Consider the following 51,056-nt stretch of genomic DNA (forward strand, 5'->3'; position numbering starts at 1 on the left):
CCGCCGGAGCTGGCGCGGGTGCCGCCGGAGCTGGCGCGGGTACCGCCGGAGCTGGCGCGGGTACCGCCGGAGCTGGCGCGGGTGCCATCGGGGGAGTTTCTGATAAAACGCCACCAACTAAAGGTTTAGTTTCTTCTCCGCCAATTGCGGGAGGCGGCGCGGGAATAGGCGCTCCACCGGGAGGCGGCGCGGGAATAGGCGCTCCACCGGGGGGCGGTGCGGGAATAGGCGCTCCACCGGGGGGCGGTGCGGGAACAGGCGCTCCACCGGGCGGCGGCGCGGGAACAGGCGCTCCACCGGGCGGCGGTGCCGGGACAGGTGCGCCGCCGGGCGGCGGCGCGGGCGGTTGTGGCGGTTGGCCCTCGCTCATGAGTTAGTTGTTCGGTTGATAAATCAGGATTACAAATCCCGAAAGCTATTGCCGCAAACCGCGAGTTATTACCACCCGCACCTCCAAGTGTCTACCACATTCCCCATGCCCGCACCGCATCCACACCCCGCCCAAGCTTGCCCACCCGCGCCTAAAACTCTATCTTCACCCCACACCATATTATTATGAATGCACTCATCGCCGCTCTGCTCGTATCCGTTTCCGCCGGAAAAGATAATCAACTACGGCTTTACGATTTCAATCCCGCCAACGGTGCCCTCGTCGAACGCGCCAAAATTAACCTCCCCGGCTCACCCGGCGCCCAATGCCTCAGCCCCGATGGCAACCACCTCTACGTCGCCGTCCGCAACGTAAACAGCGTCGCCGCCTTCCGCATTAATCACGCCAAAAAAACTCTTGAACCCCTTGGCCTCACCGACATCGGCGCCAACGCCGCCTATGTTTCCACCGACCGCACCGGCCGCACCCTCCTCTGGGCCAGCTATAGCGGCGGCGAAGTGGGCACTCATTCCATTGCTCAAAATGGGGCTGTGGAAAAAACCGCGCTCAGTCGAATCAAAACCGAACGCTGCGCCCATGCGATCCTAACCGACCCTGCCAACCGTTACGCCTACGTCCCCCACACCGGCCCCAACGCCGTCTACCAATTCACCTTCGATGCCGCCACCGGCAAACTCGCCCCGCATCCCCAGCCCAAGGTGCACCCCGCCGCCGGCCTTGAACCACGCCACCTCGCCTTCCATCCCACACTCCCCGTCATTTATTTTGATGACGAAAAAGGCGACAGCGTCACCACCTACCAACGCTCCCCCAAAACCGGCAAACTCGTCCCCATCCAAACCGCCTCCACACTCCCCGCCGGATTCGACGGCGCAAAAAATTCCTGCGCCGACATTGAAATTACCGCCGACGGCAAATTCGTCTACGCCTCCAACCGCGGCCACAACTCCATTGCCACCTTCGCCGTTGACCCCAGGACCGGCCGACTTAAAAGCCTCGGCCAATTCCCCACCGGCGAAGTGCCCCGTTCTTTCAACCTCGCCCCCGATAACAAATGGCTCATCGCCGCCGGCCAACGCAGTCACGATCTCCACGTCTACCGCCGCAATCCCCTCAATGGCAAACTCATCCCCGCTGGAAAACTCCCCACTGGTCAGGGTCCCGGCTGGGTTCAATTCATCCCCGTTCACAAAGTGAAAAAGTGAGTGCCGCCGGAGAGTTCATTCAGTTCAACCCCGTGCAACTTTCCGGCACCGTGCCGGAGGATACCACCGCCCTGCGCGAAGCCTGCGCCACACTGGCCGCCCGCGATCTGCACACCAGCTACACCGGCACGCACCTCATCGGCAGCAACGGCAATGTCAGCGTGCGCCGCGCGCCGGGCTTTGTCATCACCGCCACTCAGCTCCCTTCAAAGGAAAACCTCGCGCCCGAAGATTGCGTGCACCTCGAAACCTGCGCCGGCGGGGAAGCGCGTTTTCACGGCCCCAAACTTCCTTCCTCCGAATCCATCCTGCACTGGCATCTGTTTGAAACCTTCACCGCCATCCAAGCCATCGTCCACGTCCACGAATCCAATGCACTTTTATATTCCGAATCCAACCGCGCGCGTTGGCCCGAGCTCGGCATTGTGGAATCCACCCGCGACATCGGCGGCGGCACCCTCCAAGTCGGCCAAGCCACCGCCGAAACCTTCACCACCGAGTCAGACTACGTCATCCTAAAAAACCACCGGCCCAACTGGGACTTAGGCCGCACCGGCACCGTCGTCCTCGGCCGCACCTTGGAAGAAGCCCTCGAGCGCACACTCAAAGTTCACGAGGCGTTGAAATAATAAACACCCCTTAAGCCCTGAGCCGGAAAGGCGCAAAACTCATTCGCGAACCGGCCCCTTTAGGAATAGAAGATGGCAAAGGGTACGAGTCACCAGAACCGCCCTGCCGAGCCTTTGGAAAACAAACCCAACGCAAAGACGCAGCTAAACGATTAAAGCGTAAAGTCTGGCAGCTCCACGCGCGCGCCGCCTTGTTCGGCGGATTGGTGGGCGCAGATGCCGACGGCGGTCCAGTTGGCCGCGGTTTTGGCATTCGGCCATGGGTCGCGATCCTCGACGAGGGCGGTGAGAAATTCGTTCACCATATGCGGATGACTCCCGCCGTGACCGCCGCCTTGGACGAAGGATAGGTGATCGGCGTCTTCGATGGTTTGTGTGAATTTCCGAATGGGTTCCGGCAACCGATGCGCGAAGTCGGGTATTTCGACGCGCTCGGGGATCTCCGCCTCGGGTCGCTTGGCCACGTGCAGGATGTGCGGATCGTTTTCGGCAAGCGTCCATTCAAAACTTTTCTTGGTGCCATAAACATCGATGCTCTCGCGGTACTGCCGTGCGACGTCGTACAGGCATCGCCAAATGTGCGCCGATACATCGCTGTCCTTGATTTTGATGTGGCAGCTCTCGACTGCAAATTTATTGCCGCTCTTGGCCGCGATATCATCGCGCACCGTGCCGCTGCCGAAACAACTCACATATTCCGCGAGACCGTTCACCATCCCAAGGCACGGGCTCACCACGTGCGTGGCGTAATGCATCGGGATCATTGCCTCCCAATAGCTCGGCCAGCCGTCCATATCCTGCGGATGGCTCGCGGCGAGATATTGCAACTTGCCCAGTTCGCCCTTTTCGTACAATTCCTTAATGAACAAAAACTCGCGGCTGTAAACCACCGTCTCCGCCATCATATATTTCAAACCGGTTTCATCAACCGCTTGGCACAGCGCCTCGCAATCCTCAATCGTCGTCGCCATCGGCACGGTGCACATCACGTGCTTCCCCGCGCGGAGGGCTTTGAGCGATTGCGCGGCGTGATCGGCAATCGGCGAGTTGATGTGTACCGCATCAATCTCCGGATCCTTCAGCAATTCATCGTAATCGGTGTAGCGTTTCTCGATGCCAAACGCATCGGCCACCTTGCTCATCTCCGCCTCATTGCGCCGGCACACAGCGATGAGATTGGCATTGGGATGCGCCTGATGAATGGGGATAAATTCCGCCCCAAACCCGAGGCCGACGAGCGCGATGTTGATGGTCTGTTCACTCATGGATGCGGAGAATCTAGAAAGCTAACCGGTGAAAGTCAAAGCGCTTTGACTTTAGCCATTCAGCTTTCTACCTTCGGGCATGAATTCACCGGCAAGCACACCATGACCGCACTTGAAATTGCTCAGGAACTGGTCCGCCTACCCAGCGTGAATCCGCTGCACGATGAAACCAGCGCCGGCGAGGGTGCCGTGGTCGATTGGCTGGAGCAATGGGGCCAGTCTCACGATCTGCAAACCCTTCGCGAACCGGCACTGCCCGGGCGCGACAACATATCCTTCACCATAAAAAATGGCGACGGCCCGCATCTGTTGCTCAATGGCCACACCGACACCGTCAGCGTAACCGGCATGAGCATTGATCCCTTCAGCGGCGAAGTGCGCGACGGGCGATTATGGGGGCGCGGCTCCACGGATATGAAAGGCCCGCTGGCGTGCATGCTCGCGGCATTGCTCGAGCTGCGCGCGCGCAACGATTGGCACGGCACGGTCACCGTTGGCTGCGTGGTGGATGAGGAAACTGAATTTCAGGGCATCGTTAAGCTGATTGAAGGCCACGACCCGTGGGACTTCGCCGTGGTGGGCGAGCCCACCGAATTACGCGTAGTGCGCGGCTGCAAAGGTTGCCTCCGAACGGTCGTCCGCGTCCGCGGCCGCGCCGCGCACAGCAGCGATCCCGCCCAAGGCCGCAACGCCATCGTCGGCATGGCGCCGATGCTGGAAGCAATGCAGGAATTTTTTGATACGGAAATCAGCCAGTTCACCCGCGAAGGCTTCAGCCCGTGCACCGGCTCGGTGGGGCTCATCGAGGGCGGCACCGCGGTGAACATCGTGCCCGACGAATGCGCCGCCACATTCGACATCCGCACCGTGCCGGGACAGGACACCGCCGCCACTTCCACCGCATTAGAAAAATTCGTTCGCGAAAAAGTGGGCGAACGCGATGGATACGAATTGATTTTTGATCCGCCCTATCACGACAGCCCGAATTTTGAAACCGCCGCCGACCATCCCCTCGTACAAACCGCCTGCGCCCTCCGCGATCAACCCGCCGCCGACACCGTGGCCTTCGGCTGCGATGGCAGCAAACTCGCCGCCGTCGGCATCCCCACCATCATCCTCGGCCCCGGCAATATCGACCAAGCCCACACCAAAGATGAGTACATCGCCCTCACCGATCTCGAAGCCGGCACGACGGTTTATGTGGATTTAGCCCGCGCGCTGTTGCCGCAGTAACCCCGGGAGGGCGATCGGGAGTGTGAACAAGGGCGGCTTGTGGCACTGCCGCTGGTTTGCCAGCTTTTGGGATGAGGTTTTTGGTTTTGTTGATTGCGTTGGCGGTTGGATTTTCAAGCTGCTCCCGCAAGCGTTCCAAACCCGTAGCTGCGCCTGGGCTCAAGACTAACAAGGTGCATTTAAACACCCTCGAGCGCCGTGCCGATCAACGAATTTATACGCGCCTCGGCACCGAACCCTTCACCGGGCGCGCGGTTTCCAGCCATCCAAACGGCGAACCGGCGATTGAAAAATATTTTGAAAACGGCCGGCCCCATGGCTCCCATCGCGAATGGCGCGCGGGCGGCACACGCGCCATTGAGGCCCATTTTAAAGACGGCCAGTGGCATGGCCGCTACACCAATTTTCATCCCGACGGCCAGCCGCAATTAGAATTGCATTATGCCAACGGCCGCAAACACGGCCGCCATCGCGAGTGGCGCGCCAATGGATTATTGCTCTACACGCGCACTTGGAAGCACGGTGTGCTGACCAAAACTGAGCCCTCGCCCACGCTGCAAACAGAAGTGGACGCGCTCACCACCGAACGCGAAAGACTGGACACATCGGTGTGGACGCGCGAATTGCAGGCATTGAACCAATTCAATTCATTCAAGGAAATGGTTGGTGCCATCTTGAATGCCGACAACCCATGGGCAGAATTATCGAAAGCGCCAGTGAATTTTCAATTTGGCAAACCGCTGGCCAGCATTCCCCACGAGTGGGGGATTGAAGAACTTCTTTTCGGCGGCACCGGCGAAGGGATCCCCGCAACCACTTGGGCATCACTCAAACAAAGTGGCTGGACCATTGCAGGAACCCAATGGCGATTGATCAACTCTGATACCACTGAATTTACCGTGAACGCCCACCGCCCCGGCAAAGAACGCGCCACGGTGAAAGGCGAATTGCAACGGGCAAAGGGCAAGCTGAACATCACCAAACTTCGGGTGTTCCAGCGCAGGGGCGGGCCGGTGTTTGAGTCATTGGCAACAATTGACGCAGGGGCGAAGGCGTTGCCGTTGTTGGTGCGGGATTTAGACGCGGACGGCACACCGGAGATGATTGCGGTGGGGGCCAATCGAATTTTCCGCCAGCGGGATGGGAAATTTCTCGGCACGCGCTTTGCAAAATATTTGCCGATCGGCTGCACGGCAGCGGTGTTGGCGGATTTGAATGGGGACGGCCACACAGATTTATTTGCCGTACCGCACGAGCAACCGCCCTTGTGGATTCCCGGCAACGCAAAAGGAGAGTTCGATGCATCGCCATTTCCCGTGGCCGTGCGGGCCTCACCGATGGGCCGCGCGTGGGCGTGCTCGGCGGGTGATATTGACGGCGATGGGGATCTCGATATGTGGGTGACGCAAAACCGCCCGGCCGGCCAAGGCGATCAAGGCGGCCGAATGCCCACGCCGTATTGGGACGCCAACGATGGACATCCGGCGTATTTGTTGATGAACGATGGCAAAGGAAATTTCCGCGAGGTCACCGTGCCCGCCGGTCTCGCAGCCAAGCGCGGACGGCGCGTCACGGCCTCGGCGTTGTTGGATTTGGACGGGGATTTTGACAATGACCTCGTGATAGCCAGCGAATATGCGGGGCTCGATATTTTTTACAACAACGGCCAGGGCGTGTTCTCCGATGCCACGCCTTCGCTGGCGGCCAATCGCCACGCCTTCGGCCAAGGGCTCGCGCTGGCGGATTTCAACGGGGACGGCCGCACGGATGTGTTCCTCGCCGGTCGCAGCAGCACCACCGCGCAGCGCTTGCAGGCGATGGGGCTGGGGCACGCCGAGTTTCCAAAACACAACCGCCATCGCGCGGGCATGAGTGCGGGCAACAAATTGCTGCTCAATGACGGGCGGTTTCTCAACCCCGCCACACCGCCCGCCCTCGCGCGCACGGGCTGGAGCAGCGGCTGTGCGGTGATGGATTTTGATAATGACGGCGACGCGGATCTCTTTGTCGCCAATGGCCATCGCACCCAACAAGGCAAGCCGGACCACGATTCCACATTCTGGCGGCACACTATATATAGTGGGAGTTCGGAAAAAAATCCTGCGTTGATGATGTTGCACGAGCAATACCAAGCCGCGCGCCAATCGTGGTGCGGCAACGAACACAACGCATTTTTTCTCAACGAAGGCCAAGGGCAATTCGTGGAAGCGGGTTTTCTGCTCGGATTGGGCCACAACTTTGACGGCCGCAGCGCGGTGAGCGCGGACGTGGACGGCGACGGCCGGCTCGACCTCATTGTGGCGGAACAAACGCCCGCGGGCATCACGCTGCACGTGCTGCGAAACGCCGCGAAGCCAACCGGCCATTGGGTGGCCGTGCGTCTGCACGGGCGATGCATGGGCGCGCAAGTCACCGTGCACTACGAGGGAGAAGCAGCAACACAGCAAATCATCAGCGGCGATTCCTTCCGCACCCAGCACCCGGCCACGCTGCATTTTGGTTTGGGCAAGATCTCAAAAATTAACCGCATCGAAGTCCGCTGGCCCGGCGGTGCGATTACGCGTTCGGATAATCCGGCCATCGATCGCCTCCAAGAGTTGCGCCCGAAATAGTCTGCCCTTAAACTTGCGCATGCTGACACCCGAAAGCCGCCTCGCAGATTTCCCCGCGTTGGCGAACATGGCTTATTTAAACTCCGCCGCTGAAAGCATCCCGCCCGTGTGTGTGCCCGAAGCACTGGCGCAATATGCGCGCGACAAAGGCCTCGGCATGCGCGGCCGCGGCCCGCACAATGCCACCCTCGAAGCCTGCCGCGAGGTGGCGGCGCGGATGGTGGGGCTGCAAACCGATGAAGTGTCATTTTGTTCCTGTAGTTCCGAAGCGTATAATTTACTGGCGAATGCGCTGCACCTCGGGCCGGACGATGAAGTGGTGATCACCGATTTGGATTTCCCTGCCGGTGCCACGCCGTGGCTCAATGCTGCCACGCCGCCCAAGGTTCAATTGTGGAAAGCAAGAGATGGTGCATTGGACGCCAACGATTTGCCGGCGTTACTCAATGAACGCACGCGATTGGTGCAGGTTTCGCTGGTCAGCTTTTTTAATGGGCATCGCCTTGACTGGGCACCCTTCATCGCCGCTGTGCGCGAACACGCGCCGCACGCCAAAGTGGCGGTTGACATCACGCAGGCGCTCGGCCGCGTGGAGCTCGATTGCACCGACTTTGACATCCTCATCTCCAGCACGCACAAGTGGGTACTGGGCATTCACGGCGGCTGCATCGTGGGCATTCCCAAAAAAGGAAATAAAATCACCACCCACGCCGGCGGTTGGTTTCATTTGGAAAACGCCTTTGGCGCCGACCGCTTCGAACGGGCCGTACCCAAGCAGGGCGCGGCGAGTTTCTCGGTGGGTATGCCAAATTACGCCGCCATTTATGCGCTGAACGCCTCACTTCGCTACGTTGAAAACGTAGACGTGGCGAACATCGCCGCGCATGCCGACCCGCTCGTTGAGCAACTGGAAGCGGGCCTCCGCGCGCTGGGCCTCACGCCGATGGCCGCGCAGCGGACGGGCAACTTCAGCGGCATCCTTGCATTTCGGCATGCCCGATCCGATGCCATCCACCAAGCCCTCGAGGCTGCGGAGGTGCACGTGATGAATCAGGCAGGAAGAATGCGCATGGCATTGCATGGCTACAACACGACTGCGGATGTTGAGCAATTTCTCGATGTTTTGGGAACGGCTATTTAGTTCTCAACGGCGCGAGGTCTTCATCCTCTTTGGCCAACGCCTCCACGCGATCACCTCCCACGGCGGCAGCAGCTTCGAGCATGCCGCGCGCCTCGGGCAGGCGATTCATTTGGCAAAGGTAACAGGCCACATTGTAGGCAATGAGCCATTCATCAGGAAAATGCTTCACACACGGAGCCAACACTTCAAATGCCTGCTCAATCGTGCCGCCGGTGCATCGACGCGCAGCATAGGCCCAATGCAACCACAAGCCGGATTCTTCCGGGTGCTGCTCGCATAACGCACCCGCAAGTTGTGAGGCTGCGTCCCATTGCTTGGCGGCGATGAGGCAGTCCAAGCGCGCGGCTTGCACGGCGGGTGCGGATCGCTGCTCTATGGGAATGCGCGCCAGTTCGGCCATGGCCTCGTCAACATTGCCGAGCTCAATCCAGCCGAAGGCGGCTTTGATGTAATGCAAGGCAGGCGGTTCGATCGGATCCATAGGCGCGGATTATTTACTTTTGCGCGCGGCCCGCCAATCCAATATAGTCCGCCGATGGAACTGCTCTGGCTGGCAAAAGGAAATGACGATCTTATTTTTATCATCACGCTGGCAGTGGTGTTGCTGGTGGTGATTGCGTACCTCGTGCTGGGGCGCGATGATACAATCCAAGTGATGGAAGAGGAAAATGAACCGGTGGAAATCGATGACCCACAATATCATGAAAAGGTTGTCCATCGACTTGATCGCACCAACGATTTATTGACCTCCATACGCAATTCAATATTGATATTTATAGTGATTCTTGTGCTGATTCCGGTACTTTGGATGTTGCTCGTGAAAGGGTGTGAAGTACCAAAAACGAACTCATCCGAACACGTATTAAATCATCCGAACACGTACAATTGCTAGTTTTTCGGTTATTTTTTTAAAAAATCGCTTGCGCGCTTGCCCTCCCTGTGGTAGGTAAAAGAAACCAAGGACGCAACTGACCCAACCGTAAACAAAGCAAGTGTCTCCCAACGTCGATAACATAGGTTCACCGCAAGGTGTCGCACTGCAGGCCATTCAGGCCCAGCAAGTGCGGGCGCGCACCGTTGCACCTATTCCGGCACAAGAACGGCAGTCCGAAGCCGTCCGAAGCACCGATCTTACCTCCTCGCGGGCTGTTCAACAGTTTTCAATGGCCGCGCGGGTTGCCGCCGAGGAAGTGCCCGCGAATGATCCAATGAAGCCCGTGGCCGACGGAATCGCCGAAGATCTCAGCCGCGTCGGCAACGATCCCTTCGAGGCCGTGGGAAAAATTAACGACCTCCAAAACGCATTCAATTTCGCAATGGAAGCCAACGCCAACTTATTGGAAGACCCCGCTCTCGCCGCCCTCGCTTAAACGGACTGCCTTTAACGGACTGCCCCCAACCACGCCACGGCTTAAACGGCCGTTTTTTTGTGCCTTGATTCTATCCGGAGGAATCGCTCGTCCGGAGGAATCGCTCGTCTGGCATCAGGCCATTCCGGGACGGGATGAACGGGATTGAGAAATCAGGTCACCGGCGCCAGTTCGGAAATCGGCTCACCGAAGGGGAGCATCGGCATGGGCCGGCCGGCGTGGTCGGGGAATTCGTGGGTATAATCCACGCCGAGATGCTGATACACCGTCGCCCAAAGATCATTCGGGGTCATGGCGCGTTCAATGGGCTCTTCGCCCTTTGAATTAGTGGCACCAATGATCTGGCCGGTCCGCATGCCGCCGCCGGATATCAACATGCTCATGGCCCGCGGCCAGTGATCGCGGCCAGGTTGATCCACCTTGGTGCGTGAGCCGGGCCGCACATTGAGGCGCGGGGTGCGGCCGAATTCGCCGGTCACCACCAGCAACACGCGCTTGTCTAAGCCGCGCGCGTACAAATCCTCGATCATCGCCGTGATCACCTGGTCATACAGCGGGAAACGCACCTTGGCGTCTTTGAAAATATGACAGTTCACCGCGTGGCTGTCCCAGTTGTACACGCCTTCCTTGAGCCACGGTATGCCGCCGACGCCGTAGGGGTTCTCCATCACCACCGTCACCCACGGCACCCCGCGCTCCACAAGGCGGCGGGCGAGAATCGCCTGTTGGCCCCACGGATGCATGGCGAATCGTTCGCGCACGGCGTCCTTTTCCTGCGTGATGTCAAACGCCTCGCGCACGGCTGGGCTGGTCATCATCTCCATCGCTTTGCGATTGAAGACATCCATGGTGCCCAGCAAACCGCTGGTGTCCACGTCGCGTCGAAAATTATCAAAGCCCTTCAACAGCGTGTTGCGGTCGCCCAAGCGATCGGTCATCGCGCGGTCCAGCGACACATCATCCACCTTGAAATTCGGTAGACTCGGGTCGGCGGAGATGCGGTAGGGGTGCGTGTGGTTCCCGAGGTAGGCACTACCGAAGGCAAACGTGTCCACGCTGTTCACGCGTCCGTTGCCCATCACCACGTAATTCGGCAACCCCTTCGTGTCCCGCTTATCGTCAAGCACCGCTGACGCCATCGACCCAACGCACGGCGTGTTATTCAGTGTGCCCGTGGGCGTGGCCGGCTTGCGGCCGGTGAGAAAACGTTTGTGACCGCCACCATGATCGGCAAACCCGTGATGGATCGAGCGGATGATGTTGTACTTGTCCGCGATTTTCGCATGCCGCGGAAACAGCTCGCACACCTCCATGCCGGGCACGTTGGTTTTGATCGGCATGAACTCGCCCCGATACTCGCTCGGCGCCTCCGGCTTCATGTCGTACATCTCCATGTGCGGCGGCCCGCCCGGAAGCCAAACGAAAATCACGGAAGTATCCTTGCCGGACACACCCGGCGCTGCATTCTTCGCCTGCGCCTCCAGCAAACCCGACAGACCCAGCCCACACGCCGTCCCACCGACTTCCAAAAAAGACCGCCGCGAAACCGGGCCCGGGCAAAATGCAGTTCCGTCACTCATTGGGTTAAACTTACGACTTTTTTCATGTGTGGTCAATTCAAATCAACTCTCCAATCACCCGCCCGCTGGGCAGGTACGGGAAGGGGCGGCCGAGGAGGTCGTGGAAAATTTGGTCCGGCGCGACACCGAGCTGGTGGTACATCGTCGCGAGAATGTCGTTGAACGGCGTGGGGCGATCCTTGGGCACGTCGCCCGCCTTGGTGCTGGAGCCGACCACCACGCCGCGCTTGAGCCCGCCGCCGGCGAGCATCACCGAGCACACCTGGTTCCAGTGGTCGCGCCCGCCGTCCTTGTTGATTTTCGGCGTGCGCCCAAACTCGCCGTACACCGCCACCAACGTGCTGTCCAGCAAACCGCGCTCGTCGAGGTCATCGAGCAGCGCGCTGATGGCGCGGTCGGTCGGCGGCAGCAGCTTGTTTTTCATCACGTCAAAAATGCGCCGATGATTGTCCCAATCCTGGCCGGTCGATTGGTTGAGATTAAAATTCACCAGCGTGTACGGCACCCCCGCCTCGGCCAGCCGCCGCGCGAGCAATGCCTGCTGCCCCCACGTGTGCGCGCCGTAACGCTCGCGCACCTTGAGCGGTTCGCGGCTGAGATCAAACGCCCCGCCCGCCGTGCCGCCCGCCAGCATCTCCGCCGCGCGTTGGCTGTAGGCATCGAGCCCGTCGGCCACGCCCGCCAAATGATCCACCCCGCGCAACAACGCCAGCCGATCCGCCAGCCGCCGCGTCGAAAGGCTCTCGTCCAGCGTCAAATTCTTCGGCCCGGCAAAGGGCTTCGCCAGACTGCCCGAGGGCATGCCCGAATCCATCGGCTCAAACGCCTTGCCCAATTGCCCCGACGTGCCGTAATGCACGCGCACTCCAAGCTGCCCGCTCTGTGGCACGGTCACGTAACCCGGCAAGCCCGGCGCGCGCCCTCCGCATTCCTTGGCCACCACCGCGCCCATGCCCGGGTGCACGCGGTTCACGTCCTTCGTCGTCGTGTTCGCACCCTTGAGCGTCCAGCCCGTGAGCGTCATGTGAATGGCCGTCTCGTGACTGGGCGACCCGACAAACGCCCCGCGCATCAAATTAAATTTATGCATTCGCTTGGCCAGCATCGGCAGATGTTCCGCAAACCGCACGCCCGGCACGCTCGTGCGGATGTCGCCAAACGTGCTCTTGTACGCCGTGGGCGCCTCCGGTTTGGGATCGAAACTTTCGTAATGCGACAACCCGCCCTGCAGAAAAATCACGATGACCTGTTTCGCCGGCGCCTTGGCCTTCGCCCGCGCCTCCAGCAACCCCGGCCACATCATCGCCCCCGCCAACGCGCCGCCCCCCGCAATCCAATCGCGCCGCGTCATCGAAGCTATGTCCAGTCGCTCACTCATCGCGTCGCAAATTTAGACGAATCTCCCACGCCACCCAATTCAATTTGGAAACCACGGATTGCCGAATCCAATCAACTATGTCAAACTGCCCACATGACGAAAGCTGCGGAAATCATACAGGAAGCCGAAGCCCTTCCCCCAGCCGAACGCTCCCTAGTCGTCGATTCGCTCCTGCAAACCCTCCACAAGCCCGATCCTGCCATCGACGCCCAATGGGCCGCCACCGCCCAGCGCCGCCTCGTCGAACTCCGCTCCGGCCAAACCAAGGCCGTCCCCGGCGACGAAGTGTTCGCCAAGGTTCGCGCGCGGTTTGAAAAATGAACTTCACGTTCCACGAGGAAGCGGAAGTTGATTTCCTCGAAGCCATCGAGCACGACCAAATTTTCATTCTCGCGGTGATGCATCTCCACTGCGACCCTGATTACTGGAAGGAACCAAAATGATTCGCCCACTACTCATCCTCCTGCTGGCTCTCAACGTCCACGCCAAAGTCCCACCCGCCCAGCCGAATTTCATTCTCATCATGGCCGACAACCTCGGCTATGGCGACATCGGCCCTTTCGGCAGCAAGCTGCACCGCACGCCCAATCTCGATCGCATGGCGCGGGAGGGTCGCAAGCTCACGAGTTTTTACAGTGCCAGCGGAGTGTGCACGCCGAGCCGGGCGGCGTTGATGACCGGCAGCTATCCGCGCCGCGTGGGGCTGGGCTGGACGGCGGAGGATGGCCACGTGCTGCGGCCGGTGTCGCCGAATGGATTGCACCCGAATGAAATTACCATCGCCGAGGTCTTGAAAAAGGCCGGCTACGCCACCGCGTGCATTGGCAAGTGGCATCTCGGCGACCAACAAAAATTTCTGCCCACGCGGCAGGGCTTTGATTATTACCTCGGCCTGCCGTACAGCGATGACATGACGCACGCCACCGGCCAGCGCATCGGCGAGCGCCTCCGCGGCAACCAATGGCCGCCCTTGCCGTGGATGGAAAACGACAAGGTCATCGAGGCTCCGGCCAATCGCAACCTCATGACCCAGCGTGAAACCGCCGCCGCGCTCAAGTTCATCGCCGCCAACAAAAATAATCCCTTCTTCCTGTACCTACCCCACAACATGCCCGGCAGCTCGCGCCAGCCGTTTGCCAGCGAGGCATTTCGCGGCAAATCCAAGAACGGCGCGTGGGGCGATGCGGTGGAGGAACTGGACTGGGCCGCCGGCCAGATTTTTGCCGCGCTGAAAAAACACAAAATCGACGAGCGCACGCTCATCATTTGGACCAGCGACAACGGTGCCCCGCGCCGCAACCCGCCCCAAGGCAGCAACGGCCCGCTGGGTGGCTGGGGCTACACCACCGCAGAAGGCGGCATGCGCGTGCCGGCCATTGTCCGCTGGCCCGGCTTCATTCCCGCCGGCAGCATCAGCGACGAACTGTGCTCGCTCATGGATCTCCACCCCACCTTCGCCAAGCTCGCCGGCGCGCAACTGCCGGAACGCAAACGCGACGGCCAAAACATCTGGCCCCTCTGGAGCCCGCGCAATGCGAAATCGCCGCACCCGTTTTTTTACTACTACCGCACCAATAATCTCCAAGCCGTCCGCGATGCCCGCTGGAAACTCGTGCTCGGCGAACAACCCCGCCTCTACGATTTGAGAACTGACTTGGCCGAAAAACACAACGTAGCCGCGCAGCACCCCAACATCATCAAGCACCTCCAAACTGCCGCCGCCGCCGCAACGGTCGAATTGGGCAGCGGCAAGCAAAAGGGCAGACACGTCCGCCCCGTGGGACGCGCAAAGAAGCCAACCGCCCGCATCAGGTAGGTGATGGCAGCCAGTCCCGCTTTTCCTCCGCGGCGCTGCGGCTCCGCGTGAGTTTTCACCACACAAAAAAAGGGACGGGGTGGAACCCGTCCCTCCCGGCAACGCCGATAATTTACTCCGCTTCCAAGCGGTAGACGGTGCCGCCGAGGCTGAGGAGATATTGCTCGCCGGCGTTGTCCTCGCCGAAGCTGGCGATGAGGCGCAGGGCGTTGGGCTTCACCACCGCCTTGTACTCGGTCACCTTGCCGCCGGTTTGCTTGAACGCCCAAACCGTGCCGGTGCGATAATCGCCGTACACATAGGCACCACGCAGCGCGGGGATCTTTTTGCCGCGGTACACGTAGCCGCCGGTGATGCTGAGGCCGTGGCTGTGTTGATCAAACTTCGATTTTTTCGCCAATCCCGGCGTGTGCGGATATTCAATTACCGGGTCCAAGAGCTTCTCGGGATTCTTGTGCTTGGTGGTCAAGAGGCCGCCCTTTTTGCTGGGGCTCTCGTGGAAACCCTCGCGCGTTCGCCAGCCGTAGTTGCCGCCCTTCACGATGAGGTTTACTTCCTCCCAATAATCCTGGCCGACATCCGCCGCCCAAAAATCGCCGGTCGCGCTGTCGAAACTCATGCGCCACACATTGCGCAGGCCGTACGCCCAAATCTCGCCGCGGGCGCCTTTGCGATTTACAAAGGGGTTGTCCTTCGGGATGCCGTAAGGCCGCGCGCGGGTCGGCGCGTCCACGTCAATGCGCAGGATGGTGCCGCGCAGCGTGGCTAAGTTTTGGCCATTGTCGTTCGGATCCTCGCGACTGCCGCCGTCGCCGTGGGTGATGTAGAGCTTGCCGTCCGGCCCGAAGAGGATGCAACCGCCGTCGTGATTCCAAAACGGCCGTTCAATCGTCAGCAACTTGCGTTCGGTGCCGAGATCCACCGTGCCGTCTTTGCCGACTTTGAATTCGCTCACGATGCTGCGCAGCGGTTCGTGCGCCGAATAAAACATGTACACCTTGCCGTTCTTCGCGAACTGCGGATGGAACGCCATGCCGAGCAGCCCCTCCTCATCCTTCACGTACGGCTTGCGCTTTTCGATGTCGAAAAACGTCGTCGTCTGTTTGCCGTTGGCATGCTTCGGCAGCACCAGCACCTTACCGCGTTGCTCGAGTAGGAACGTCCGCCCGTCGGGCAGCTGCTCCAGCCAGAGCGGCCGCTTGAATTTCAGGTTGGGATAGGCATTCACCAGTTTCAGCGCGGGGATCTCCGCGGAAACATTGCCCAAAACCGCCAGCGCAAATAGCGCCGACACCAGTCGAGTGATGGAAGCAAGGGATTTCATCGCGGCGATTCTGGCTGAAGTGGCGCGGTTGTCAATCCCACTTCACACTCCAAAGCGCCCCAATTAATTCGCCTGTGCCGGCCACCAACAACGGCAATCCCACCGGCCATGGCCCGGCCAACAACAACGCTCCGCCCACCAAAACCAGTCCGGCGGGCACCAAAGGAAACAACATCGCGTTCTTCATCATGCAAACAGGATAACGAACTGGTAGGACAAATGGTGTCTCAATGATTAGTTTTGATCTATTTTAACATCGCCATTTTCCATTTGCGCCCGGACGTGCTTGTGGTTATTTTAGTCGGAATGAAAACGCTCTCATTCCTGTTGATGACCGTAGCATTGCAAGCCGCCGAGCCGCGGTTTCAGTTTCGCAGTTTCATTCAAAACGACGGCACGTTGATGAATGTGAAGCTCGATACCACCACCGGCCAAACCTGGCGTCTTGAGCGCACCCTCACCAACCGCCGCGAAACCACCCTCGCCGGCAAAGCCACTGAACGAAAGCTCGACGAGGCGATTCACAAACAGATTAATAATTTCAGCAGTTTTACCGTTGCCGAAGTGATTCAAGTCATGAATGCAACAAACCTAAAACTTATGGGCGAGAATCTGGTGCCGATCGTGTTCCGCGATCCGGCGGCTAATCCGGCGGTCAATGCAAAAGAAGCCAGATTACAACTGGTACCGCCCAGGCAGGAATTGGGCGAGGAGCTGGCGAACATCGATCCCATCACCGGACTTCCGTTGAGATCTGGCACACTCCGTTTCCAAGTCGACCCCGTCACGGGGCTCCCACTGCTGAATCCCGCCACGGGCCTCCCGCTTTTGATCGGCGGCAATCCCAGGCCAAATCCGAATTTCCCCAAGGGTGGTATTCCAACAATCAATCCACGCCATGCCAATGCACGGCAGCCCGCACGATTGAGTCCGGATAATGTACGAATTCGTCACTGGGCCAAAGGATTGGAAAACCGATCCTCCCTCAATATGATCACCGAAGTACTCAACGCCCTCGATTCTCCGCTGCGTTGTGTGATTGATGAAAACATTGTGTACCTCCTCCCCGAAAGCGCCACGCTCACCACGCGCGACGGCAAAACCAATAAGCCGAAGTACGAGGATCGCTGGGTGGAAATCAAAATAGCGAAGGGGAAATAATCGCACGCTCGTGCTGCTGGCATCTTGCCGGCAGCACAACAACACTGCGAACAAGTCGGCGTTGCTTGCGTGCCTTCACAATGGTTCATTGGCCGCGCAGGGAATTATTTTGAGCGACTGGAATATTCAATCACGCGGGCATCAATGCCATATTTGCGAGCAAGCGTTTGAGGATGGCGCGGGCTACCACACGGTTTTAGCCCATGAAAACCACGAGTATCTGCGACGCGATATTTGCCACGCGTGTTGGGAGCAACAAGGCGAAGGCGCGGCGGAACGCAAGGGGTTTATTTCACACTGGCAGGGCACATACGAAGCACCACCGGAAGCCCCGCCCGAAGCGATCCAAAAGGACACCGCAGAAAGTTTACTGCGCAAGTTGCTGGAAACCGGCGACGCGCGCTGGCGCGAGGCCAGTTACATCCTCGCAGTGATGCTCGAGCGCAAACGAATTCTCAAGGTAAAAGAACAACTGCACGAGGAAGACGGGCGCGTGTTTGTTTATGAGCAGCCAAAATCCGGTGATCTATTTACCATCCCCGATCCGGCTTTGAAGATGGAGGAACTCGAGCAGGTGCAAATCGAAGTCGCCGCGCTGCTGGAGCACGGCTTGCCGGTGGAAGGCGAGGCGTGGCCGCCCCTTCCAGTGGAGCCCACGGAGCCCGAAGCTCAAACCACCGAGCCAGCTCAAACCGCCCCGTGACCGATGGCCGGCCAGGGTTCATTTCAAAAACGGTTGGGGTACACGTTCAAAGACCCCGCGTTACTGGAGTTGGCGCTGAGGCATCCTTCGGTGAGCCACGAGAAAAGCGAGCCACTCCAAAATAATCAACGGCTGGAATTTCTGGGCGACGCCGTGCTGCAACTGGTGATCAGCGCGGAGTTGTTCCGGCAATTTCCCGCGCGCGACGAGGGCACGCTGTCCAAGGCGCGCGCGCGGTTGGTCAATAAAGAAGCGCTGGCCGAACAGGCACTGTCGGTGGAGATCGGCCCTGAACTGATGGTCAGCCGCGGTGAAGAAAAGAGCGGCGGTCGTGAACGTCCCTCCGCGCTGGCCGATGCCTTTGAGGCGGTGGTGGGCGCAATTTATCTCGATGGCGGATTCACGAAAGTGGAAAAATTCATCCACACCCAATTCGCCGAAGCCTTCAAAGGCGCGGACGCCGGTCGGCACGTCGGCAATCCGAAAGGCGAGTTGCAGGAAATTTTGCAGAGCAAGAACGCGGTCGCGCCTGAGTATCGTCTTCTTGATTCACAGGGCCCGGACCACGACCGCTTCTTCGAATGCTCCGTGCGCCATTGCGGAAACGAGCTGGCGCGCGGCACCGGCAAAAGCAAAAAAGCCGCCGAAACCGACGCCGCAACCAATGCGATTGCCGCGTTTCAAGAGACACAAAAATAACCCGTGAAACCTTTGAAATTGACCCGGGCCGTTTGTAATTATAGGCTCACGAAACTTTTTTGGTATGGCGAACGACACGATACAAAATAACTACCTTGTCCCCCACGTGGTGGAACAAACCAGTCGCGGCGAACGCGGGTACGACATTTACTCCCGGCTGCTGGTCGATCGCATCATTTTTCTGGGCACGGGCATTGATGACAATGTCTCCAACGTGGTCATCGCGCAGATGCTGTTTCTGCAAATGACCGACCCCAAGAAAGACATCCACGTGTACATCAATTCTCCCGGCGGCCACGTCACCGCCGGCCTTGCGATTTATGATACCATGCAGTTTCTCACTTGCGACGTGAACACCTACTGCATCGGCCAAGCCGCAAGCATGGGCGCGGTGCTGCTCGCCGGCGGCACCAAAGGCAAACGCTTCGCGCTGCCCAACGCGAACATTATGATTCACCAAGTGCTCGGTGGCGCACAGGGGCAAGCCACGGATATGGAAATTCAGGTCAAGCATATGCTCGTTCTCAAGAAAACCCTGACCAACATTCTTTCCAAACACACCGGCAAACCCTACGAAGAAGTCTTCGAAGCCTGCGAACGCGACAACTTTCTCAGCGCCGAGGAAGCCAAAGAATTCGGCCTCGTGGACGAAGTGGTCGCCTCCCGCAAAGACGTGCCCAACCTGCCGGACAAATCTTCCACAGACGGAAAATAACCATGGCCCGACGCCAAATTACCCTTTGCAGTTTCTGCGGCAAAAGCCACGCGGAAGTCCGCAAACTGGTGTCCGGCCCCGGCGTGTACATCTGCGACAACTGCGTTGAGACCTTCAAGACCGTTCTCGACAAAGAGTTAGCCAACGATAAAACACAACCCACGCCCAAGCTAAACGTTCTCCAACCTGCCGAAATCAAAGCCGAGCTGGATCGCCATTGCATCGGGCAAGATGAGGCCAAGAAAACGTTGGCCGTGGCCGTTCACAATCATTACAAACGCATCGTGCACGAAGCCGAAGCGACCGAGGATGACGACTGCCCGCACTCCGGAGTAGAGATCGAGAAGACCAACATCATGCTCATCGGCTCCACCGGCACGGGCAAGACACTGCTCGCGCGCACGCTTGCGGGCATCCTCGATGTGCCCTTCGCCATCGCCGACGCCACCACCCTCACCGAGGCAGGATACGTGGGCGAAGATGTGGAAAATATTATCCTCCGTCTGCTGCAAGCCGCCGACTTTGATGTGAAGCGCGCCGAGATGGGCATCATTTACATCGATGAAATCGATAAAATCACACGCCGCACCGAAAACGTTTCCATCACCCGCGATGTCTCCGGCGAAGGCGTACAACAGGCGCTGCTGAAAATTCTCGAAGGCACCGTGTGCAGCGTGCCCCCGCAAGGCGGCCGCAAACATCCGCAACAGGAATACATCCGCGTGGACACACGCAACGTGCTATTCCTGTGCGGCGGCGCGTTTGTGGACCTCGACAAAGTCATTCAACGCCGGCTCGGCAATCACGTGCTCGGCTTTGGCGCGGTGGAAGAGCAAATCGAAGCCGTCGCCGATGGGCGCGAGGCGGTCAAACATGTGGAGCCGGAAGATTTGTTAAAGTTCGGTTTCATCCCCGAGTTTATTGGCCGACTCCCGATGATTTCTGTGCTGGAAGAATTGACCGAGAATCAGCTTGTCGAAATTCTTTCCGACACTAAAAGCGCCCTCATCAAGCAATACCAAAAATTGCTGTGGCTCGAAGGCGTGGCGCTTGAATTCACACGTGATGCCCTGCACGAACTTGCCGCGCAAGCCATCAAAAAAGGGACCGGCGCACGCGCCTTGCGCGGGTTGCTCGAACGGTTGATGCTCGATCTAATGTACGAGATCCCCGGCAGCGCCGACATTGAGGGCATCAAAATTACGCGCGGCGCGGTGCAAGGCAAAACCAAGCCGGTTATCCGCCGCAAACCCAAACAGGCGGCTGCCTGATTTCCCACTGTCGCCAAGCTGCGAGCAGTGGTTTGTTGCACACCCAAAATGTCCGAACCCACGCCCATTGAAAACCAGATTGCCGACCACGTGCGCGCGTTGCCACCTTCGGGAATTCGTGAATTTTTTGAATTGGTGCAGGGTCGGCCGGAAGTCATTTCGCTGGGCGTGGGCGAACCTGATTTTACAACCCCGTGGCACATCCGCGAAGCCGCCATCTTCGCGCTCGAATGCGGCAAGACGAGCTACACCTCCAACCTCGGTTTACTGAAACTGCGCGAGGCGATCAGCCGCTACGTGGCCCAACATTTTGGCCCGGAATACCATCCGGAAAACGAAATCCTCGTCACCGTTGGCGTCAGCGAAGCGCTTGATCTCGCCCTGCGCGCGCTCATCAATCCCGGCGACGAGGTGATTTATCACGAACCGTGTTACGTGAGCTATTCGCCCAGCATCGCGCTCACCCACGGCGTGCCCGTTCCCGTCGCGTGCCGTGCGGAAGAAAAATTCAGCGTCACCGCCGACGCCATCGCCGCCGTCATCACGGACAAGAGCCGTGTGCTGATGCTCAATTTTCCCACCAACCCAACCGGTGGCACGATGACGCGCACCGAATTGCAGGCCATCGCCGACCTCGCCGTGAAGCATAATCTCATCGTAATTACCGATGAAATTTATGCCGAGCTCACGTTCGAAGGCGAACACACCAGCATCGTGAGCCTTCCGGGTTTGCGTGATCGCACAATTTTTTTGCACGGATTTTCAAAGGCTTACGCGATGACCGGTTTCCGCATCGGCTACGCTTGCGGCCCCGCTGAGTTGGTCCGCGCAATGACGCGCATTCATCAGTACTCGATGTTGTGCGCCAGCCTCCCCAGCCAGGAAGCCGCGTTGGAGGCACTGCGCAATGGCGATGCGCCGATGGCCGAAATGCGCGAGGCCTATCGCCAACGCCGCAATGTGATGGTGAACGCCCTTAAGGCGATGGGGCTGGAATGCCATCTGCCGCGCGGCTCGTTTTATGCCTTCCCCAGCGTGCAATCCACGGGGTTGGATTCAAAGACATTTGCCGCAACTCTGCTGGCAGCCGAAAACGTGGCCGCCGTCCCGGGCAATGCTTTTGGCGAAAGCGGTGAAGGCTTTCTGCGCTGCTGCTTCGCCGCCGGTTTAGATCAAATCGAAACCGCAATGGAACGTATGGCGCGGTTTGTGGTAAGCACGAAAAAGGGCTGAGTTTCCTCAGCCCTCCTTCTCTGATTTTTTGACTGCTATCGAAGCAGTTGCTTCTCCAAGTAATGAACCGTCTGGCGCACGTTAGCGTCGATCTCCATTCGGTCTTTCACCAACCGGCACGCGTGCAGCACGGTGCCGTGGTCTCGCCCGCCAAAGGCTTCGCCGATGGCGCTGAGCGAGTGCTCGGTAAGTTGGCGTGAAAGATACATCGCAATCTGGCGTGGGAAGGCGATGTTTTCCGGCCGGCGTTTGCTGGTCATATCGGCCATGCGCAGGTCAAATTTCTCAACCACCTTTTTCTGGATGACTTCCATCGTGATGGTGTGCCGACCTTCTTCCTGCAGGATTTCGCGCAGCAAATTTTCCACCACATCATTGGTCAGCTCCTTGCCGGTCAGATGGGCGTAAGACGCCACGCGAATCAGCGCGCCCTCAAGGCGGCGGATGTTGGTGCGGATACGATTGGCGAGGAAAGTTAATACATCCTCGGGAATTTCCACGCCCATGCTCTTCACTTTATTGCGGAGAATGGCGAGGCGGGTTTCCACATCGGGCGGCTGGAGATCGGTGACCAAGCCCCACTCAAAACGACTCACGAGACGATGCTCGAGGTTTTGAATCTCACTGGCCGGCCGGTCGCACGTGAGTACGAGTTGCTTATGAGCTTCGTGCAGCGCATTGAAGGTGTGAAAAAATTCTTCCTGAATGCGCTCCTTGCCGGCGAGAAACTGAATGTCATCAATCAATAGAACATCAGTTTGCCGATATTTTTTGCGAAACTTAACCAGTTGATTATCCTGAATGGCAGCGATGTATTCGTTGGTGAATTTCTCGGAAGACACATAAGACACCTTGGCCGCCTTTTTGGCCCCCGCCACGTGTTGACCGATGGCGTGCAGCAAGTGCGTCTTGCCCAAGCCCGTGCCGCCGTAAAGAAAGAGCGGATTGTACGCCTTGCCCGGTTGCTGCGCCACGGCCATCGCGGCGGCGTGGGCGAAACTGTTATTGTTGCCCACCACGAAGGTTTCAAACGTGTTGCGCGGGTTAAACATCAGGTCGCCATCGCTGGCTTTACGTGTGGAGGTTTTCCGTCCTTTGGCCGGTTTGGCGGTCGCGGTCGCGGCGCCATTTCCGCCGGCGGCAACCTTGAACTTAATGTTGAGATTACGCCCACTGGCCTGGGTGAGGGCATCCTGCAACAGCTCAAGATAGTTATCCTTCAACCACACCTCCGAGAATTCATTGGGCACCTCGAGGGTGATGGAAGATTGGTTAAGGGAAACTGGTTGCACCGAAGAGAACCACAAATTGTAGGTCTCGGTGTTGAGCAGGGTACGGATTTGTTTTGTGGTTTTGGTCCAGATTTTTTCGACAGTGGCCTGCATCTTTTTTTGTTTTCGTCGCTAAATGTTAAAATCAAATTGTTTATTCACAGTGCCGACGCATCGTCGACGTGGGCCCAAAGGCCCGGTTGGGTTGCCCTTGCGGGCGGGTGGCAAATCACCCTTTGTGTCTCGCTCCATCTCTCGACACCACTTCCCGGCAAGAAGCATTGCTGCTCGGTTTGCTGGGACGCGGCGCAATGTGTATGCGATCGGCACATCAGTTGCCACGCCAAGCTATTAACTTTTGTTCACGCCTTGTTCACACGCCGTCTTCGGGCTTGACAAAGCCAAAAGCACCGCGCCTTTTACGCATGTTATTGGTATAAAAATACTCATAATAAATAATATATTACTCCCTGAGCTCAATGAAGCGATGAAGGTGCGTGCGAAGATTTACACCGCCTCATCACCAGTCTCTCCGGTGCGAATGCGAATGGCGTTTTCCACGTTGGACACAAAAATCTTCCCGTCGCCGATCTTGCCGGTGGCAGCCGCCGCTTGGATGGCCTGCACGGCGTTATCCGCCTGACCATCGGGCACTACGAGTTCCAGCTTCAGTTTGGGAAGAAAGTCCACCGTGTACTCACTGCCGCGGTAAATCTCCGTGTGGCCTTTTTGCCGGCCGAAGCCTTTCACTTCGGCCACGGTCATGCCCACAATCCCCAGCTCCGTCAAAGCCGCTTTCACGTCTTCAAGTTTAAAGGGTTTGATGATGGCATCGATGCGCTTCATTTTGTACAGGTTGCTGGGAGGGATGTTAACAACTCGCACGAAGCTGTAAACCGGAATCGTATTTTTTCTAAAAATAAATTTTCAACTTTTTGTTAGATTCGGAATCGACAAGTTTTTGAAAGCAATCTCGACAGCGCTCCGTTGCCCCGCTAAATCTTCCGCCGATGGGTTTGCTCTACCGCCATTGCCTCCGACCGCTGCTGTTTTGGCAGGAATCGGAGGCCGTTCACAACCGCGTTTTACGGGGGCTTTCCCTCACCGCACGCCTGCCCGCGTTGCCGCTGCTCACCGATGCGCTCTATGGCGCGCCGGATTTGCCGGTGTCTTTGGCTGGGCTGAATTTCCCAAATCCAATCGGGCTTGCCGCCGGGATGGACAAGGCCGCCGCCGCTGTGCCGGTGTGGGAGCGGCTCGGATTCGGCTTCGCCGAGCTGGGCGGCGTCACACGTCACGCGCAGATTGGCAATGACACCCCTCGAATGTTTCGCGCCGTGGCAGACCGCGCATTGGTCAATCGGATGGGCTTCAACAATCCCGGCGCCGAAGCGATGGCTGGGGCGCTGCGCGGCTGGCGCGCACGAGAGCAATGGCCCGTGCATCCCATCGGCATCAACCTCGGCAAATCGAAGATCACGCCGCTGGAAGAAGCGGCAGAAGATTATGCGTTTTCGTTGAGTGCGCTGCAGGGCTTGGCGGATTTTTTTGTGGTCAACGTCAGCTCGCCCAACACGCCCAACCTGCGCGCGTTGCAGGACAAAAGTGCGCTGGATGAAATCCTAAAAACCCTCCGCGCGGTGAATGCCGACGTGCCGCTCTTGATAAAAATCGCGCCCGATTTATCCGCCGAAGCCATCGACGATGTGCTCGACCTCGCCACCACCCATTCCCTCGCCGGCATCGTGGCCACCAACACCACCATCGAGCGGCCTAATACCGGCGACGCACAGTGCAAAAAAATCTATGCCGAAACCGGCGGCCTGAGCGGCGCACCCTTGCGCATGCGCAGCACAGAAATCATCGCGCACATTTACCAGCACACCAACGGCAAGCTGCCCATCATTGGCGTGGGCGGCATTTTCACGGCGGACGACGCGTGGGAAAAAATCACCGCCGGCGCCAGTCTCGTGCAAGTGTACACCGGCCTCGTTTACGAAGGGCCGTCCATTGCCAGCGACATCGTCCGTGGGCTGAAGGCGCGGATGGAAAAAGAAGGCGTACGATCGTTGAGCGATTTGGTGGGTTCGGCGGACTCGCAAGCTCGTCCCTCCAAATAAACGTACCCGCCCTTGGAGGGACGAGCTTGCGAATCCGGGGTGTGACTTAATCGTTTCTCAACCGATCTTCAACAATTGCCATAATCCGCGCGCTGGTTTCCTCGGGCGTTTCACCGGCGTTATTGATCACCGTGGCACCGTCGGCGATCATCAACGGCGAGGCGGCACGGGTGCTGTCGCGTTGGTCGCGCGCGGCGAGATTGTCCTGCACGCCATCGGCATCGCGGCGGGCTTGGCGCACGGCGGCGGCGGCGTCCATATAAAATTTATGCAGCGTCTCGGGAAAAATGTTGGACCCAATATCACGCCCCTCCATTACGAGATTGCCGAATTGCACGCACGATCGCTGGCGTTCCTTCATCCAATCACGCACAAACGGCACGGCCGCCACGTGACTCACGGCGGCGCTGGTTTCCTTCGTGCGAATTTCTGCCTCCGGGAAAACTCCATCCACCGCCAGCCAAATACTGCCCTCACGATTCGCTAACTCCGCCGGCCAATCACGGCACAGCGCGGCGACGGCCTCGGCATCGTAGACATCAATTTGTTTTTGCAACGCGTGCCAGGCGAGGGTGCGGTACATCGCGCCGGTGTCCACGTAGGCGTAGCCCAGCGCGGCGGCGATGATTTTGGCGTTGGTGCTTTTGCCGCTGGCGCTCGGGCCGTCGATGGCGATGACAATGGGATCACTCATGATTCTGCAAACAATTCATCTCCCGCCAGCACGTTGCCCTCGGCATCGCGGATCTCCGCGCCCAATTCGCTGGCGAGTTTTTGGAAAAAGTTGGGGAAGGTTTTTTTCACACACGCAGGATTGCGTAGACGAATGCCGCTGATTTTCAGCCCGAGCATTGCGAAACACATCGCCATTCGGTGGTCATTGTACGTGTCGATTTCCGCGCCGTGCAATTCAGGCGAAGGCTCGATGTGCAGTGTGTCGCCTTCCTCGGTGATGCGCGCGCCGCACTTGGTCAACTCCGTGCGGAGGGCGTGGACGCGTTCGCATTCCTGTACGCGCAACCGATGCAGCGCGGGGAAGCTCACCGGATGCTCGGCCAACGGCGCGAGCACGATGGCGGTCATAATGCTGTCGCCAAGGTCGGTGTTATGCGCCACCTCGCGCGGCAGATTAATGAAGCGCGGAAACTGCGCGTCAATCTGCCAACCGGTGAGCGGCCAGTGCGCCACCTCGACCTCTTCGTGAAAGCAATTCACTCCCCAAAAATAACTGCCGCTGGAAGCATCCGGTTCGATTTCAAACTCGCCCCCCGCGTGCGGGAAGGCCTCGATGAGTTCGCGCGTCATGTTCAGGTAAGGCGCTTCGTCTGCGTTGTCGCCCACGACGTCGATAATCCACATACCCGCGCGCGCCGAGAGCAACAGCGCGCTTGCGAACTGCGAGCTGTGTTGAAGGCTTACCGAGCAAACCGCTTCGCGCGGGCCGGTGCCGTGAAACACCGCCGGCAACAAATCGTCCCCGTTGCTTTCAGAATCAATGCGATACTTCATCCGGCGCAGCGCGTGAAATAATTCGCCCTGCGGCCTTTCGTGCATGCGCTCGGTGCCGCTCAATCGAACTGCGCCGTTGGCAAGGCAAACGAATGCGCCGAGGAATCGCGCCGCCGTGCCGGCATTGCCCGCAAAAATTTCCAGCGGTGCCTCCGCTGTGCCCGCGTTGCGCACACGCCCGCCGAGGCCCTGCACGGTGAGGGTTCGATTACACGGCTCGGCGGCATCCTCCGCCACGTCAATTTCAAAACCCAGCAGCCGCAGCGCGTCCACCATGATTTGCGTATCCTCACTCCACAACGCGCCGGTGAGCCGCACCTCGCCATCGGCAAGCGCCGCCAAAATCAGCGCGCGATTGGTGATGCTCTTCGAGCCGGGAACCGTCACATCCGCCGTCACGGGGCCGGCCAATGGCACAATCTCGATTAAGTCGGGCAGGGGCATTATTTATTCTCCCCATCGGCCAACCAACTGTCACGGGCGATTTGGCCTTCGGTAAAAAATTCCTCCAACGCCGCCGCGTCCTTTTCCGACAACGCGGTTTTCAATCGATCAATTTCCGATTGTAAACCCTCCAGCGCGGCGATGATCGCATCAGAGTTATCCCGGGTGATGTCGCGCCACATCTCCGGTGAACCGGAAGCCAGCCGCGTGGTGTCGCGAAAGCCCGTGCCGAAAAAATCACTTTCGCCCGCACGCGGGGCAGCCAGCACCGCGTTCACCAAAGCGCTGGCCAACACATGCGGCAAATGACTCGTGCGCGCCACGATAGCATCGTGATTGGCCGCGGAAAGATTCACCACGCGACTGCCCAGAGCAGTCCAAAAATTCGAAAGTGTTTCCACCATGGCCGCATCGCTGACCTCCGTGGGCGTCACCGCGCAAACCGCGCCTTCGAGCAAATCGCCGCGCGCATGGATCACGCCCGCCTTTTCCGAACCGCACAGTGGATGACTCCCCACAAAGCGCGGCAACACCGGCTCCACCGCCGTCACCACGCTGGCCTTCACGCTGCCCACATCCGTGACGATTGTGTCCGCCGCCAAATGCGGTTTGATGGCTGCCGCCAATTCGCTCATTTGGCCCACGGGCGTGCAAAGAATAATCAGACCCGCATCAGCCACCGCGTTGGCGACATCGAGCGTGGCCTCATCCACCACCCCCGCCGCCAGGCATTCGGCGATACTTTCCTCGCGCCGCACCAGCCCGCAAACACGCGCCGCCACACCGCGCTGCTTCGCCGCCAGCCCAATGGAACCGCCGAGCAAGCCCACGCCAATGAGAGTTATTTTTTGGAAATGCACCGGCGGGATAATGAGGGGGGAATGACCAATGACCAAGACCCAAAACCCAAGGAAGCCCCAAAACTCAAATCCCATTGGGTCATTGGAACTTGGTCATTGGAACCTGGTCATTTTCTCGCGCACCCGCGCGAGAATCACTTCCGCCAAACCCGCCTCACTTCCGATGGCCTCGGTGTACCATACCAATTTCCCTTTCCGCTCGGTGGGGTTGCGCCACGTGGGTTGGGCGGCGGTGAGCCGTTTTTTCACGCGAGCTTCAGGTTCGCCGAGCAGCACGGGGATGTCTTCCACCGTGTGCAACCCGTCGGCGATAAAAAAGGGAACCATCACCATGTTCGGCGCATCGGTGGCGGTGAAGCAATCGGCGATGAAAGGCGCTTCTTCCATAAAGACCGGCAGTACGTCGGAATATTCGCCCAGTGCGGCGATGGCCTCCACCTGGGCCTCGATGGCCTTGCGGGAGTTGGCGTTTTTCCCGGTGCCGTGGCCGGCAATGAACAGGGCCGTCTCGGCGGGCTTGGGAGCGCGGGGGAAAGGATGTTGGGCGATTACTTCCCGCGCGCGGGCGAGCAGTACGTCGGTCATGCTCGCGTGGGTGCCGATGGGGTGACAGTAGATTATCGTGCGGCCGTCGATTTGCTGGATGCGTTCGTAATCGATTTGACCGGCTTTCGCGAGGCCGAGGCGGTGGGGAATGGTTTGCTCGGTGAAATGGCCTTCGCTGATGGTGACGGGCACCACGAAAATTCGTTGCGCGGAAACGAGCTTGGGCACGTCATCAATTTTGGGTTGCTCCAAATTAAAGGCACAGACGACTTCGGCAAAGATGTTGCGCGCGCGCAGTTCATCGGCGAGGCGGCGGGTGGGGGCGCTGGATTGATTATTCACCGTGCTGCCGTGGGCAATAAGCACCAGCGCATCATTTGCTAAATGTGAAAAATCGTCAGCCATCGGCGCGGACAGTGTCGCGCGGGCGGCTCACGAGGCAAAGGCTTTTTGATAGAGCCCCGTGAAATCAGCCGCCGTGATGTCGCGCGGGTTGAAGCTCGCGGTCCATTGGGCGGCGGCTTCCTCCGAAAGCGTCTCCAGTCGCGCGGCGTCTACGCCGACGGCAGTGAGATCGCGCGGAAGGCCCGCGGTGTCCAGCAACGTTTCCAGCGCTTGGGCCAGCGATTCCGGTGCAGGCGTGCCGTTGTGAGCGGCCACGGAGGTGCCTTCCACAAACTCAGCGTACGCCTCGGCGATGGCTTCGTCGCCGGCATTAAAGCGCACCACGTGCGGCAGCATCATTCCGACGGCTTGGCCGTGCACCACGTGGTGATGCGCGGTGAGCGGGTTGGCCGCTGAATGCGCCGCACCTAACATACTGTGCTCGATGGCAGTGCCTGCGTAGGCCGCGCCGAGGAGCATTTGGCCACGAGCCTCAAGATCGTCCGGCGACTCCAGCACGCGACTGAAACTTTCCAACATCATCTGAAATGCCGCGCGCGAATATTTCAGCGAGGTCTCGTTGCGCTTGCGGGTGACGGCAGTTTCCACCGCGTGCGCGATGGCGTCGATGCCCGTGCAAGCAGTGACGCGGGCGGGTTGGGAAACTGTGAGTTCGGGGTCAAGGATTGCCACCTTCGCTAATGCCTTCGGATCGCCGCACGCCATTTTTTGGTGCGTGGCGTTGTCGGCAATAAGCGCGAAGCTTTGGCATTCGCTGCCCGTGCCGGCGGTGGTGGGAATCATAATTGACGGCAGCATCGGCTGGCTCGCCTTGCCGACTCCCCAATAATCCTTCATTGCGCCGCCATTGGTGAGAATGAAATTGCAGCCCTTCGCGGTGTCCATCGAACTGCCGCCACCAAGGCCGATGATAAAATCAATCGCATCGGCTTTTGCCACTGCCACGCATTCGTCCACGCAAGCAGTGGTGGGATTTTCTTTCGAGCGATCAAACACCGAAACCCGAATGCCCGCCGCCTCAAGATTTCCGCGCACCCCCCCCGCGTGCCCGGCGGCCACGATGCCGGAATCCGTGACGAGCAGCGCCTTCGTTGCGCCCAGTTCACTCGCCAACTCGCCCGTTTGCGCCACGCTGCCATTGCCAAAAACCAGCCGCAGGTGCGGATGATTTTCCAGCAATGGATTTACAGCGGGATCGCTCACGGGCAAATTATGACGTCTCGTGTGGGGCGCTTGTTCAGCCGCCGTTGCCGAGGCGCTGCAGCCGCTCGTCGGTGGTTTGGTAGGCGCGGGCTTTGAAGAGGAAATCAATGATGCTGCCTTCGTGGGGTTGGAGCCAGTTGAGGGCGATGGTGGGGATGGCCCCGACATTGAGGCGATCGATGTTCGTGGCGTCGGTGAGCTGGGCGGCCCACGCCTCATCGTTGGTGATGGCGGAGGCCACGAGCGTGCCGCCGATTTTTTCGATCATCTGTTCCTGCGGGCATTCCACCACCGTGGTGAAGGGAAACATGTATTCGGTGTTGGCCATTTTCAGGTCCGGCGAGTCGCAATGCAGGATCGTCGGGCGGATGTAATCGCAGCGCTCCATTTGCTCGAGCCGCGGGCCGTGCTTTTCGGTGACGTGCGTGGTGCCGTTCTCTTGACAGCCTTCCTCGATCATCCCCCAAATCGCCTCGGCCTGGCCGGGGACGGTGAAGGCGGCGAGGCCGGCCTCGGGGTCGGTGGGGTCTTTGACTTCGTATGGGCCGATTTTTTCGGCGAGGGCTTCGGCGATTTCCTTGGTGTGACGGGAGGCCCAAACGCCGGAGCAGTTGATGCAGCCGCGGCCGCTGTTTTTGTAAATGCTGTCGGCCATCAAATCGAGGTGGTCCTCCCATTGATCGACCACATCGTCGCCCAGCAAAATTTTGCTGTAGCCGGGGCCGTGCACCTGGACCTGTTCGTTGCCGGAATAGTTATTGACCGTTTGCGTGCTGCCAAAAATCATCACACGCCCGCAGCGCGAAACCGTTTCCGCGCCCATGTCGCCGCCGCCGGGGTAAATGCCGATGGCTTCCTTGGGCACGCCGGCCTCAGTGAAGGCGGCAAACATGCGGTAGGGCGTCCACGGCTCCTGCGGCCCGGGCTTGAGCACGAGGCCGATCTGCATCGGGATGACGGGCATCCAAAGGGTGTGCACGCCGGGCGAGTTGGAGGGCAGCACCATGCCCAGCACGGGCGACTGCGCCTGATAGCTCACCGGCACCCCGCGTTCCTCCACGCCGTAGCCGCGCTGGAGAATATCCAAATCCAGTCCGCGCGTGAGGGCATCATAAATCTGGTCCATGTGGTTCAACACGAAGTGGTTCTTCTCCATGTTGAATTTGCACATGTGCTCGGGCAGGCCGGTGGAGGCGGATTGTTGGCGGGCGAAATCGTCCGGCGTCTGTTCGCCATCGCCGAGCGGCAGGGTGGCGTTGAGGTACAGGTCGCCGGCCTTTTTCATCATCTCAATGAGATCCTTGATGGGAATCTCGCGGAGCACTTCGCGGGCGCGATCGGCCTTGCGCATGTCGCGCGCGAGCAGTCCGGGATTGGCTTGACCCACCTTGGCCAGCACTTCGCCGGTGCGGTGGTGGATGACCTCATCGGTTTCGAGGCTTTCGTACGGTTCGCCCCAGCGTAAAACAGGAATGTTAATCATGATTTAAAATTTGGTTTTCTAGTAAACACCCTCGACAATTTTTTTCGTTAATGCACCGAAGGGGCGCACCTCAGCCACGCCGTCCCACGGGTATTGTTCAATGGGTTCGCGGCGGATGGCTTCGTCGCGCTCGAGGAAACGCGGCATGAAAAATTCCTTTGTCAGTGTGGTCAACTCCACGCGGCCCCACTCGCCGTATTCCACGGGCGCGTTGGTGTCCGGGTTTAGCACCCGCATCGAAGCGCGCGGCTGCGGCGCGTAGTAAGTGATGGAATATTTGTCCTCGGCGGTGAGCGGTTTGTGCTTGGCCAGCCCCATCAGCGTGTTGCCGTAGGTGGGCACGAAGCCGATTTTGTTTTCCAGCAACTCCTCGCACAGGAACCGCGTGTACTGCGGATCCATCGTGGTGCCGCCGCAAAACACGCCGCGCACGCCGGCATCGTAAAGACTGCTACCCTCGTTCTCGTAACGCTCGGCGATGCTCTCCAGCAATTTCGGCGTAGTAAACAGCGCGCTCACCTGACGGTTTTTCATAATCGTCATGGCTTGGTCGACGACGTGCTCCATGTACGCCTTGGCCTGGTCAAACTGTTTCTCGCTGATCAACCGCTTCACCCAACGCGGATCGAGATCGACAAAGTAGCAAGAGCACCCACGCACATTGGCCAGATGCTCGATTGACAACCGCAGCCGGCGCGGCCCCGTGGGGCCAACCATCAGCCAGTAGTGGTTCCGCGGGAAAGCAGCGTCGTCCAGCGTGTCCGAAAACTCGCTGTAATCGATCTTGTAATCCTCCCAGCCGATGCGTTGCTTAGGCATACCGGTAGTTCCGCCAGTTTCGAAAATGCTGAAGGGCTTCCCCGCAAATGCCTTGGGCACCCACACTTCCGGCTGCTGGTCGCGCAGCCATTCGTCCTGAAAGTTCGGGAACTTCGCCAGTAAATCGTCGAGGCACTTCACCTCCGCAGCCGGATCCCAGCCCGCGTCCCTGGCCCAATCCAGCCAGAACGGGCAACCGGTTTCCGGCGAGAAATGCCACTGCACAATCTCCGCTACATGCGCATCAAGCGCGACTTTTGCTTCGTCAATTTTTTGATTTATTTCAGACATAAAATTTTCGGACGCACTTTCGCCATCCAAGATTCAGTTCACGTTAACTCCCCTGCCGCGAACGCCGGTCATTTGAGCCCCTCGAGTTATTGGCCCGCGGGAAAAATCGATTCACCAAACGCGCCTCTGGCGGCTTGCTGCACAACGAGCCCATCACCAACGCCGCCGCCGAGGCCAGCGTGAGCGGCGCGATGGGCATCATCCCCAGAACCAAAAAATGTTTGTCTGCGCCGTAGCCGGATTGGTGGAACCAATAAACCCAAAGACCAGTCGTCACCGCCATGCACGCGTACACGCCGACTGCCGTCACGCGTTTCCAATACAACGCTGCGAACACAATCGGGAACAGCGCGGTGAACCCCGTGAAACACCAAATGCCAAGGCCGAACACGCTGGCGGTTTCCATCAGTGCCAGTGAAGCGAGGTATGCCACCGCCACCACGCCGATCACGAACCACCGCGCGAGCATCAGCTTATCCGCGTCGCTATAATAATCCTTGCCGCGTATGGGGATGATGATGTCGTTAGTGAACATCGTCCCGAGACAGGCAAATTGAGAATCCAACGAAGACATAATCGCCGCCAACACGCCGGCCATCAGCAGCCCCAGCAGCCACGGGTTGGCAATTAAATTCACCATCGTCCCCAGCACTTCGCTCGGATTCGATATGGAAATATCTCCGGCCGCCGCCAGTCCCGCCGCCCACACGCCAATTAAAATGCACGGCAGCCACACAATGGCGATGCAGATAGGATGCGCCACGATGGCGAGCCGAAACGTTTTGGCATCCTTCGCCGTGAGCCAATGCTGGAACACGTGCGGGAACATCCCGATGCTAATCGGGATAAACAAAAACGTGATGAACACCAAATGCGACATTGAAGATTTGGGCTCGGCAGGCTCCGGCGGCTCAATCATTTCTTCCCCGCTTTCCGCCGAATGGTTCATCGCCTCCATCATTTCTTCTTGGTACGCCTCCAAGTTCTGCTTGTGCTTAGCAATTGCGCCGGGATGCACGCCGCGCGCGAGCCGTTCGGGTTTGTGAATTTCCACATATTCGGTGGCGCGTTTGATGTTGTAAATGATGCCGGCTTCTTCGGGCTTATACTCTGGATTTTTTTTGGCCACAGCAGATGAAATCATCAGAAACGCCACCACGCCGGTGAGCATGAACACCAGCGTTTGAAATGTATTTGCCCAAGCCGTGCTGCGGACGCCGCCCAGGAAAACGTAAGTGAGCACCACGCCGCAGACGACGAAGCCGGTGATCCACGGGGGAATGCCGTTGGCGTTGAACATCCCCTTCGTGGTGCCCTCCACAAAATTGCCGGCGCTGATGATGCCAATCAACAAATATGGAATGATAAGCAGCACGAGCAAAACGAAGAGCACGGTGCCGAGCGTTTGGGAATTGAAACGGTCACGAAAAAACTGCACTTGGGTGACATAGCCGTTGCGTTTACCGATCGCCCAAAGGCGCAGGCCGATGATAAAGAAAATTGCCGAGTGAATGATGCCGCTCCACGCGGCCACCGCGCCGTACGTGGCCACGCCGGTGACGAAGGCCTTGCCGGAGGACCCGACCAGCGCGAAGCCGGTCATGGTGGTGCCGAATACGCTCATCAACAACATAAACGAACCGATGGAGCGGCTGGCCACAAAGTAATCTTTGCTGGTACCCCGAAAAAATTTGCTGCTAAAAATGCCGAGGGCGAGCAGTAAAACGAGGTAACCCAACACAATCCAAAATGGGATGGCGGAAGTGGAAGCAGCGAAAATGATCATTCAGTTTTTAAGAAAGATTGTTGGGAGAATTGGGGTTGCTTTGGCCGCTTTGGCTGCTGCCACTGCGACGGCCTCGGCCGCCACGGCGCCGGCGTGAGCGGCTTTCGCTGCTGCTATCACTGCTGCGCTCGGTGCGTTCGCCGCGATTGTCGGAGGGGCGATAGTCTCCACGGTTTGAGCGATCCCGACCGCCGCGCCGATTGTCGCCGCGGTTGCGCCCACCTCTGCGATTTTCGCCCGCGCTGGCCCAGGTTTCCAGTTCGGTGGGCCACGCTTTCCAGACGGCGAGGAACCACACGGCAGCGGTGGCAAAGGAGAGCGCGACTTGGTAGCCCAACCCGGCGGGGATGCCGAGGATGAGGTCGTGTTCTTTTTGCACTTCAGAAAGAAGCGGCCAAATTAACCAGTCCTGATGCAACCAAGCAAGGGACACCACGAGGGCGACGGTCAAATATCTCATTTTGGTGGAGCCTTACTTGGAGGCGGATTTTGCAGGCAAGGCCACGGCGTATAGATGCGTTTGAGTGCCGATGTACAGCGTACCGTTCGCGACGATCGGTGAGGAATAAATCGGCACGAGCATATTGGTCTCAAAAATAGGCTCGTCGTTTTTGGGATGGAAATCCGCCTTGAGCGGCAGGATGGTGAAATCACCGTCCTCGTCGCCGATGAAGATTTTGCCATCGGCGATGAGTGGGCTGCCCCACATGTGCGCCTTGGTGTCGTGCACCCAATGTTCCTTGCCCGTTTTAGAATCAAGGCAGTAAACGTAGCCGGTATAATCGGCGGCGACAAGCAGGCCGCTAGCGGGATCGATGGCGCAGGTGGAAATGGTGCGCTGAATTTTCCGGTAGTCCCACACCTTCGCGCCGGTGTCTGCGTTGATACAGGTAAGATTACCAACGCCTTCTCCATGCTCGGGATCCTGCCCGATGGCCACATACACGTGCCCATTGTGAAACGTCGGCGTGGCGATCAACTCGCTCGGGCCATCGGCGGCGGGGTACTTGATGGTCTCGCCCTCCTTGTCCTTTTTGTATTCGGCCGGCACGCAGTCGAAGCTCCAAAGTTTTTTCAAGATTTTGAATTTCTCACCGGCCTCTTCCTCCTCGATAAATTCATTGGCGGAAAAGGCGTAGAGAACACCGTCGCCACCGGCGAAGAACACCGCATCCTTGCCCTTCACTTTGCCGCGCGAGGGGCTGGACCAGTTGCAGTGCATGATGTTGGCGCCGATGCCCTCGGATTCCTCGGCCACGAGGCTGCCGTCCTTTTTGTTGAGTACCACGAGGCAGGGCGACTGGGGCGCGGGAATGTTCAGGTGGCTCCAGTCCTGGCCGTTGGAGGTGGTGCAGAAAAGGTAATCGCCCATAATGAGCACGGAGCTGCTGGCGATGTTATGCGGGAACACACCCAGCTCGGCCCGCATATCGAACCGCCAGATGACGTCCGCATCCATTGGCGAAGGCGGCAGCGGCTCCTTGCCTTTGTCGACCATGAACGTGCTCTCGCCCTGAAAGCCTTGGTTGCCGTTCTTCATTCCCTCGGTGTCGAGACAAAGAATCTCGCAGCGGTTGGCGACCACGTACACGCGGTTGCCCTCCACCGCCGGGCTGGAACAAATGCCGAGATATTCCCAGTCGCTCACCTTGCCCGCGCCGAGCTTGGGCACCACCAGTTGCCACTCCAGCTCGCCGGTTTTTTCATCGAGACAATACACAATGCCGCGGTCGCCAATGTGCCGTTTGTCGCGCGGCGTTTCGTTGTTCGTCCCCACAAACACTTTACCGCCGGATACAGTGGTGTTGCCATACGCCTGACTACCCAGCTTGGCGGCCCAGCGCACGTTTTTGGTGGTGGCCATGTCAATCTCCTCCGTGCCCCGCACAAATTTGCCGGGATCGAAGCTCGCGGCAATGCCTTGCTCCGGTGAAAACAAATTACCGCCGCCGTTGCGCGACCACACCGGCCAATCCTCACCCGCCACCAACGCAGCCGACGTTCCGGGAGCGGGTGGGGTGGTGGTGGTGCCAGTCACACTTGGATCGGGTGTGCCGCCCCCGTCGTCGGTTTTACAATTGGTTTGCGTCACAATGATCGCGGTAGCCGCAAGCACGCTTACGCCACCCATCACGAATAATGATTTTTGATTCATATCTTTAATAAATGTTTTCCGTTAATTTTTGTTAATCGAAATATTGTCCATGTATACGCGGAAGAGGCTTTGCGGCGAAAAACCGATGATGCCGGGTGCGCCTTTTTTATGTGCGTTTTTGTGTTTCACTTCGAGGGTCCACACCTTCGGCTCCGGCTCGTCTTTGGGCCATGCTTTGGCGCGAATAGTGCCGGTGCCGTCGACCGCGATGTCCACGCGGCTTTTGAGGCGGTACCATTTCTTGGGCGACCAGCGGAACGGCACGCTTGCTTTCACGCGCTCGTGATTGCTGCTCACCTCAAGAATTTGTTGGTTGCCAACCAGCGTGATAAAGTAACGCTGATTCATCACCCCGATGTTGCCTTTCACACGGCGACTGCCATCAGTCATCACGTCGGCCTCGATGGTATAATTACTGGAATCGGGATCACCAAAAATCGTAATCGCACGCTGGAATAAAACACGGTCCAACGTCTTGGCAAATACCTTGTTACCGTCCAACTCGCGTACTTCCCACTTAAGGCGCGCGCCCGTCCACGCCAGCGGCGGGTAGGCAAATTTCACGCCGTCGGTTGGATGATCCACCGTGAGCTTGAAGCTCTCGAAATCCTGCGTGTACGGAATCTTCGGCAGAATGCGCCCGCGCAGCAACCCGCTCAGCCCGCCCGCGGTGGCCTTGAACGCGCCCGCACTGCCAACATTTTTGGCTTCAGCCGTGATGGCATTGTCGTTCACGCCGGCGTTCATGCTGGTTTTTACTTTGGCGGTGGGCGGGATGTATTTTTCAAACTCCGCCGGTACGTTGCGCTTCACCACGTTGCCGTTGGCATCAATCGTGTTGACGGTGAGCTTGATGGTTTGGCCGGGCTTGAGCAGCACATCACCGGGCACAATTTGCAATGCCACAGCTTTGCCGGCGTTGGCGGACGACGCGGCGGGCAGCATGGCTTTAGGTTGCTGGCCAGTGGCTGCGCCAAAGCAGTAGAGTTTGGTTTTGGTGTGAATGTAAATTTTGCCGTTCCACGCGACGGGTGAGCCAAGAATGCCGCCGTCGAGCTGCGTTTCGCTGACGATGTCCGCATCATCATCGCCGGGTTTCACCACCAGAAAACGGCCATTCGGAAAGCCGAGATACAAATGTCCGTCGGCGTACAGCGGTGAGGAATGAATCTGGTCGTTGTTAATTTTTTTGGCGAAGAGTTCCTTGCCGGTTTTAATGTCCACGCAAACGAGCACGCCGGTTTTGCTCACTTGATAAACACGGCCATTGGCCATTGCGGGGCTGCTGGTGAACATCGCGTGTTGCAGCCGCCATTTTTCCCACGCCTTGCCATCGGCGATTTTAAGGTCTTTGTCTTTTAGGATTAACTGTGGCTCGCCGGACGCGGGGAGTTTCGTGGGCAGCTTGATGCCAACCATTCGACCTTCGCCCGAGCTATCGATATTCTCCTTGCCGTGTATGGCCACGAGCGTGTCGCCCTCCACCACCACAGAAGCATTCACGCCCCCCTGCGAAAGTTGAAAGCGCCACAGCGGCTGGCCGGTGCGCACGTCCACGCACACCACATTGCCGTCGCCCGTGCCGGCATAAAACACGCGCCGCGCGCCCACGTTGGCGAGCACCGGTGTGGAGAAGGAGCTGTCCTTCGGCCCCACGCCCGGCGTGCTGGCCCAAACGGGCGCGCCGGTTTTTTTCTTGAAGGCATAAAAGCGATCGCGCGCGGGACCTTGCTTGCCCCAGTAACTCGTCACGCCGCGCACGATGACGAGGTCGCCATCAATCACCGCCGCGCCGGTGCGGCCATTGGGAAACGTCAGCCGGCCGAAGCGTTCCATTAGCGAATACTCCCATTGGATTTTCCCGTCGGGTGAAAAACATTTCACGCCGCCGTTGGTGGTCATCAAATAAATCCAACCGGTCACCGGGTCGATGGTCGGCGCGCCGACGCTGTAGCGGCTGTAAACCGTGTCGCTCAAATAATCATTATAGCCGTGTTCCCAAATTGTTTTCCCGTCCGCCTCATTGAGGCACTGCAGCACCTCCTGCAAGTCCGTCCCCGCGCCCCGATAACCCCACGTGTACACGCGCCCATCAGCGATCACCGCGTGGCCGCGCCCGGCGATGTCGTGCGTCCACAACGCGTCAGCAGCCTTAATGGATTTCGGTAAATCAGTGGCATCCGTACGCCCCGCCTGATGCGGCCCGCGCCAATTGGTCCAGCCAGTGACCGCGGCACGGGGGGTGAAGGTGGAAAAAAATATGAGCGCCGTCAGCGCGGAGAGTTTAAAAATCTTCATCATCATTTGTTGTTTGTGCGACCTCCGGACACACGAGCCAAGGGTGAAGCGTGTGCCGGTTTCGCAGGTCCGGGGGGAGTAATGGCTTTACTCGCTGGGAAAAGCAAGGCAGAAAACGTACCTGTACGTACGATTAATTTGAATAAAGAAATGGCTATCGAAGAATTTAACGACGAACTCCCGATCGACGCCCCCGAGCGCAAGCGCCTGCCGCTGCTGCTACGCCGCGCCTGGTACGGGCTCAACCAGACCTTTCGCCGTAGCATCAGCCACGCCGGGGCCACGCCCGATCAGTTCACCGTGCTGCGCACCCTCAGCGAAGGCGATCCCGTCGGCCTCACCCAAAGCGAGCTCACACGAAAAATGAGCAGTGACCCCAATACCGTGGCGTCGCTCCTTGAGCGAATAGAAAAATCCGGCTGGATTGAGCGCAAGCCCCACGAGACCGACCGCCGTGCCAACCGCATCTTGCTGCTGCCCGCCGGTGCTGAGAAACTGGTGGAATTGCGCGGCATCGCCAAAAATCTCCAAGCCAACCTTCTCGGAAGTCTCCCCGAAACCAAGCGCGAACCGTTCCTCGAAGAACTCGCCCAAGTCGCCGATGCCTGCCAAGCCGCCGCTGAAGAAGCCGCACGAAAGAACCGCGACTAGCCATACCATCAGTCTCCGGCAGGGAAGGCGTACTCTTTGAGCGGCCCACTTACCGATCATTTTTAACCACAAAAAAACCGCCCCGAAGGGCGGCCCTCTTCAGAGAGGTTAATTGGTTTAGTTCATTCAGGAACCTCCGTTGCCGTCACCATTGCTTTCGCCGGGCGTTTCGGTGTTGCCGGGCGTGACTGTGCCGCTCTCAGGGGTTGAGGAAGGCTTGGTTTCAGCCCCCGGTTTTTCATCATTTTGGCCGGCCATTTCGTTTTCGTTGTCGCCCACGACTTGTCCCGCAATCGGTTTACCGTTGGCATTGTCGCCATCGCCAGTCGCGGCATCGGCTACGAGCAGCGGCGCGATCACCAACGCGATGACGGTCATCAACTTCAACAGAATGTTCAGGGACGGTCCGGAGGTATCCTTGAGTGGATCGCCCACAGTATCGCCCACCACGCCAGCCTTGTGAGCTTCGCTGCCCTTGGTGTGATACACGCCGTCCACTTCCACGCCTTTGCCTTCTTCGAACATTTTCTTGGCGTTATCCCACGCGCCACCGGCGTTAGCTTGGAAGAGGGCGAGTAAGACGCCGCTCACCGTCACACCCGCGAGCAGACCGCCCAGTGCTTGGGCCGCTTCGATGCCGCTACCGGTCACATATTTGAAGCCGAAGCCGATGACCACTGGCGTGAGCACGGCGAGCATGCCGGGCTTAATCATTTCACGGATGGCGGCGGTGGTGGAGATAGAAACGCAGTTGGCGTACTCGGCTTTGCCGTCGGCGGCTTCATAAACCTTGCGATCTTCTTCGCTCCATTCTTCAACTGGTTTACCGTCGTTATCCTTCATCTTGGCCAAGGCGGCTTTCAATTCAGGAATGTTTTTAAACTGGCGTTGGACTTCCTTGATCATATCGCTGGCAGCGCGGCCCACGGCCTCGATTGCCATCGCGGAGAACAGGAAGGGCAACATCGCGCCCACAAATAAACAGGCCATCACATTGGGGTTGGCAATATCGATGGAAGTGATTCCTGCCACCCCCATGTACGCGGCAAATAGCGCCAGCGCGGTGAGTGCCGCGGAACCAATCGCGAAGCCTTTGCCGATGGCGGCGGTGGTATTGCCCACCGCATCGAGGTTATCCGTGCGGGCGCGTACTTCCTCGGGCAGTTCGCCCATCTGGGCAATGCCGCCGGCGTTGTCGGCCACAGGGCCGTAGGCGTCCACGGCGAGTTGGATGCCGGTGTTGGCCAACATGCCCACCGCGGCAATCGCGATGCCGTACAGGCCGGCAAAGTGATACGCGCACAGAATGGCGGTGGCGAGAAACAGGATGGGCCACATCGTGGAACGCATGCCCACGCCGAGTCCGGAAATGATGTTGGTGGCTGCGCCGCCCTTGGCCGATTGACGGGAAATTTCCCGCACGGGTTCTTTGTTAAAACCGGTGTAATATTCGGTGACAAACCCAATGCCCAGCCCGCAGGCAAGGCCGATCAGGCTGGCATAAAAAACGCCCATGGCCGAGTAGGTTCCATCAATAACCATCTTACCATCCACTTCCTTCAAGGTATTCCAAGTCTCGGGTAGCAGACCGTTGATGAGGAAATAAGCACCCGCCAGCATGATGACCGCGGCGGTAAGTTCGCCGCGCGTGAGACCGGCCTTGGGGTCGCCGCCTTCCTCGACGGACACAAACATCGTGCCAATCATCGAGGCCATGATGCCGACGGCCGCGAGGCATAAGGGCAACATCACCACGCCAATCGCGCCGAGGCCACCTTCGATGCCAACAAACTCCGGCAGGTTCATCAGCAACACGCCAAGCACCATCGCGCCGATCATGGAGCCGACGTAGCTTTCGAACAGGTCCGCGCCCATGCCGGCCACATCGCCGACGTTATCGCCCACGTTATCGGCGATGGTAGCCGGGTTGAGCGGATGATCTTCCGGGATGCCGGCTTCCACTTTACCCACGAGATCCGCGCCCACGTCTGCCGCCTTGGTGTATATACCACCGCCCACACGCGCGAAGAGCGCAATGGAGGAGGCGCCAAACGAGAAGCCTGTCAGCACGGTGAGAATCTTATTCATGCCCGCCGACGTGGAAGGATCGAAGTAACCGTAATAAAAGAAAAACAATCCGGAAAGCCCCAGCACCCCAAGGCCCACCACGCCCATGCCCATTACCGAGCCGCCACGGAAAGCGACGTTGAGCGCGGAAGCCAGTCCCGTCCGGGCGGCGTGCGCGGTGCGGACGTTGGCTTTGGTGGCTACTTTCATGCCGATATAGCCGGCGAGCGCAGAGCACGTGGCGCCGACCACGAAGGAAAGCGCGATAAGCGGGCTCGAATGCTCGGCCTGTGACAGCGCCAAAAGCACCGCCACCGCCACCACAAACCACGCCAGTTTAGAATATTCAGCCCGCAGAAACGCCATCGCGCCGTCGGTGATATAGCCGGCAATCCGCTTCATGCGATCCGTGCCGGGATCCTGCCGTGCCACCCATTGGGCACGCAGGTAAGTAAAGATGAGGGCCAGTAATCCCGCGAGTGGGATGAGATATACGTTTTTGTTCATTGTTCAGTCAGTAAAAACAACAGCCAGTCGTTGTAATATGGTGTTTACGGAAACAGGAGGGAATGCTCCTTAAATCGCGCAGGAATCTGCCCTGCGCAAGCGGTAGGTTAAACCGGAAAACCCGCCACAAGTCAAGACTAGTCAAATAAAAACCGCCGTTTTTAGGAAAGGCCACGGCTTGACCCCACCTTGACCTCAGCCTAATCTGTCCGCGCATTTCACACCTTATGAAAACCAAACACGATTCCACTCGGCGGACATTCCTCAAAGCCTCCACCGCCACCGCGGGCGCGGCGCTCGCTTTCCCCACCATCACTTTGGGCAAACCCAACAGCAATAAACTCAAGATCGGTTGGATCGGCTGCGGCGGTCGTGGCTCGGGCGCCATCAACCAAGCCCTGCGCGCGGACAGCAACGTCGAGCTGTGGTCCATCGGCGAGGCCTTTGCAGACAAAGCAGAGGCGGGACTCAAAGCCATTTCCAAAATTCATCCCGGCAAAGTCAACGTCGACAAAAGCCGCGTGCACGTCGGGCTCGATGCCTACCAAAAAGTCATCGAAAGCGATGTGGACGTCGTGCTGCTCACCACTCCGCCCGGGTTCCGGCCATTACACATCAAGACCGCCGTGGATGCCAAGAAACACATTTTTGCAGAGAAACCAATGGCCACCGATGGCCCCGGCGCGCGCTCGGTCATTGAATCCATCGCCAAAGCCAAAAAACAAGGCACCTCCATCGTGGACGGTTTTGTGTGGCGCTGGACCTACGCCCAACGCGACACTTACAAACGCATCCGCGACGGCGAGCTGGGCGATATCCAGGCCATCTTCAGCAGCTACAACAACAACGCCCGCAAACGCTACGTCGATTTTGGCCGCCACAATACCAAGAGCGACGTGGAATACATGATCCGCCGTTGGTACTACTTCACGTGGCTGAGCGGTGATCATATCGTCGAGCAAGGCGTGCACAGCATCGACAAAATGCTTTGGGCCATGGGCGACCAACCCCCCGCCTATGCCATCGCCAGTGGCGGCCGCCAGAACCGCGGCCCGGACGAAGGCAACATCTTCGATCACTTCGCCGTGGAATTTTCCTGGGCCGACGGCACGCAGGGCTACCATTTCACCCGCCAAATGGATGGCTGCGAAAACGGCGTGTGGGATCGCGTCTTTGGCTCCAAAGCCAAGTACACCGGCGAAAGCGGCCGCAAGCACCACGTGTTCTCAAACGCCGATGGATTAAAATGGCGCTGGACCCCCGGTGCCAAAAACGAACGCAACAACAACGGCTACCAAACTGAGCACGACGAAATGTACGCCGCCATCCGCGACGGCAACCCCCTGAACACCGGCGACCGAATGATCACCACCACCCTGATGGCGATGATGGCCCGCACCGCCGCTTACACCGGCAAGAAAGTCACGTGGGAGATGATGCTCAATTCCAAGGAAGCCCTCGTGCCCGAAAAGATCGCCTTCGATATGAAGTTCCCACCTCGCGCCGTCCGCCATCCCGGCCGGGACGAAGTCATCAAGCCACACGACTGGGAGTGAGGCGAGCCCCAAGGCTCAGTCGCCCTTCCACCGTACACCGGGGGCAACCCAACCCGTTGAGGGGAGGAAAACACAAGCACCTAATGTCAACACATAGTCCTTCCCCTTGCAGGAAATGGTGACATCTATATCTCCTTTTTTACCTATCGAAAGCTTTCCTGCCGGCCCTCTCATTGCATCAATCTCTGACGTATCCGCACTGACAAATTCTACCTCACTCCACACTACTCCATCGGCTTCCGCGTCCTTTAGAATTGCTTCAAATGCTTGCCTGAGCTTCTCACGATCCTCCGGAACATCTTCCATTTCTTTTTCAAGTTCTTCTTCAATTTTCTTTTTTAGTTCCTCTTTCATTTCTGATAAGGAGACTCCCTCCATCTTTGCCAATTTTTCAAGGGATTCATCCGTCATACCCATATATATTTCCTCAAACGCTTTTTCCCATTCACCCTTTGACCATACTAAAGGAGTCAGTTTTTCGAACGCTTCAAAATCCTTCTTGGCCAAGGCTTTCACCGCTCGTTTGGCTAGTTCCTCCGGGGTATCAATTTTACCGCCACCGGAGATTTTGGCCACCAGTCCCGGGCCATAGGTGATGCCGGCAAAGATCAACCCAGACACCAGCACCACAATCCCGGCAATCATCCCCACCTTCTTGCCTTTACCGGGCCGACCACTCATGGCTGCAGTGGGAGCAGGTGCCGCCATTCCCAGCACCACATTTAGCGGCTTCCAGTCATCCATGCCGTCATGCCAGCCCCAGTCAGTGGGCAGCAATTGGCCAGTGGCAAAATATTCCTTCGCCTTCTCCCGCGAGTAGGGGCCGATAGGTTCGCCCTTGCGGGTAACGCTGATTTTATCCGGATCGCCCGGTTCCGAATCTTCTGGCTTTTCTTCAGCTGGAGCAGCCCCTGCCATCGTACGCTTGGGCATTCCGCCTCCGGGAGGGGGTGGCGGCGGAGGTGTTGCCGATGGCTGGGTAGCAGCTCCTAAAACTTCACTCAATGCCTTCCATCCATCTGCCCCAGCGTGCCATGCCAAATCTGTAGGCAACAGCTGCCCGGCCGCCATCATCTCGCGGGCATTTGCCTCCGGATACGGGCCATGCTGCTCTCCGTTGCGGGTGATGTGGATTTGCAATTCGCTCATTTGATATTCGCGAAAGCCCAGACACTAACATAGCCCCCCGCCGCTGCATACTGTAAATGGAAGTTTATTTTATAATTGAAAAAACTCTAATCATGGCCCTGAAGTGCACGCAACCAACCCCGCCCCTCCTTGCGGCCAAGCCTTTTCCTAAAACAACATTTTCAGCGAGGCAGGAAGGGGTTAGTGGAACGTTAACCATTTTCTTCCTCCACCGACTCGGCTTCGGGCAAGGGCAATCCCTCCTCACTCGGCTCAGGCGCAGGCTCGTTGAGACCACCGCCATCACTGCCACCGCCTTGGGGACGCGTAGCTAATGGGCTGGCGTCTTCGATTTTTGTGATGCTGGCTTCCCTCTGACTATCAGCCGGGCCGAATTTGATTTTATCGCCCTTTTTGAGTTGCGCTGCTGGAAAGGTCAACCCGCCGTCTTCTTTGCCATCTTCATAAACGGTCACCTTTAAGGAGCCGGTTACTTTATACCTCAGGTCATCCTTCAAGCTAACCCATTTTCCTGCGATTTTACGCGCGGGAAAAAATTTGCCGTCCTTTTCAAATTGCAACGCCATCTCCATTTTCCGAAAACTCGACGCCGCTGTGGAGATTGGCGTTTCACCGTTCTCTTGATCGGGACCTATACTGGACGGATCTTCCTCCGTCGTTCCCCCTTCGCCCTCGCTATCCGGCGATGGATCTCCTTCATCTTCCGGTTGAGCTTCTTGAACTTCCGGTGAAGCAGCTTCTCCGCCTCCCATTTGAGACATATCCACCTCCACGTAAAGCCGTTTGCCCGAGAGGAATTTTGCTAAGTCCGCCGCCTTCTTCCCGCCGCTTTGCGTGCTGGTGCTGCTCCCGCCATTCTGATCATCGCCAGTCGGCTTTTCGGTGTCCTTGTCGCCCCCGCAACCGAGCATCAATCCGAAGATGACCAGCGCAGGGAAAAGTTGTTTGAGGATATGGTTTGCTTTCACGGAACAAGATTGCCACACCGTGCCCACTCTTGGCTACTGTAATGTCAGGTGATTATTATAGTAGCCTTCCAATCATTTGAAGGAATTGATCCAGAACCATTTCTCAGTCACTGCAAAAACTCTGAATTGCCAAAAACCCTATTCCCGTCCAAACTGACGGTACAATATGAAAGAAACATCACCCAACTCATCCACCAATCGCCGCACCTTCATCAAGGCCAGCGGGACGGCCGCTGTGGCGGCGAGCGCCATCTCTTTTCCCACGGTCACGTTTGGCAAACCGGATAGCCGCAAGCTGAAGATCGGCTTCATCGGCTGTGGCGGCCGCGGCACGGGTGCGATTAATCAGGCGCTCACGGCGGATAGCAATTGCGAGCTGTACGCGATGGGCGAGGTGTTTCGCGATCAGCTTGATCGCAGTCTTAAGTCAGTGCAGGGCCGGCGCGCCGGACAGGTGAACATTGACGAGAAACGCAAGTTTGTGGGGCTCGATGCGTACCAAAAAGTTTTGGAAAGCGGGGTGGATCTCGTGATCCTCACCACGCCGCCGGGATTCCGCCCGCTGCATTTCAAGGCGGCGGTGGATGCGGGTAAACATATTTTTCTGGAAAAACCGATGGCCACGGATGCGCCCGGGCTGCGGTCGGTGATGGAGACTTATAAACTCGCGGAGAAAAAAGGCCTCGCCGTGGTGGCGGGCTTTTGCTGGCGATACGATCCGGCGCGGCGCGAATTTTTCAAACGCATTGCCGACGGTGCCATCGGTGATGTGCAGTCCATGTACGCCACCTATTACACCGGCCCCGTGAAACCGATGCCGCCGGACAGCGCCCGCAACAAGGAATGGAGCGACATCGAATGGCAGGTGCGCAATTGGTACAACTTCGCGTGGTGCGGCGGCGACGGCCTCGTGGAACAGGCGGTGCACAGCGTGGATAAAATTTCGTGGGTGTTCGGCGATGTCCCGCCGCACAGCTGCGTGGCCGTGGGCGGCCGCCAGCGCCCGAATAATTCCGGCAACATCTGGGATCACATCGAGGTGAACTACGTGTTTGACCGCGGCGCACGCGGGCACCTTGGCCAACGGCAAATCCCCGGCTGCCACGGTGAGAACGCCGATTACATTCTCGGCACCAAAGGCCGCGCCCAAATCGCCGGCGGCCTCATCATCACCGGCAAAGACGCCATCAAAGGCAAAACCGATAAGTGGACCTATAACGCCGGCGCGGACATCTGGCGCTATACCGGCCCCGGCGGTAATATGTACCAGATCGAACACGACGAATTATTCGCCAGCATCCGCGATGGCAAACCCATCAACAACGGCGCCCGCATGTGCAACGCCACCGGCATGGCGTTGATGGGCCGAATGGCCGGCTACACCGGCCGCCAAGTCACGTGGGATCAGGCCATGAACTCCAAACAAAACCTGTTCCCCAAAGACCAAAACTGGGCCACCGGCAAACACACCCCGCCCAAAGAAGCCATCCCCGGCACCAAAGAAGCCATCGCCCCGCACGGATGGTAAGCGGGAAAGGCCCAAAACCCAAATCATTCCCAAGCCCCAAACCCGAATCACCTTTCGGGTCTTGGGGCTTGGTCTTTGAGCCTTGTGTTGTAGAGCATTGATGGGCCTCGTCACTGGCGTCTTCGCCACGTTTCATCCGCTGCGCAAGCATCGGATTTCGGAGGAGAACTAAACCACCACAGAGAAACCAAGCCTCTGTGTTCTCTGTGCCTCTGTGGTTAAAAAAACGGAATAAACCCAAAGGTTGCGCGTAGTACTGCTGACGTGGTGAACTGCCAGACAGATGTTGCGAGCTCAATGCATTCTCTGGAATGGCCGATGACTGAGGGCCCCGAGAAAACGGCGGATGCCAAACTGGAGGCGCTCAGCGAATCGGGCTTTGCGCTGGCTATTCAGTTGCTGGGACGCCACGCGGATGCTGCCGATGTGGTGCAGGATTCCCTGCGCAAGCTGCTGCACAGTGGCCGGTTCGATGCGCGCCGCGGCAATGCGCGCGCGTGGTTTTTGAAAGTGGTGCGCAATGGCGCGCTCGACATCCTGCGCCGCCGCAAGCCGCACGATGCGGAGGCGGTGGCAGCACTGCCCGATGCCGCACCCGCGCCGGATGAAGCGGCCGCCCGCGGTGAATTGGCTCAAATCATCCGGCGCGAATTGGACGCGCTACCAACAGAGCAACGCGAAATCATATTACTACGCGATTTCCACGACCTGAGCTACGGTGAAATCGCCGAGGTATTGGCCCTCGCACCGGGCACGGTGATGAGCCGCCTTCACCGCGCGCGGCGTGCACTGCGCGAACGGATGAGAAAATTTTTGCAATAACCCGATGATGCTATGAAACACGACTGCCACGAAACCGAGCCGCTGTTGTCCGCCCATTTGGACGGGGAGCTGACGCAGGGCGATCGCCAGCGGGTGGAGCTGATTTTGGAAGACTGCGCCGAGTGCGCGCGGGCCTTTGACGAAATGAAAAAACTGCGCCAGCATATCGGCGGCATCCCCTACGATACGATGACTGAACAAGAGAAAAACGAATTGAACCGCCACGCGGAATCCAATGTCGGCGCAAGCGTTGGGCAAATGCTATTCATCGCCGGCCTCGTGATGGTGTACGGCGTGGGTGCGTATCTGTTATGCGCGGATCTGATCACTGACGCGGAGTTTGCCAAATCAGCCGAGGCAAAAGATAAAGTGCCGATGTTCATCCGTGTTGGCGTGCCGGCGCTCATCATCGGTTTGGGCATCCTGTTTTTTACCGTTCTGTTTCAACGCATTCGGGCGTCGAAAGCCGACAAGTACACAGACGTGGAATTTTAATTATGAGTGAAACCAATCGCATCATCGTTGTGACCTCGCCGACTATCCCCGGCAAAAAAATCGTGCGCGCCCTCGGGCTCGTGCGCGGCAACACCATCCGCGCCCGTCACGTGGGCAAGGATATCATGGCCGGCCTGCGCAATATTGTGGGCGGCGAGGTGACTGAGTACGCCAAACTACTCGCCGAAAGCCGCGAGCAGGCGCTCGATCGCATGCTCGCCGAAGCCGAAAAGCTCGGCGCCAACGGCGTCATCAGTATGCAGTTCACCACCTCCGTCATTATGGGCGGCGCGGCGGAAATGATGGCCTACGGCACGGCGGTGGTGGTGGAAAACGAGTAGCTTTTCTCTCTGTGGCAAAAAATCCGGGCATTCTTTCTAAAAAACCCCGTCCAATGAGGACGCGTTTGGGATGACATTTCGGCGTTGCGCCGGTACGGTCCCCCAAGCATTAACAGGCCCACAAAATTACAAATAATGAAAGTTCTCAAAACGTTTTCAATATTCGCCGCCGCACTCATCCTCACCGATGCCGCCCAAGCGCGCGTCAAACTCGTTGCGCTGCCCGCCCGCGCTCGCGTGGTGGTGAGCCTCGCCAATCTGCAAGCCACACTCGTGGAGGAGGAACGCATTATCACGCTGCAAAAGGGCGTGAACAAAATTGATTTCTCGTGGAAAGGCGTGAGCATCGATCCGGCTTCCATTCAAATCCGGATGCTCGATGAACCGGCCAAAGTAAAGGTGCTCAACACTTCGTACCCGCCCAACGAGCAGGCGCTCATTTGGGAAATCGCCAGCCCCACCGCGCGGGCCGAGCGGATGCGCATCAGTTATTTGCTGCAGGGCATCACGCGCCAAGCGGTTTACAAGGCCACGGCTGAGACAGATGAAACGGCGCTTACCCTTCGCAATTATTTACGCGTGCAGAATCATTCCGGCGAGGATTTGGATAAGGCCGAAATCGGAATCGGCTACGGCGCAGGCTTCAAGCGCACGGTGCAGCATCAGGAAACCATCGAGCTGCTCTCCGAACGCATTGAGAAATTACCCATCAAAAAAATCCTTACTTGGGATTCCAAGCAACTCCCGTGGGATCCGGAGTACGAAAAGAAAACCGTCGGCATCCCGCTCAATTACGTCATCAAAAACGACAAAGCCAGCAAGCTTGGCGCGCACACGTTATTGCCCGGCAAGGTGCGGATTTTTATTAAAACCAAAGAAGGCGTTGCGTTCACCGGCGAAGATTGGGGCGGCCTCACGCCGGTGGATCGCGAGATGAAACTGTACATCGGCCAAAGCCGCGAAGTGAAAGTGGTGCAGCGCAAAACTACTGACGAACGCGTAAACCTCCGCCGCAACAACAGCAACCACGTCGTGATGTGGGATCAAAACGAGGTTTATAAAGTGGAGATCCAAAACTTCAAAACCACGCCCGTCACGCTCGTCGTGCGCGAGCACATCCCCGGCTATTGGACGATGATCGAGAGCACGCACAAGTACGCCAGGAAGGACGCCTTCACCATCGAGTACACGCTCGAGCTCCCCGCCAAATCCACCGGCGACAAGAAGACCACCCTCACCTTTAACGTCCGCCGCAAAAACGTGCAGGGCAACGAACCTTCCAGCTACTAAGGAGCCACAATGAAACGATTTATTTTTCCATTGTTGGCCGCCGTGTGCCTGCAAAGCGCCGAGGCGCGCATCAATGTCACCAGCCTTCCGGGGCGCGACTCGGTGCAGCTTACTATTTACAACAGCGCCGACCTCACGCTCGTCAAAGAAACCCGCACGCTCACACTCAAAAAAGGCCGCAACCGCCTGGAGTTTTCCTGGGCCGGAACATTGATTGATCCCACGAGTGTGGAGTTCCGTCCCATCACTCACGCCGATGAAGTGGAAATTCTTGACGTGCGTTTTCCGCCGCGTGTCACGAACACGCTCGAGTGGAACATCCATAGCGAGTTCGCCGGCGAAGTGAAAACGGAAATCCGTTACTTCACCAGCGGCATCACGTGGAACGCCGATTACCTTTGCGAAGCCAACGCCAACGAAAACCAAATGACCTTCGCCGGTAATGTCCGCGTCACCAATCGTAGCGGCGAAGATTATCCAAAAGCGCAAATCCGCCTCGTCGTGGGTGTCGTCCGCCTCGTAGAAAAAATCATCGACCTTGCCCGCCAAGGCCAACCCGCCCCGCCAAGCGGCGGGCCGAGGCCATCTATTTCAACGGCCACAAGAGCCCGCGCCGCCGGTGCGATGGGCCAAGCGCTTGCCGAGGCTGAACAAAGAAAAGACGTCGCCAAAGAAGCCCTTGGCGAATATTTCCTCTACACCGTTGGCGGACGCGACACGATTGCCAATGGCTGGAGCAAACGCCTTCCCTCATTCAACACCGCCG

The 51,056-nt window shown here is 58.4% G+C and carries 46 protein-coding genes; 24 read left to right on the forward strand and 22 right to left on the reverse strand.

The window, feature by feature from the left end; translation table 11 throughout:
* Window positions 1-555: 555 nt before the first annotated feature.
* Both H8E27_01955 and H8E27_01960 read left to right on the forward strand, forming a co-directional pair.
* On the forward strand, window positions 556-1,596 hold the full coding sequence (locus tag H8E27_01955; protein ID MBC8324378.1) for a beta-propeller fold lactonase family protein: 1,041 nt from the start codon (window positions 556-558) through the stop codon (window positions 1,594-1,596).
* Window positions 1,593-2,225 carry a class II aldolase/adducin family protein gene (locus H8E27_01960; GenBank protein MBC8324379.1) on the forward strand — a complete coding sequence of 211 codons (633 nt, stop codon included), beginning with the start codon at window positions 1,593-1,595 and terminating at the stop codon, window positions 2,223-2,225. Before H8E27_01955 ends, H8E27_01960 begins: the two co-directional genes overlap by 4 nt.
* 152 nt (window positions 2,226-2,377) lie before the next feature.
* Here H8E27_01960 and H8E27_01965 read toward each other — a convergent pair whose 3' ends face one another.
* The gene (locus H8E27_01965; GenBank protein ID MBC8324380.1) at window positions 2,378-3,490 is read right to left on the reverse strand and encodes a Gfo/Idh/MocA family oxidoreductase; all 1,113 of its coding nucleotides are present in this window, start codon (window positions 3,488-3,490) and stop codon (window positions 2,378-2,380) included.
* A 45-nt stretch (window positions 3,491-3,535) separates the two neighbouring features.
* On the opposite strand from H8E27_01965, the gene H8E27_01970 reads away from it, so the two are divergent.
* The 3 genes from H8E27_01970 (at window position 3,536) to H8E27_01980 (ending at window position 8,476) form a co-directional block, all read left to right on the forward strand.
* The gene (locus tag H8E27_01970) at window positions 3,536-4,723 is read left to right on the forward strand and encodes a M20 family metallopeptidase (GenBank protein MBC8324381.1); all 1,188 of its coding nucleotides are present in this window, start codon (window positions 3,536-3,538) and stop codon (window positions 4,721-4,723) included.
* A gap of 173 nt (window positions 4,724-4,896) precedes the next feature.
* Window positions 4,897-7,335 carry a VCBS repeat-containing protein gene (locus tag H8E27_01975; GenBank protein ID MBC8324382.1) on the forward strand — a complete coding sequence of 813 codons (2,439 nt, stop codon included), beginning with the start codon at window positions 4,897-4,899 and terminating at the stop codon, window positions 7,333-7,335.
* 19 nt (window positions 7,336-7,354) lie between these two features.
* Window positions 7,355-8,476 (forward strand): aminotransferase class V-fold PLP-dependent enzyme, encoded by a 1,122-nt coding sequence (locus tag H8E27_01980; GenBank protein ID MBC8324383.1) that lies wholly within the window; start codon window positions 7,355-7,357, stop codon window positions 8,474-8,476.
* Here H8E27_01980 and H8E27_01985 read toward each other — a convergent pair.
* Entirely contained in the window at window positions 8,469-8,957 is a 489-nt protein-coding gene (locus H8E27_01985; GenBank protein ID MBC8324384.1) for a hypothetical protein, read from the reverse strand. The genes H8E27_01980 and H8E27_01985 overlap by 8 nt on opposite strands.
* Window positions 8,958-9,011: 54 nt before the next feature.
* Here H8E27_01985 and H8E27_01990 point away from each other — a divergent pair, with 54 nt between their 5' ends.
* Window positions 9,012-9,368 (forward strand): hypothetical protein, encoded by a 357-nt coding sequence (locus tag H8E27_01990; protein ID MBC8324385.1) that lies wholly within the window; start codon window positions 9,012-9,014, stop codon window positions 9,366-9,368.
* A gap of 100 nt (window positions 9,369-9,468) precedes the next feature.
* Window positions 9,469-9,846: a hypothetical protein gene (locus H8E27_01995; GenBank protein ID MBC8324386.1), complete on the forward strand. Its 378-nt coding sequence runs from the start codon at window positions 9,469-9,471 to the stop codon at window positions 9,844-9,846.
* Between the two features lie 152 nt (window positions 9,847-9,998).
* Here H8E27_01995 and H8E27_02000 read toward each other — a convergent pair whose 3' ends face one another.
* A complete protein-coding gene (locus H8E27_02000) occupies window positions 9,999-11,426 on the reverse strand; it encodes a DUF1501 domain-containing protein (GenBank protein MBC8324387.1) in 1,428 nt (475 codons plus the stop codon).
* A gap of 37 nt (window positions 11,427-11,463) precedes the next feature.
* Window positions 11,464-12,804, reverse strand: a complete 1,341-nt coding sequence (locus tag H8E27_02005; protein ID MBC8324388.1) for a DUF1501 domain-containing protein — start codon at window positions 12,802-12,804, stop codon at window positions 11,464-11,466.
* Between the two features lie 93 nt (window positions 12,805-12,897).
* On the opposite strand from H8E27_02005, the gene H8E27_02010 reads away from it, so the two are divergent.
* Window positions 12,898-13,125, forward strand: coding sequence for an addiction module protein (locus H8E27_02010; protein MBC8324389.1), 228 nt, complete (start codon window positions 12,898-12,900; stop codon window positions 13,123-13,125).
* A 118-nt stretch (window positions 13,126-13,243) separates the two neighbouring features.
* A complete protein-coding gene (locus H8E27_02015) occupies window positions 13,244-14,620 on the forward strand; it encodes a sulfatase (GenBank protein ID MBC8324390.1) in 1,377 nt (458 codons plus the stop codon).
* Window positions 14,621-14,732: 112 nt separating this feature from the next.
* Here H8E27_02015 and H8E27_02020 read toward each other — a convergent pair whose 3' ends face one another.
* Complete coding sequence (locus tag H8E27_02020; GenBank protein ID MBC8324391.1) at window positions 14,733-15,944, reverse strand: PQQ-dependent sugar dehydrogenase; 1,212 nt, start codon at window positions 15,942-15,944, stop codon at window positions 14,733-14,735.
* Between the two features lie 31 nt (window positions 15,945-15,975).
* Window positions 15,976-16,134, reverse strand: a complete 159-nt coding sequence (locus H8E27_02025; protein ID MBC8324392.1) for a hypothetical protein — start codon at window positions 16,132-16,134, stop codon at window positions 15,976-15,978.
* 116 nt (window positions 16,135-16,250) lie between these two features.
* Here H8E27_02025 and H8E27_02030 point away from each other — a divergent pair, with 116 nt between their 5' ends.
* From H8E27_02030 to H8E27_02055, 6 genes are all read left to right on the forward strand, one after another.
* Window positions 16,251-17,105, forward strand: coding sequence for a hypothetical protein (locus tag H8E27_02030; protein MBC8324393.1), 855 nt, complete (start codon window positions 16,251-16,253; stop codon window positions 17,103-17,105).
* A 10-nt stretch (window positions 17,106-17,115) separates the two neighbouring features.
* The gene (locus tag H8E27_02035) at window positions 17,116-17,808 is read left to right on the forward strand and encodes a hypothetical protein (protein MBC8324394.1); all 693 of its coding nucleotides are present in this window, start codon (window positions 17,116-17,118) and stop codon (window positions 17,806-17,808) included.
* A gap of 3 nt (window positions 17,809-17,811) precedes the next feature.
* Complete coding sequence (gene rnc, locus H8E27_02040; protein ID MBC8324395.1) at window positions 17,812-18,507, forward strand: ribonuclease III; 696 nt, start codon at window positions 17,812-17,814, stop codon at window positions 18,505-18,507.
* A 64-nt stretch (window positions 18,508-18,571) separates the two neighbouring features.
* Window positions 18,572-19,222 carry an ATP-dependent Clp protease proteolytic subunit gene (locus H8E27_02045; GenBank protein ID MBC8324396.1) on the forward strand — a complete coding sequence of 217 codons (651 nt, stop codon included), beginning with the start codon at window positions 18,572-18,574 and terminating at the stop codon, window positions 19,220-19,222.
* A gap of 2 nt (window positions 19,223-19,224) precedes the next feature.
* The gene (gene clpX, locus H8E27_02050) at window positions 19,225-20,493 is read left to right on the forward strand and encodes an ATP-dependent Clp protease ATP-binding subunit ClpX (protein ID MBC8324397.1); all 1,269 of its coding nucleotides are present in this window, start codon (window positions 19,225-19,227) and stop codon (window positions 20,491-20,493) included.
* A gap of 48 nt (window positions 20,494-20,541) precedes the next feature.
* Entirely contained in the window at window positions 20,542-21,726 is a 1,185-nt protein-coding gene (locus tag H8E27_02055; GenBank protein ID MBC8324398.1) for an aminotransferase class I/II-fold pyridoxal phosphate-dependent enzyme, read from the forward strand.
* Between the two features lie 35 nt (window positions 21,727-21,761).
* Here H8E27_02055 and dnaA read toward each other — a convergent pair whose 3' ends face one another.
* Window positions 21,762-23,111: a chromosomal replication initiator protein DnaA gene (gene dnaA, locus H8E27_02060; GenBank protein MBC8324399.1), complete on the reverse strand. Its 1,350-nt coding sequence runs from the start codon at window positions 23,109-23,111 to the stop codon at window positions 21,762-21,764.
* 393 nt (window positions 23,112-23,504) lie between these two features.
* The gene (locus H8E27_02065) at window positions 23,505-23,843 is read right to left on the reverse strand and encodes a P-II family nitrogen regulator (GenBank protein ID MBC8324400.1); all 339 of its coding nucleotides are present in this window, start codon (window positions 23,841-23,843) and stop codon (window positions 23,505-23,507) included.
* Between the two features lie 164 nt (window positions 23,844-24,007).
* Here H8E27_02065 and H8E27_02070 point away from each other — a divergent pair, with 164 nt between their 5' ends.
* On the forward strand, window positions 24,008-25,117 hold the full coding sequence (locus H8E27_02070; protein MBC8324401.1) for a quinone-dependent dihydroorotate dehydrogenase: 1,110 nt from the start codon (window positions 24,008-24,010) through the stop codon (window positions 25,115-25,117).
* Window positions 25,118-25,163: 46 nt separating this feature from the next.
* Here the strand turns inward: H8E27_02070 and cmk are convergent, their stop codons facing one another.
* Genes cmk through H8E27_02125 form a run of 11 tightly spaced genes read right to left on the reverse strand, consistent with a single transcriptional unit; the run spans window position 25,164 to window position 38,922 of the window.
* Complete coding sequence (gene cmk, locus H8E27_02075) at window positions 25,164-25,811, reverse strand: (d)CMP kinase (protein ID MBC8324402.1); 648 nt, start codon at window positions 25,809-25,811, stop codon at window positions 25,164-25,166.
* On the reverse strand, window positions 25,808-27,070 hold the full coding sequence (locus H8E27_02080) for a 3-phosphoshikimate 1-carboxyvinyltransferase (GenBank protein ID MBC8324403.1): 1,263 nt from the start codon (window positions 27,068-27,070) through the stop codon (window positions 25,808-25,810). The genes cmk and H8E27_02080 overlap by 4 nt, the downstream gene beginning before the upstream one ends.
* Window positions 27,070-28,005 (reverse strand): prephenate dehydrogenase, encoded by a 936-nt coding sequence (locus tag H8E27_02085; protein MBC8324404.1) that lies wholly within the window; start codon window positions 28,003-28,005, stop codon window positions 27,070-27,072. The genes H8E27_02080 and H8E27_02085 overlap by 1 nt, the downstream gene beginning before the upstream one ends.
* A gap of 18 nt (window positions 28,006-28,023) precedes the next feature.
* Complete coding sequence (locus H8E27_02090) at window positions 28,024-28,881, reverse strand: cobalamin biosynthesis protein CbiX (protein ID MBC8324405.1); 858 nt, start codon at window positions 28,879-28,881, stop codon at window positions 28,024-28,026.
* A 27-nt stretch (window positions 28,882-28,908) separates the two neighbouring features.
* Window positions 28,909-30,084: an iron-containing alcohol dehydrogenase gene (locus H8E27_02095; GenBank protein MBC8324406.1), complete on the reverse strand. Its 1,176-nt coding sequence runs from the start codon at window positions 30,082-30,084 to the stop codon at window positions 28,909-28,911.
* A 34-nt stretch (window positions 30,085-30,118) separates the two neighbouring features.
* On the reverse strand, window positions 30,119-31,567 hold the full coding sequence (locus H8E27_02100) for an aldehyde dehydrogenase (protein MBC8324407.1): 1,449 nt from the start codon (window positions 31,565-31,567) through the stop codon (window positions 30,119-30,121).
* Window positions 31,568-31,585: 18 nt separating this feature from the next.
* Window positions 31,586-32,677 carry a hypothetical protein gene (locus H8E27_02105; GenBank protein ID MBC8324408.1) on the reverse strand — a complete coding sequence of 364 codons (1,092 nt, stop codon included), beginning with the start codon at window positions 32,675-32,677 and terminating at the stop codon, window positions 31,586-31,588.
* A gap of 43 nt (window positions 32,678-32,720) precedes the next feature.
* Window positions 32,721-34,463 (reverse strand): sodium:solute symporter family protein, encoded by a 1,743-nt coding sequence (locus H8E27_02110; protein MBC8324409.1) that lies wholly within the window; start codon window positions 34,461-34,463, stop codon window positions 32,721-32,723.
* Between the two features lie 7 nt (window positions 34,464-34,470).
* Entirely contained in the window at window positions 34,471-34,923 is a 453-nt protein-coding gene (locus H8E27_02115; protein MBC8324410.1) for a hypothetical protein, read from the reverse strand.
* Window positions 34,924-34,935: 12 nt separating this feature from the next.
* Window positions 34,936-36,594, reverse strand: a complete 1,659-nt coding sequence (locus H8E27_02120) for a PQQ-binding-like beta-propeller repeat protein (GenBank protein ID MBC8324411.1) — start codon at window positions 36,592-36,594, stop codon at window positions 34,936-34,938.
* Window positions 36,595-36,639: 45 nt separating this feature from the next.
* The gene (locus H8E27_02125; protein ID MBC8324412.1) at window positions 36,640-38,922 is read right to left on the reverse strand and encodes a PQQ-binding-like beta-propeller repeat protein; all 2,283 of its coding nucleotides are present in this window, start codon (window positions 38,920-38,922) and stop codon (window positions 36,640-36,642) included.
* 144 nt (window positions 38,923-39,066) lie between these two features.
* Here H8E27_02125 and H8E27_02130 point away from each other — a divergent pair, with 144 nt between their 5' ends.
* Window positions 39,067-39,567, forward strand: a complete 501-nt coding sequence (locus H8E27_02130) for a winged helix-turn-helix transcriptional regulator (GenBank protein ID MBC8324413.1) — start codon at window positions 39,067-39,069, stop codon at window positions 39,565-39,567.
* A gap of 126 nt (window positions 39,568-39,693) precedes the next feature.
* Here H8E27_02130 and H8E27_02135 read toward each other — a convergent pair whose 3' ends face one another.
* Window positions 39,694-42,141 (reverse strand): sodium-translocating pyrophosphatase, encoded by a 2,448-nt coding sequence (locus H8E27_02135; GenBank protein ID MBC8324414.1) that lies wholly within the window; start codon window positions 42,139-42,141, stop codon window positions 39,694-39,696.
* A gap of 227 nt (window positions 42,142-42,368) precedes the next feature.
* Here H8E27_02135 and H8E27_02140 point away from each other — a divergent pair, with 227 nt between their 5' ends.
* Window positions 42,369-43,697, forward strand: a complete 1,329-nt coding sequence (locus H8E27_02140) for a Gfo/Idh/MocA family oxidoreductase (GenBank protein MBC8324415.1) — start codon at window positions 42,369-42,371, stop codon at window positions 43,695-43,697.
* Between the two features lie 15 nt (window positions 43,698-43,712).
* On the opposite strand, the gene H8E27_02145 is transcribed toward H8E27_02140, so the two are convergent.
* Complete coding sequence (locus H8E27_02145; GenBank protein ID MBC8324416.1) at window positions 43,713-44,846, reverse strand: DUF4339 domain-containing protein; 1,134 nt, start codon at window positions 44,844-44,846, stop codon at window positions 43,713-43,715.
* A 191-nt stretch (window positions 44,847-45,037) separates the two neighbouring features.
* Window positions 45,038-45,814, reverse strand: coding sequence for a hypothetical protein (locus H8E27_02150; GenBank protein ID MBC8324417.1), 777 nt, complete (start codon window positions 45,812-45,814; stop codon window positions 45,038-45,040).
* 166 nt (window positions 45,815-45,980) lie between these two features.
* On the opposite strand from H8E27_02150, the gene H8E27_02155 reads away from it, so the two are divergent.
* The 6 genes from H8E27_02155 to H8E27_02180 all read left to right on the forward strand — a co-directional run.
* Entirely contained in the window at window positions 45,981-47,342 is a 1,362-nt protein-coding gene (locus H8E27_02155) for a Gfo/Idh/MocA family oxidoreductase (GenBank protein MBC8324418.1), read from the forward strand.
* A gap of 297 nt (window positions 47,343-47,639) precedes the next feature.
* Window positions 47,640-48,164 carry an RNA polymerase sigma factor gene (locus tag H8E27_02160; GenBank protein ID MBC8324419.1) on the forward strand — a complete coding sequence of 175 codons (525 nt, stop codon included), beginning with the start codon at window positions 47,640-47,642 and terminating at the stop codon, window positions 48,162-48,164.
* A 12-nt stretch (window positions 48,165-48,176) separates the two neighbouring features.
* Window positions 48,177-48,659 (forward strand): zf-HC2 domain-containing protein, encoded by a 483-nt coding sequence (locus tag H8E27_02165; protein ID MBC8324420.1) that lies wholly within the window; start codon window positions 48,177-48,179, stop codon window positions 48,657-48,659.
* 2 nt (window positions 48,660-48,661) lie between these two features.
* Window positions 48,662-49,000, forward strand: a complete 339-nt coding sequence (locus H8E27_02170; GenBank protein ID MBC8324421.1) for a YbjQ family protein — start codon at window positions 48,662-48,664, stop codon at window positions 48,998-49,000.
* A 135-nt stretch (window positions 49,001-49,135) separates the two neighbouring features.
* The gene (locus tag H8E27_02175) at window positions 49,136-50,290 is read left to right on the forward strand and encodes a hypothetical protein (protein MBC8324422.1); all 1,155 of its coding nucleotides are present in this window, start codon (window positions 49,136-49,138) and stop codon (window positions 50,288-50,290) included.
* A 9-nt stretch (window positions 50,291-50,299) separates the two neighbouring features.
* Window positions 50,300-51,056 (forward strand): hypothetical protein (locus H8E27_02180; protein MBC8324423.1); only part of this gene is annotated, 757 nt, incomplete at its 3' end.

This window comes from Limisphaerales bacterium, assembly GCA_014382585.1.
Lineage (GTDB): Bacteria > Verrucomicrobiota > Verrucomicrobiia > Limisphaerales > UBA1100 > JACNJL01.

Coding starts and splice junctions, on each gene's coding strand:
- H8E27_02135 (MBC8324414.1), bottom strand. CDS start 42,141: ATGAACAAAAACGTATATCTCATCCCACTCGCGGGATTACTGGCCCTC.
- H8E27_02115 (MBC8324410.1), bottom strand. CDS start 34,923: ATGAGATATTTGACCGTCGCCCTCGTGGTGTCCCTTGCTTGGTTGCAT.
- H8E27_02145 (MBC8324416.1), bottom strand. CDS start 44,846: ATGAGCGAATTGCAAATCCACATCACCCGCAACGGAGAGCAGCATGGC.
- H8E27_02105 (MBC8324408.1), bottom strand. CDS start 32,677: ATGTCTGAAATAAATCAAAAAATTGACGAAGCAAAAGTCGCGCTTGAT.
- H8E27_02125 (MBC8324412.1), bottom strand. CDS start 38,922: ATGATGATGAAGATTTTTAAACTCTCCGCGCTGACGGCGCTCATATTT.
- H8E27_02030 (MBC8324393.1), top strand. CDS start 16,251: ATGAAAACGCTCTCATTCCTGTTGATGACCGTAGCATTGCAAGCCGCC.
- H8E27_02120 (MBC8324411.1), bottom strand. CDS start 36,594: ATGGGTGGCGTAAGCGTGCTTGCGGCTACCGCGATCATTGTGACGCAA.
- H8E27_02055 (MBC8324398.1), top strand. CDS start 20,542: ATGTCCGAACCCACGCCCATTGAAAACCAGATTGCCGACCACGTGCGC.
- H8E27_02025 (MBC8324392.1), bottom strand. CDS start 16,134: ATGATGAAGAACGCGATGTTGTTTCCTTTGGTGCCCGCCGGACTGGTT.
- H8E27_02100 (MBC8324407.1), bottom strand. CDS start 31,567: ATGATTAACATTCCTGTTTTACGCTGGGGCGAACCGTACGAAAGCCTC.
- H8E27_02010 (MBC8324389.1), top strand. CDS start 12,898: ATGACGAAAGCTGCGGAAATCATACAGGAAGCCGAAGCCCTTCCCCCA.
- H8E27_01980 (MBC8324383.1), top strand. CDS start 7,355: ATGCTGACACCCGAAAGCCGCCTCGCAGATTTCCCCGCGTTGGCGAAC.
- H8E27_02140 (MBC8324415.1), top strand. CDS start 42,369: ATGAAAACCAAACACGATTCCACTCGGCGGACATTCCTCAAAGCCTCC.
- H8E27_02165 (MBC8324420.1), top strand. CDS start 48,177: ATGAAACACGACTGCCACGAAACCGAGCCGCTGTTGTCCGCCCATTTG.
- H8E27_02175 (MBC8324422.1), top strand. CDS start 49,136: ATGAAAGTTCTCAAAACGTTTTCAATATTCGCCGCCGCACTCATCCTC.
- H8E27_02070 (MBC8324401.1), top strand. CDS start 24,008: ATGGGTTTGCTCTACCGCCATTGCCTCCGACCGCTGCTGTTTTGGCAG.
- H8E27_02000 (MBC8324387.1), bottom strand. CDS start 11,426: ATGAGTGACGGAACTGCATTTTGCCCGGGCCCGGTTTCGCGGCGGTCT.
- H8E27_02045 (MBC8324396.1), top strand. CDS start 18,572: ATGGCGAACGACACGATACAAAATAACTACCTTGTCCCCCACGTGGTG.
- clpX (MBC8324397.1), top strand. CDS start 19,225: ATGGCCCGACGCCAAATTACCCTTTGCAGTTTCTGCGGCAAAAGCCAC.
- dnaA (MBC8324399.1), bottom strand. CDS start 23,111: ATGCAGGCCACTGTCGAAAAAATCTGGACCAAAACCACAAAACAAATC.
- H8E27_02015 (MBC8324390.1), top strand. CDS start 13,244: ATGATTCGCCCACTACTCATCCTCCTGCTGGCTCTCAACGTCCACGCC.
- H8E27_02085 (MBC8324404.1), bottom strand. CDS start 28,005: ATGGGATTTGAGTTTTGGGGCTTCCTTGGGTTTTGGGTCTTGGTCATT.
- H8E27_02110 (MBC8324409.1), bottom strand. CDS start 34,463: ATGATCATTTTCGCTGCTTCCACTTCCGCCATCCCATTTTGGATTGTG.
- H8E27_01955 (MBC8324378.1), top strand. CDS start 556: ATGAATGCACTCATCGCCGCTCTGCTCGTATCCGTTTCCGCCGGAAAA.
- H8E27_02065 (MBC8324400.1), bottom strand. CDS start 23,843: ATGAAGCGCATCGATGCCATCATCAAACCCTTTAAACTTGAAGACGTG.
- H8E27_01985 (MBC8324384.1), bottom strand. CDS start 8,957: ATGGATCCGATCGAACCGCCTGCCTTGCATTACATCAAAGCCGCCTTC.
- H8E27_02170 (MBC8324421.1), top strand. CDS start 48,662: ATGAGTGAAACCAATCGCATCATCGTTGTGACCTCGCCGACTATCCCC.
- cmk (MBC8324402.1), bottom strand. CDS start 25,811: ATGAGTGATCCCATTGTCATCGCCATCGACGGCCCGAGCGCCAGCGGC.
- H8E27_02005 (MBC8324388.1), bottom strand. CDS start 12,804: ATGAGTGAGCGACTGGACATAGCTTCGATGACGCGGCGCGATTGGATT.
- H8E27_02020 (MBC8324391.1), bottom strand. CDS start 15,944: ATGAAATCCCTTGCTTCCATCACTCGACTGGTGTCGGCGCTATTTGCG.
- H8E27_02090 (MBC8324405.1), bottom strand. CDS start 28,881: ATGGCTGACGATTTTTCACATTTAGCAAATGATGCGCTGGTGCTTATT.
- H8E27_01990 (MBC8324385.1), top strand. CDS start 9,012: ATGGAACTGCTCTGGCTGGCAAAAGGAAATGACGATCTTATTTTTATC.
- H8E27_02155 (MBC8324418.1), top strand. CDS start 45,981: ATGAAAGAAACATCACCCAACTCATCCACCAATCGCCGCACCTTCATC.
- H8E27_01965 (MBC8324380.1), bottom strand. CDS start 3,490: ATGAGTGAACAGACCATCAACATCGCGCTCGTCGGCCTCGGGTTTGGG.
- H8E27_02080 (MBC8324403.1), bottom strand. CDS start 27,070: ATGCCCCTGCCCGACTTAATCGAGATTGTGCCATTGGCCGGCCCCGTG.
- rnc (MBC8324395.1), top strand. CDS start 17,812: ATGGCCGGCCAGGGTTCATTTCAAAAACGGTTGGGGTACACGTTCAAA.
- H8E27_02130 (MBC8324413.1), top strand. CDS start 39,067: ATGGCTATCGAAGAATTTAACGACGAACTCCCGATCGACGCCCCCGAG.
- H8E27_02160 (MBC8324419.1), top strand. CDS start 47,640: ATGCATTCTCTGGAATGGCCGATGACTGAGGGCCCCGAGAAAACGGCG.